General features: G+C 56.3%; 58 protein-coding genes and 3 tRNA genes (2 of these 61 running past the window's edge). 34 read left to right on the top strand and 27 right to left on the bottom strand.

Features of this window, described 5'->3' with window-relative positions; translation table 11 throughout:
- Both creB and creA read right to left on the bottom strand, forming a co-directional pair.
- Positions 1 to 366, bottom strand: partial view of a two-component system response regulator CreB gene (creB, locus tag AC2FAJ_RS11875; protein WP_049137697.1) — the 5' portion only. It extends 324 nt beyond the left edge of the window; the window shows 366 of its 690 coding nt (coding positions 1-366); it begins with the start codon at positions 364 to 366; its stop codon lies beyond the left edge, outside the window.
- A 14-nt stretch (positions 367 to 380) separates the two neighbouring features.
- Positions 381 to 851 carry a protein CreA gene (creA, locus tag AC2FAJ_RS11870; RefSeq protein WP_014882476.1) on the bottom strand — a complete coding sequence of 157 codons (471 nt, stop codon included), beginning with the start codon at positions 849 to 851 and terminating at the stop codon, positions 381 to 383.
- 211 nt (positions 852 to 1062) lie between these two features.
- On the opposite strand from creA, the gene robA reads away from it, so the two are divergent.
- Complete coding sequence (robA, locus tag AC2FAJ_RS11865) at positions 1063 to 1932, top strand: MDR efflux pump AcrAB transcriptional activator RobA (protein ID WP_028015450.1); 870 nt, start codon at positions 1063 to 1065, stop codon at positions 1930 to 1932.
- On the opposite strand, the gene gpmB is transcribed toward robA, so the two are convergent.
- Complete coding sequence (gene gpmB, locus AC2FAJ_RS11860; protein ID WP_008502057.1) at positions 1929 to 2576, bottom strand: 2,3-diphosphoglycerate-dependent phosphoglycerate mutase GpmB; 648 nt, start codon at positions 2574 to 2576, stop codon at positions 1929 to 1931. The genes robA and gpmB overlap by 4 nt on opposite strands.
- A 50-nt stretch (positions 2577 to 2626) precedes the next feature.
- On the opposite strand from gpmB, the gene yjjX reads away from it, so the two are divergent.
- The gene (gene yjjX / locus AC2FAJ_RS11855; RefSeq protein ID WP_041911281.1) at positions 2627 to 3142 is read left to right on the top strand and encodes an inosine/xanthosine triphosphatase; all 516 of its coding nucleotides are present in this window, start codon (positions 2627 to 2629) and stop codon (positions 3140 to 3142) included.
- Here the strand turns inward: yjjX and trpR are convergent.
- Both trpR and sltY read right to left on the bottom strand, forming a co-directional pair.
- Positions 3133 to 3462: a trp operon repressor gene (gene trpR / locus AC2FAJ_RS11850; RefSeq protein ID WP_024907404.1), complete on the bottom strand. Its 330-nt coding sequence runs from the start codon at positions 3460 to 3462 to the stop codon at positions 3133 to 3135. The two genes, yjjX and trpR, sit on opposite strands and share 10 nt — an antisense overlap.
- 55 nt (positions 3463 to 3517) lie before the next feature.
- Positions 3518 to 5455, bottom strand: coding sequence for a murein transglycosylase (sltY, locus tag AC2FAJ_RS11845; RefSeq protein ID WP_045631123.1), 1938 nt, complete (start codon positions 5453 to 5455; stop codon positions 3518 to 3520).
- Positions 5456 to 5682: 227 nt separating this feature from the next.
- Here sltY and ettA point away from each other — a divergent pair, with 227 nt between their 5' ends.
- Complete coding sequence (gene ettA, locus AC2FAJ_RS11840) at positions 5683 to 7350, top strand: energy-dependent translational throttle protein EttA (RefSeq protein WP_003856515.1); 1668 nt, start codon at positions 5683 to 5685, stop codon at positions 7348 to 7350.
- Between the two features lie 42 nt (positions 7351 to 7392).
- On the opposite strand, the gene AC2FAJ_RS11835 is transcribed toward ettA, so the two are convergent.
- Positions 7393 to 8292 (bottom strand): LysR family transcriptional regulator, encoded by a 900-nt coding sequence (locus tag AC2FAJ_RS11835; RefSeq protein ID WP_222567176.1) that lies wholly within the window; start codon positions 8290 to 8292, stop codon positions 7393 to 7395.
- Between the two features lie 108 nt (positions 8293 to 8400).
- Here AC2FAJ_RS11835 and AC2FAJ_RS11830 point away from each other — a divergent pair, with 108 nt between their 5' ends.
- The gene (locus tag AC2FAJ_RS11830) at positions 8401 to 9402 is read left to right on the top strand and encodes a zinc-binding alcohol dehydrogenase family protein (RefSeq protein ID WP_045631121.1); all 1002 of its coding nucleotides are present in this window, start codon (positions 8401 to 8403) and stop codon (positions 9400 to 9402) included.
- A 40-nt stretch (positions 9403 to 9442) separates the two neighbouring features.
- Here AC2FAJ_RS11830 and nadR read toward each other — a convergent pair whose 3' ends face one another.
- From nadR to serB, 3 genes are read right to left on the bottom strand one after another with little or no spacing between them, the layout of a single operon-like run.
- Positions 9443 to 10675, bottom strand: a complete 1233-nt coding sequence (gene nadR, locus AC2FAJ_RS11825) for a multifunctional transcriptional regulator/nicotinamide-nucleotide adenylyltransferase/ribosylnicotinamide kinase NadR (RefSeq protein ID WP_003856522.1) — start codon at positions 10673 to 10675, stop codon at positions 9443 to 9445.
- Between the two features lie 35 nt (positions 10676 to 10710).
- On the bottom strand, positions 10711 to 12096 hold the full coding sequence (radA, locus tag AC2FAJ_RS11820) for a DNA repair protein RadA (RefSeq protein ID WP_003856523.1): 1386 nt from the start codon (positions 12094 to 12096) through the stop codon (positions 10711 to 10713).
- Between the two features lie 11 nt (positions 12097 to 12107).
- Positions 12108 to 13076 carry a phosphoserine phosphatase gene (gene serB / locus AC2FAJ_RS11815; RefSeq protein WP_028015444.1) on the bottom strand — a complete coding sequence of 323 codons (969 nt, stop codon included), beginning with the start codon at positions 13074 to 13076 and terminating at the stop codon, positions 12108 to 12110.
- Positions 13077 to 13193: 117 nt separating this feature from the next.
- Between serB and AC2FAJ_RS11810 the strand changes: the two genes are divergently transcribed.
- Together AC2FAJ_RS11810 and lplA are read left to right on the top strand one after the other, a co-directional pair.
- Positions 13194 to 13838 (top strand): YtjB family periplasmic protein, encoded by a 645-nt coding sequence (locus AC2FAJ_RS11810; RefSeq protein ID WP_028015443.1) that lies wholly within the window; start codon positions 13194 to 13196, stop codon positions 13836 to 13838.
- A 39-nt stretch (positions 13839 to 13877) separates the two neighbouring features.
- The gene (gene lplA / locus AC2FAJ_RS11805) at positions 13878 to 14894 is read left to right on the top strand and encodes a lipoate--protein ligase (RefSeq protein WP_222567177.1); all 1017 of its coding nucleotides are present in this window, start codon (positions 13878 to 13880) and stop codon (positions 14892 to 14894) included.
- Positions 14895 to 14955: 61 nt separating this feature from the next.
- On the opposite strand, the gene deoD is transcribed toward lplA, so the two are convergent.
- From deoD to deoC, 4 genes are all read right to left on the bottom strand, one after another.
- Positions 14956 to 15675 (bottom strand): purine-nucleoside phosphorylase, encoded by a 720-nt coding sequence (gene deoD, locus AC2FAJ_RS11800; protein ID WP_003856538.1) that lies wholly within the window; start codon positions 15673 to 15675, stop codon positions 14956 to 14958.
- Between the two features lie 125 nt (positions 15676 to 15800).
- Positions 15801 to 17024: a phosphopentomutase gene (deoB, locus tag AC2FAJ_RS11795; protein WP_028015441.1), complete on the bottom strand. Its 1224-nt coding sequence runs from the start codon at positions 17022 to 17024 to the stop codon at positions 15801 to 15803.
- Positions 17025 to 17077: 53 nt separating this feature from the next.
- On the bottom strand, positions 17078 to 18400 hold the full coding sequence (deoA, locus tag AC2FAJ_RS11790) for a thymidine phosphorylase (protein WP_041911290.1): 1323 nt from the start codon (positions 18398 to 18400) through the stop codon (positions 17078 to 17080).
- Between the two features lie 103 nt (positions 18401 to 18503).
- On the bottom strand, positions 18504 to 19283 hold the full coding sequence (gene deoC / locus AC2FAJ_RS11785) for a deoxyribose-phosphate aldolase (RefSeq protein ID WP_032644972.1): 780 nt from the start codon (positions 19281 to 19283) through the stop codon (positions 18504 to 18506).
- A gap of 262 nt (positions 19284 to 19545) precedes the next feature.
- Here deoC and AC2FAJ_RS11780 point away from each other — a divergent pair, with 262 nt between their 5' ends.
- Positions 19546 to 21081, top strand: coding sequence for a YjjI family glycine radical enzyme (locus AC2FAJ_RS11780; protein ID WP_485454177.1), 1536 nt, complete (start codon positions 19546 to 19548; stop codon positions 21079 to 21081).
- Complete coding sequence (locus AC2FAJ_RS11775; protein WP_049137690.1) at positions 21056 to 21916, top strand: YjjW family glycine radical enzyme activase; 861 nt, start codon at positions 21056 to 21058, stop codon at positions 21914 to 21916. Before AC2FAJ_RS11780 ends, AC2FAJ_RS11775 begins: the two co-directional genes overlap by 26 nt.
- On the opposite strand, the gene AC2FAJ_RS11770 is transcribed toward AC2FAJ_RS11775, so the two are convergent.
- The 8 genes from AC2FAJ_RS11770 to AC2FAJ_RS11735 all read right to left on the bottom strand — a co-directional run bounded on the left by AC2FAJ_RS11770 (position 21911) and on the right by AC2FAJ_RS11735 (position 28273).
- A complete protein-coding gene (locus tag AC2FAJ_RS11770; protein WP_485454176.1) occupies positions 21911 to 22693 on the bottom strand; it encodes a TatD family hydrolase in 783 nt (260 codons plus the stop codon). The two genes, AC2FAJ_RS11775 and AC2FAJ_RS11770, sit on opposite strands and share 6 nt — an antisense overlap.
- Positions 22690 to 23742: a patatin-like phospholipase family protein gene (locus AC2FAJ_RS11765; RefSeq protein ID WP_485454175.1), complete on the bottom strand. Its 1053-nt coding sequence runs from the start codon at positions 23740 to 23742 to the stop codon at positions 22690 to 22692. Before AC2FAJ_RS11765 ends, AC2FAJ_RS11770 begins: the two co-directional genes overlap by 4 nt.
- A 120-nt stretch (positions 23743 to 23862) precedes the next feature.
- The gene (locus AC2FAJ_RS11760) at positions 23863 to 24024 is read right to left on the bottom strand and encodes a DUF1328 domain-containing protein (RefSeq protein ID WP_003856556.1); all 162 of its coding nucleotides are present in this window, start codon (positions 24022 to 24024) and stop codon (positions 23863 to 23865) included.
- A 127-nt stretch (positions 24025 to 24151) separates the two neighbouring features.
- Positions 24152 to 24769, bottom strand: a complete 618-nt coding sequence (gene osmY / locus AC2FAJ_RS11755) for a molecular chaperone OsmY (protein ID WP_028015434.1) — start codon at positions 24767 to 24769, stop codon at positions 24152 to 24154.
- Positions 24770 to 25069: 300 nt separating this feature from the next.
- The gene (prfC, locus tag AC2FAJ_RS11750) at positions 25070 to 26659 is read right to left on the bottom strand and encodes a peptide chain release factor 3 (protein WP_028015433.1); all 1590 of its coding nucleotides are present in this window, start codon (positions 26657 to 26659) and stop codon (positions 25070 to 25072) included.
- 91 nt (positions 26660 to 26750) lie between these two features.
- Entirely contained in the window at positions 26751 to 27428 is a 678-nt protein-coding gene (gene yjjG, locus AC2FAJ_RS11745; RefSeq protein ID WP_041911295.1) for a pyrimidine 5'-nucleotidase, read from the bottom strand.
- A gap of 19 nt (positions 27429 to 27447) precedes the next feature.
- The gene (gene rimI, locus AC2FAJ_RS11740) at positions 27448 to 27891 is read right to left on the bottom strand and encodes a ribosomal protein S18-alanine N-acetyltransferase (protein WP_028015431.1); all 444 of its coding nucleotides are present in this window, start codon (positions 27889 to 27891) and stop codon (positions 27448 to 27450) included.
- Positions 27860 to 28273, bottom strand: coding sequence for a DNA polymerase III subunit psi (locus AC2FAJ_RS11735; protein ID WP_041911296.1), 414 nt, complete (start codon positions 28271 to 28273; stop codon positions 27860 to 27862). Before AC2FAJ_RS11735 ends, rimI begins: the two co-directional genes overlap by 32 nt.
- A 102-nt stretch (positions 28274 to 28375) precedes the next feature.
- Here AC2FAJ_RS11735 and rsmC point away from each other — a divergent pair, with 102 nt between their 5' ends.
- From rsmC to AC2FAJ_RS11715, 4 genes are all read left to right on the top strand, one after another.
- Entirely contained in the window at positions 28376 to 29404 is a 1029-nt protein-coding gene (gene rsmC / locus AC2FAJ_RS11730) for a 16S rRNA (guanine(1207)-N(2))-methyltransferase RsmC (protein ID WP_045631113.1), read from the top strand.
- A gap of 174 nt (positions 29405 to 29578) precedes the next feature.
- A tRNA-Leu gene (locus AC2FAJ_RS11725) sits at positions 29579 to 29665 on the top strand.
- A 28-nt stretch (positions 29666 to 29693) separates the two neighbouring features.
- A tRNA-Leu gene (locus AC2FAJ_RS11720) sits at positions 29694 to 29780 on the top strand.
- Between the two features lie 33 nt (positions 29781 to 29813).
- Positions 29814 to 29900 (top strand) — tRNA-Leu (locus AC2FAJ_RS11715).
- 41 nt (positions 29901 to 29941) lie between these two features.
- Here the strand turns inward: AC2FAJ_RS11715 and AC2FAJ_RS11710 are convergent.
- On the bottom strand, positions 29942 to 30211 hold the full coding sequence (locus AC2FAJ_RS11710; RefSeq protein ID WP_032644970.1) for a DUF1435 domain-containing protein: 270 nt from the start codon (positions 30209 to 30211) through the stop codon (positions 29942 to 29944).
- Positions 30212 to 30427: 216 nt separating this feature from the next.
- Here AC2FAJ_RS11710 and AC2FAJ_RS11705 point away from each other — a divergent pair, with 216 nt between their 5' ends.
- Together AC2FAJ_RS11705 and fhuF are read left to right on the top strand one after the other, a co-directional pair.
- A complete protein-coding gene (locus tag AC2FAJ_RS11705; protein WP_041911298.1) occupies positions 30428 to 31492 on the top strand; it encodes a GGDEF domain-containing protein in 1065 nt (354 codons plus the stop codon).
- Between the two features lie 94 nt (positions 31493 to 31586).
- Positions 31587 to 32375 carry a siderophore-iron reductase FhuF gene (gene fhuF, locus AC2FAJ_RS11700; RefSeq protein ID WP_028015426.1) on the top strand — a complete coding sequence of 263 codons (789 nt, stop codon included), beginning with the start codon at positions 31587 to 31589 and terminating at the stop codon, positions 32373 to 32375.
- Between the two features lie 96 nt (positions 32376 to 32471).
- On the opposite strand, the gene AC2FAJ_RS11695 is transcribed toward fhuF, so the two are convergent.
- Positions 32472 to 33818, bottom strand: coding sequence for a PTS sugar transporter subunit IIC (locus AC2FAJ_RS11695; protein WP_447087839.1), 1347 nt, complete (start codon positions 33816 to 33818; stop codon positions 32472 to 32474).
- A gap of 328 nt (positions 33819 to 34146) precedes the next feature.
- Between AC2FAJ_RS11695 and AC2FAJ_RS11690 the strand changes: the two genes are divergently transcribed.
- Positions 34147 to 34605: a YbaK/EbsC family protein gene (locus AC2FAJ_RS11690; RefSeq protein ID WP_023331967.1), complete on the top strand. Its 459-nt coding sequence runs from the start codon at positions 34147 to 34149 to the stop codon at positions 34603 to 34605.
- A gap of 40 nt (positions 34606 to 34645) precedes the next feature.
- Here the strand turns inward: AC2FAJ_RS11690 and bglJ are convergent, their stop codons facing one another.
- On the bottom strand, positions 34646 to 35281 hold the full coding sequence (bglJ, locus tag AC2FAJ_RS11685) for a DNA-binding transcriptional activator BglJ (RefSeq protein WP_041911299.1): 636 nt from the start codon (positions 35279 to 35281) through the stop codon (positions 34646 to 34648).
- Positions 35278 to 36015, bottom strand: a complete 738-nt coding sequence (locus AC2FAJ_RS11680; RefSeq protein ID WP_045259518.1) for a helix-turn-helix transcriptional regulator — start codon at positions 36013 to 36015, stop codon at positions 35278 to 35280. The genes bglJ and AC2FAJ_RS11680 overlap by 4 nt, the downstream gene beginning before the upstream one ends.
- Before the next feature lie 411 nt (positions 36016 to 36426).
- Between AC2FAJ_RS11680 and AC2FAJ_RS11675 the strand changes: the two genes are divergently transcribed.
- From AC2FAJ_RS11675 to AC2FAJ_RS11595, 17 genes are all read left to right on the top strand, one after another.
- Positions 36427 to 37203 carry a threonine/serine exporter family protein gene (locus AC2FAJ_RS11675; protein ID WP_028015422.1) on the top strand — a complete coding sequence of 259 codons (777 nt, stop codon included), beginning with the start codon at positions 36427 to 36429 and terminating at the stop codon, positions 37201 to 37203.
- Positions 37194 to 37667 (top strand): threonine/serine exporter, encoded by a 474-nt coding sequence (locus AC2FAJ_RS11670; RefSeq protein WP_060573279.1) that lies wholly within the window; start codon positions 37194 to 37196, stop codon positions 37665 to 37667. The genes AC2FAJ_RS11675 and AC2FAJ_RS11670 overlap by 10 nt, the downstream gene beginning before the upstream one ends.
- A 67-nt stretch (positions 37668 to 37734) precedes the next feature.
- Positions 37735 to 38376 (top strand): TetR/AcrR family transcriptional regulator, encoded by a 642-nt coding sequence (locus AC2FAJ_RS11665; RefSeq protein WP_028015420.1) that lies wholly within the window; start codon positions 37735 to 37737, stop codon positions 38374 to 38376.
- 41 nt (positions 38377 to 38417) lie between these two features.
- Positions 38418 to 38870, top strand: coding sequence for a MarR family winged helix-turn-helix transcriptional regulator (locus AC2FAJ_RS11660; protein ID WP_028015419.1), 453 nt, complete (start codon positions 38418 to 38420; stop codon positions 38868 to 38870).
- Between the two features lie 84 nt (positions 38871 to 38954).
- Entirely contained in the window at positions 38955 to 39383 is a 429-nt protein-coding gene (locus AC2FAJ_RS11655; RefSeq protein WP_013095463.1) for an organic hydroperoxide resistance protein, read from the top strand.
- 147 nt (positions 39384 to 39530) lie between these two features.
- The gene (gene dnaT, locus AC2FAJ_RS11650) at positions 39531 to 40076 is read left to right on the top strand and encodes a primosomal protein DnaT (protein WP_028015418.1); all 546 of its coding nucleotides are present in this window, start codon (positions 39531 to 39533) and stop codon (positions 40074 to 40076) included.
- The gene (gene dnaC / locus AC2FAJ_RS11645) at positions 40073 to 40810 is read left to right on the top strand and encodes a replicative helicase loader DnaC (RefSeq protein ID WP_028015417.1); all 738 of its coding nucleotides are present in this window, start codon (positions 40073 to 40075) and stop codon (positions 40808 to 40810) included. Before dnaT ends, dnaC begins: the two co-directional genes overlap by 4 nt.
- A gap of 84 nt (positions 40811 to 40894) precedes the next feature.
- Positions 40895 to 41377: a YjjA family protein gene (locus AC2FAJ_RS11640; RefSeq protein WP_045631108.1), complete on the top strand. Its 483-nt coding sequence runs from the start codon at positions 40895 to 40897 to the stop codon at positions 41375 to 41377.
- Positions 41378 to 41645: 268 nt separating this feature from the next.
- Positions 41646 to 43937 (top strand): phosphatidylglycerol--membrane-oligosaccharide glycerophosphotransferase, encoded by a 2292-nt coding sequence (gene opgB / locus AC2FAJ_RS11635; protein WP_411763696.1) that lies wholly within the window; start codon positions 41646 to 41648, stop codon positions 43935 to 43937.
- Between the two features lie 180 nt (positions 43938 to 44117).
- Positions 44118 to 44756 (top strand): EAL domain-containing protein, encoded by a 639-nt coding sequence (locus AC2FAJ_RS11630; protein ID WP_041911303.1) that lies wholly within the window; start codon positions 44118 to 44120, stop codon positions 44754 to 44756.
- Positions 44757 to 44934: 178 nt separating this feature from the next.
- The gene (locus tag AC2FAJ_RS11625) at positions 44935 to 45429 is read left to right on the top strand and encodes a Csu type fimbrial protein (protein ID WP_028015413.1); all 495 of its coding nucleotides are present in this window, start codon (positions 44935 to 44937) and stop codon (positions 45427 to 45429) included.
- Positions 45430 to 45431: 2 nt separating this feature from the next.
- Positions 45432 to 46208: a fimbrial biogenesis chaperone gene (locus tag AC2FAJ_RS11620; protein ID WP_041911304.1), complete on the top strand. Its 777-nt coding sequence runs from the start codon at positions 45432 to 45434 to the stop codon at positions 46206 to 46208.
- On the top strand, positions 46129 to 48417 hold the full coding sequence (locus tag AC2FAJ_RS11615) for a fimbria/pilus outer membrane usher protein (protein ID WP_485454174.1): 2289 nt from the start codon (positions 46129 to 46131) through the stop codon (positions 48415 to 48417). The genes AC2FAJ_RS11620 and AC2FAJ_RS11615 overlap by 80 nt, the downstream gene beginning before the upstream one ends.
- Complete coding sequence (locus tag AC2FAJ_RS11610; protein ID WP_041911306.1) at positions 48408 to 49364, top strand: Csu type fimbrial protein; 957 nt, start codon at positions 48408 to 48410, stop codon at positions 49362 to 49364. The genes AC2FAJ_RS11615 and AC2FAJ_RS11610 overlap by 10 nt, the downstream gene beginning before the upstream one ends.
- A 123-nt stretch (positions 49365 to 49487) precedes the next feature.
- Positions 49488 to 50228, top strand: coding sequence for a winged helix-turn-helix domain-containing protein (locus tag AC2FAJ_RS11605; protein ID WP_163332682.1), 741 nt, complete (start codon positions 49488 to 49490; stop codon positions 50226 to 50228).
- Between the two features lies 1 nt (position 50229).
- Positions 50230 to 50703, top strand: coding sequence for a hypothetical protein (locus AC2FAJ_RS11600; protein WP_041911308.1), 474 nt, complete (start codon positions 50230 to 50232; stop codon positions 50701 to 50703).
- 29 nt (positions 50704 to 50732) lie between these two features.
- Entirely contained in the window at positions 50733 to 51239 is a 507-nt protein-coding gene (locus AC2FAJ_RS11595) for a GNAT family N-acetyltransferase (RefSeq protein ID WP_447087837.1), read from the top strand.
- A 92-nt stretch (positions 51240 to 51331) separates the two neighbouring features.
- Here AC2FAJ_RS11595 and tsr read toward each other — a convergent pair whose 3' ends face one another.
- Together tsr and hpaR are read right to left on the bottom strand one after the other, a co-directional pair.
- Entirely contained in the window at positions 51332 to 52996 is a 1665-nt protein-coding gene (tsr, locus tag AC2FAJ_RS11590; protein WP_041912068.1) for a methyl-accepting chemotaxis protein, read from the bottom strand.
- 83 nt (positions 52997 to 53079) lie between these two features.
- Positions 53080 to 53520, bottom strand: a complete 441-nt coding sequence (gene hpaR / locus AC2FAJ_RS11585) for a homoprotocatechuate degradation operon regulator HpaR (protein ID WP_023334396.1) — start codon at positions 53518 to 53520, stop codon at positions 53080 to 53082.
- A gap of 271 nt (positions 53521 to 53791) precedes the next feature.
- Here hpaR and hpaG point away from each other — a divergent pair, with 271 nt between their 5' ends.
- Complete coding sequence (gene hpaG / locus AC2FAJ_RS11580) at positions 53792 to 55069, top strand: 4-hydroxyphenylacetate degradation bifunctional isomerase/decarboxylase (RefSeq protein WP_280028616.1); 1278 nt, start codon at positions 53792 to 53794, stop codon at positions 55067 to 55069.
- Positions 55066 to 55932 carry the 5' portion of a 5-carboxymethyl-2-hydroxymuconate semialdehyde dehydrogenase gene (gene hpaE / locus AC2FAJ_RS11575; protein ID WP_045631049.1) on the top strand. It continues 600 nt past the right edge of the window, so the window shows 867 of its 1467 coding nt (coding positions 1-867); it begins with the start codon at positions 55066 to 55068; the stop codon falls past the right edge of the window. Before hpaG ends, hpaE begins: the two co-directional genes overlap by 4 nt.

Genomic DNA, 55932 nt, shown 5'->3' with positions numbered 1-55932 from the left:
CATCCGCCGTAAAATGGTCCTTACCCGGGCGCACACCTCACGCGGGGAGAAAGGCTTGGCGACGTAGTCGTCTGCGCCCATTTCCAGGCCGAGGAGTTTATCCACTTCGTCACTGCGTGCCGTCAGAAACAGCACGGGCAGTGACGGATGCTGCGCCAGAAGCTGGCGGCAGAGCTCAAAGCCGCTGATGTCCGGCAGCCCGACGTCAAGAATGGCGAGCGCCGGAGCCTGCTGGCGCGCCGCCTCCAGCACCGGTAAACCGCGCTCAAACGCTTTTACTGCAAATCCTTCCTGCTGAAGCATGTAGATAAGCGTATCGGCGATACTGGTTTCGTCTTCAACCAGCCAGACTACAGGTTGTTGCATGATTCATCCCTGAACTAATGCCACGGCATAATCGGCACCGCACTAATGGCGTTTTTCGGTGACCCTTCCACCACTTTATCGGAATACGCCAGGTAGGCCAGGGTGTTGCGTTTTGCATCATAGAAACGCACCACCTGCAGCTTTTTAAACACCAGTGAGGTCCGTTTCTGGAACACCACATCGCCCTGCGCTTTGCCGTTTTTGATTTTATCGCTCAGCTCAACCGGTCCCACCTGCTGACAGGAGATTGCCGCATCGGAAGTGTCTTCCGCCAGCCCCAGGCCGCCTTTAATACCGCCCGTCTTCGCGCGGCTGACGTAGCAGGTGACGTTTTTCACGTCCGGATCGTCAAACGCCTCCACCACAATTTTGTGGTCCGGACCGAACATTTTGAACACGGTATCGACAGAACCAATCTGTTCCGCCTGCGCCGCACGGCCCGCTACCAGCAACAGGGCAGTAAGAAGCAAAGTCTTGTATTTCATATTGTTACCATTCTTTAAAATTGCATTGAGCGATTATTCAACACGTTAGTCAAAAATGTAGCAAGATCACAGGATTAGAATATATTCACCCAAAATGAGAGAGAAAAGGCATTAAAGCGCAAAAAAAACACTGAATGCTAAAACATCAAAAAATGCTATTATCCGCTAACCTGTTATCAGGCACCTGCTGTTTTAAGGATGAGGATAGTATATGGATCAGGCTGGAATTATTCGCGACCTGCTCACCTGGCTGGAAGGTCATCTCGACCAGCCTTTGTCACTGGATAATGTGGCGGCTAAAGCGGGCTATTCCAAGTGGCATCTGCAAAGGATGTTCAAGGATGTCACCGGTCATGCTATCGGTGCCTATATTCGCGCACGTCGTTTATCGAAATCTGCGGTGGCTTTGCGCCTGACCGCGCGGCCAATTCTGGATATTGCCCTGCAGTACCGTTTTGATTCGCAGCAGACCTTCACCCGCGCCTTTAAAAAACAGTTCTCGTTGACGCCAGCGCTCTATCGCCGCTCGCCTGACTGGAGCTCGTTTGGTATGCGTCCGCCATTGCGTCTGGGCGAGTTCGCGATGCCGAAATACGAAATGGTCACTCTGCCGGAAACCCATCTGATCGGTACAACCCAGAGCTACTCGTGCTCTCTGGAGCAGATTTCTGAGTTCCGCCATCAGATGCGCGTCCAGTTCTGGCGCGATTTCCTGAGCCATGCGCCGGCCATTCCGCCGATCCTGTATGGCCTCAACGAAACGCACCCAAGCCAGGAAAAAGACGACGAGCAGGAGGTGTTTTACACCACCGCGCTGACGCCGGAGCTGGCGAATGGCTACATTCAGGGTTCGAAGCCGGTCGTGCTGGAAGGCGGCGAGTACGTGATGTTCTCGTATGAAGGGCTGGGTACGGGCGTCCAGGAGTTTATCCTGACCGTTTACGGGACCTGCATGCCAATGCTGAATCTGAATCGCCGTAAAGGTCAGGATATCGAGCGCTACTACCCGGCGCAGGATGCCAAACCGGAAGAAGGCCCAATCAATCTGCGTATGGAATTCTTGATTCCTGTCCGTCGTTAACGCTGCAGTTCATCAAGCGCAGGGGCATCGAGATGCGAAATGTCCCCTGCCATCTCCACGACCCAGCCCGACGCCAGCCACGCGCTTTCCTGATAATCAATCCGGGAAATGGAGCAGTTACGCAGGCGTAACCGACGCTCGGCGTAAGCCGGTAACCCCAAAATGGTGCTCACCAGGCAGCCGAGCGCGATACCGTGACTCACCAGCAGTGGACGGCTGCCTGCCGGAAGCTTGAGGCATTCCGCCAGCGCGGCATGCATACGCACGCTCAGCTCCTGCATGGATTCCCCTTCAGGAATACGACCATCTTCGGTACCGTTCACCAGCGTGCGGCGCCAGCCCTCTTCCGTTTCCGTCAGCGTATCAATATGGCGCTTTTCCAGCACGCCCATATCCAGCTCGCGCAGGCGCGGCTCAAGCATCACATCGCAGCCGCAGGCGTCGGCAATGATGCGCGCCGTCTGCTGTGTGCGACCTAAATCGCTGGTAATAACGTGGGTAATGCCCAGCGTTCTGGCGCGTTCCGCCACCTGCCACGCTTGCTGCACACCCTTCTCGGTGAGCGGACTGTCTGACTGGCCTTGAATACGTCGCTCGGCGTTCCACTGCGTTTCACCGTGGCGAACAAGGTATACCTGTAACATGCTTTTTTTCCGTTATACTGCGATGAGTTTTTTTTGAATCGAGCTTAATTATGCACCATGTTGTCTCTGCTACCACCAATCCTGCCAAAATTCAGGCAATTCTAAAGGCTTTTGAAGAGATTTTCGGCGAAGGATCCTGCCATATTGAGGCCATCGGCGTCGAGAGTGGCGTACCTGAACAGCCGTTTGGCAGCGAGGAAACGCGCGCTGGCGCACGAAATCGCGTGGCAAATGCAAAAGCCGCGGCCCCGAAGGCTGACTTCTGGGTCGCCATTGAAGCAGGCATCGACGAAGGCGCAACCTTTAGCTGGGTGGTGATTGAAAGCCGTGAGCAGCGCGGCGAAGCGCGCTCAGCCACCCTGCCGCTGCCGGAGATCATTCTGGAAAAAGTGCGTGCAGGTGAAGCGCTCGGGCCGGTGATGTCACAGTACACCGGCATTGATGAGATTGGGCGTAAAGAAGGGGCGATTGGCGTCTTTACGGCGGGTAAGCTCACGCGTTCAGGGGTTTACCATCAGGCGGTGATCCTGGCGCTGAGCCCGTTTCATAACGCCATTTATCGCTGATCGCTCAATAAGACTGACTCGAGCCACTGGCGCAGCTCAACCGGCGCAGACTTCAGGCTGTTCGATCCACGGGTGATCGTCGCGATGCCCGCGCCCAGCTCGTTTTTCAGCTCGCGCTGGCTCATCTCACCGCGCAATAGCTCTTCAATAATCCGCACGCGCGTGCCCAGCGCCTCACGCTCGTCCGGCGTAAGCATCAGCTGCATGAGGGGTAGGTGCAAATCCTGCTCGTAAGACTGGCGAAGCAGCTCCACAAAACGAAGCCACTCCTGGTGACGCTGTTCGGCCATTGCCGAGGAATACGGGGAATGCTGGGTCATGTTATGCTGCCTCTTGTACTCTTTAGCGAGTACAGCATAACACAACCCATGCCGATCAGTAACGTCTCTGCCACTCGGCATCGCTCATCAGGGTATCTTTCTGCCCCATGAAGTAGCGATAGTAGGCGTCATAGGCCAGCACGTTCTTCACGTAGCCGCGCGTTTCCGAGAACGGAATGCTCTCCACGAACGCCACTGCGTCAATGCGTCCTGCACTGTTGCCAAGCCAGGTGCGCACGCGGCCCGGACCGGCGTTATACGCCGCCGACGCGAAGATGCGGTTATTGCCAAACTGCTGATAGACATACTGCAAATAGCTGGTGCCGATGTTGATGTTGGTATCCGGATCGAGAAGCTGTGACGGGCTGCTGTAACCTGGAATGTTGAACATCTTCACCGTATGCGTCGCCGTCCCCGGCATAATTTGCATCAGCCCGCTGGCACCCACCGGTGAACGAACTTTCGGGTTCCATGCGCTCTCCTGACGGGCAATCGCCATGGCGTAGCTTTGCGGGATATCTTTGCCGCTGGTGTAGCGGTCAAACAGATCTTTATACGCCAGCGGGAAACGCTCTTCGAGATGGTCCCACAGCTTGCCTGAAATCGTCGCCTGCACGCTCAGATCCCACCAGCGATTATCAAACGCATAGCGGGCAAGCTGCGCTTTTTCATCCGTGGTGCGGCTGGTCACCAGGTTGGCCCACTCGCTGCGCGCGGTGTTATCCATGTTCCAGTACATCAGCTCGCGCACGCGTGCCATCTCTGGCCCCTGCGTCAGAGCGGGGTTCGCGTTAGCGGGCGCTTTGTCTATCCTGAGCGTGTACTCCTCGCCCAGCCGTTGCGCCGCCGCCATCGGGTAGAACCCGCGCTGCTGCATCAGCGAGTGAAGAATCTCTTTGGCTTCGTCTTCACGACCGCGCTCCATCAGCAGATCCGCCTGCCAGTAGCGCCATTCGTCCTTCTCTTTGGCTTCCATTGGCAAACGCGCGAGCCAGGTGTTGAGGCCACGGCGGTCGCCGGTGCCCAGCGCCATGCGCACGCGGCGCTCGACAAGCGAGGTCGAGTTTGAGCGCATGATCGCATCGTCACGCCAGCGCGCCTGTTCGTCGGTCACGTCCGTGCCCATCAGTCGCCAGGCCACGATGTCGCGCAGCTCCTGGGTTTGATCTTCATTCAGCTGCTGCGCCTGCACCAGCTGCGGGATCATCAGCCGCGCGTTTTCGACATCGTCACGCGCCACGCTGGCAAAAGCTACCGCCGCCATCTGGCGGGTAAAATCGGTCGAGCCCGTGCTGCGGGCAAAGGTCAGGACGCTGTTCGGATCGTTTGCCAGCGCGATAACCGCCGAGGAGATCGTCTGGTAATCGGACGGCATCTGCCCTGCCAGCGCGGTTACCAGACGCGTGTTGCCGGCTTTCATCGCCAGGCGGATGCGCTCAAGGTAGGCCAGCGGATCCTGCTTGCCGGAAGCGCGCCATGCGCCGAACAGGGAATCACAGGCGTTCGGCTGGCTTTTGCCGGTCAGCCACAGATCTTTCGCCCCGGCCCAGGCCTCTTCCTGCTGCCCGGTCGCCCATTTTGCATAGTAGTAATTACACTGCGCTTCGGTGGTATTCGGCTTGTCAGGGCTAAACGCCAGCAGGCCGCGCCAGTCTTCACGCCGCGCCAGCTCATTCACAAAACGAGACTGGAGATTTCGGGCAGGCGGCAGGGTCGGGTTCGCCTGAATGAAATTATTCACGGTGACGGTCGGCTGGTTCATCAGATCGTCGGTAATCTGGCGATACTCCAGATACGGATACAGCGGATAATCCTTGAGCGTCGGCATCAGCGCCTGCACGGTATCCATCTGCTTGTTGTCCCACGCCTGTTTAATCTGGGCGTAGCGGTTACGTTGTTCATCCAGTGAATCGGCATGCACCGCCTGGCTTACCGCCATTACGCATACGCTGGCAGCCAGCAGACGCCAGACCACCCGTTTGGCTTTTTCCACAAGCTCTTCCTCATTGTTTTTTCGTCAATTGCAGCGTCTTGCCACGTCAAAGTCACAACAACTTATGCTAACCAGGCATCCAGCAACGCGCCACGTCATGGACACTTTTTTACCTTTCTTGCGCGTTTTAACACTCCCGACGTTCCTGGCTGGGATTAGGGCGTGAAAAAGGCTACACTTCGAGGCTGAAATTCCTTCTCATTTACGATAAAAGAGGCGAAGTCCACGTGGCTCAATTCGTTTATACCATGCATCGTGTCGGCAAAGTTGTACCGCCGAAACGTCATATTCTTAAAAATATCTCGCTGAGCTTCTTCCCGGGCGCAAAAATTGGTGTGCTGGGTCTCAACGGTGCCGGTAAGTCCACCCTGCTGCGCATCATGGCCGGCATCGATACAGACATCGAAGGTGAAGCCCGTCCGCAGCCAGGCATCAAGATCGGCTACCTGCCGCAGGAACCTCAACTGAACCCGGAACACACCGTACGTGAATCCGTTGAAGAAGCGGTATCCGAAGTGGTTAACGCGCTGAAAGGTCTGGATGAAGTGTATGCCAAATACGCCGAGCCGGATGCGGACTTCGACAAACTGGCCGCTCAGCAGGGCAAATATGAAGAGATCATCCAGGCGCACGACGGTCACAACCTGAACGTGCAACTGGAGCGCGCGGCGGATGCCCTGCGTCTGCCGGACTGGGATGCGAAAATCGCGAATCTCTCCGGTGGTGAACGCCGCCGCGTGGCGCTGTGCCGCCTGCTGCTGGAAAAACCAGACATGCTGCTGCTCGACGAACCGACCAACCACCTGGATGCGGAATCCGTGGCGTGGCTGGAGCGCTTCCTGCACGACTTCGAAGGCACCGTTGTAGCAATTACCCACGACCGTTACTTCCTCGACAACGTCGCCGGCTGGATCCTGGAGCTGGACCGCGGTGAAGGTATTCCGTGGGAAGGCAACTACTCTTCCTGGCTGGAGCAGAAAGATCAGCGTCTGGCGCAGGAAGCGTCTCAGGAAGCGGCCCGTCGCAAGTCTATCGAGAAAGAGCTGGAGTGGGTTCGTCAGGGCGCGAAAGGCCGTCAGTCTAAGGGCAAAGCCCGTCTGGCACGCTTTGAAGAGCTGAACAACACCGAATACCAGAAACGTAACGAAACCAACGAACTGTTTATTCCGCCTGGAGCACGTCTGGGGGATAAAGTGGTTGAAGTGACCAACCTGCGTAAGTCCTACGGTGACCGCGTGCTGATCGACGATCTGACCTTTTCCGTACCGAAAGGCGCTATCGTCGGCATCATCGGTCCGAACGGCGCGGGTAAATCGACCCTGTTCCGTATGATGTCCGGTCAGGAACAGCCAGACAGCGGCTCAATCACCCTGGGTGAAACCGTGAAGCTGGCCTCCGTAGACCAGTTCCGTGACGCGATGGATAACAGCAAAACCGTGTGGGAAGAAGTCTCCGGCGGTCTGGATATCATGCGTATCGGCAACACCGAGATGCCAAGCCGCGCCTACGTTGGCCGCTTTAACTTTAAGGGCACCGACCAGGGCAAACGCGTGGGCGAGCTGTCCGGCGGCGAGCGTGGTCGTCTGCACCTGGCGAAGCTGCTGCAGGTGGGCGGTAACGTTCTGTTGCTCGATGAACCGACCAACGACCTGGATATCGAAACCCTGCGTGCACTGGAAAACGCCCTACTGGAGTTCCCGGGCTGCGCCATGGTTATCTCGCACGACCGCTGGTTCCTGGACCGTATCGCGACCCACATCCTGGACTACCAGGACGAAGGTAAAGTGGAGTTCTTCGAAGGAAACTTCACCGAATACGAAGAGTACAAAAAACGCACGCTGGGCGCAGACGCGCTGGAGCCGAAGCGTATTAAGTACAAGCGTATTGCGAAATAAGTGCCCGACTGCCGGGTGGCGGCTTCGCCTTACCCGGCTTTTTTATTTATCCACGTAATACCGCTTCACCTCGTCAAACTGCATCGCAAAGTCGATATAGCTCATCAGCGCAGGCGAATTGAGCTTCCGGCTCGGATAGGCCAGCCAGAGATCGTTACCTTCAACGCGCCATTCCGGCAGCACCTGAACCAACACCCCCTTTTCGATCTTATCTTCCAGCAGAAATGCGGGTAACAGCGTGATCCCCGCCCCGGCAATCGCGCATTCGCGGGCGTACACCAGATTATCGGTCATGTGGCCGTTGTCCGGCAGGTAGCGGTAATCCTCACCCTCGCTTCGCAGCAGCCACTCCGACCACGCCCGGTGCGTAATACAGCGGTGCTCCACCAGCTGTCGGGGATGGATTAACGGCTCGCGGCGTGCCAGGTAGTCCGGCGAGGCCAGCATGTAGCGCGGGCAGTGCCCGATCATTCTGCCTATCAGAGAGGAGTCCTGCGGCTTGCCGGTGCGCAGCGCCACGTCAAAACCGGACTCGACCAGGTCCACCACGTCGTCAGAGATCGATACATCGAGCGACACGTCAGGATAGCGAAGCTGAAACTCGGCATTCATATGCGCCAGCAGGGTCGCGCCGATCCCCGCCGGGCAGGTAATACGCAGACGGCCGCTGGGGTTTTCACGCAGGCGCTGAATGGCGTACTCCGCCCGCTCGCTGGCCGCCAGCATCTCGCGACAGTGCACCAGATAGTGCTCGCCAGCGAACGTCAGGCTGATCCTGCGCGTGGTGCGGTTAAGCAGACGGATCCCCACCTGCTGCTCCAGCTGGCTGATTCGCTGGCTGACGCTGGATTTCGGCAGCTCAGCTTTCTGCGCCGCCGCGGTAAAACTGCCCATCTCCGCCACCAGCGCAAACAGCGCCATATCCTGAAGCTGTTTAAACATGATTGTTCACCCTGTACGAACGCTGAGTTCATGATTGTCCATCTTATCATGCGGCTGGCCACTTAATAGACTAGCCTCAACAAAACGCATTCCATTGAGGAGCACACCATGTCAGTGAAAGCCATTGCCGTTAACCCAGAAAATCCGTCCACCTTCATTGAAATCACACCGCCAATGCCGACGCCTGGCGAACACGATCTGCTGGTAGAGGTGAAAGCCGTATCGATTAACCCGGTTGATACCAAAGTGCACGCAGGCATCGCCAAAAATGGGCTGAACGAGCCGCGAATTCTGGGGTGGGATGCCAGCGGGGTCGTCAAAGCCGCAGGAGCTGGCGTCACCGGCTTCAAACCAGGTGATGAGGTGTGGTACGCGGGCGACATCACCCGCCCGGGCAGCAATACCACTCATCAGCTGATAGATGCGCGCATTGTCGGCCACAAGCCTGCCAGCCTCGGCTGGGCGGCAGCCGCTGCGCTACCCTTAACTGCGCTCACCGCGTGGGAAGGTCTGTTTGAACGGCTGCATATTCAGGACGCCGAAGCGGACAAAACCCTGCTGATCATCGGCGGCGCAGGCGGCGTGGGATCGCTGGCGATCCCGTTTGCGAAGCACAACAGCAAGGTGAAGATTATCGCAACCGCTTCACGAGAAGATTCCGCCCAATGGTGCCGCGATCGCGGTGCTGACGTAGTGGTCAACTACCGCGATCTAAAAGGCGAGCTGGCGAAGCAGGGGCTTACCTTCGTGGATTATATTTTCATCCTCAACGACACCGACGGGCATTGGGATGCGGTCAGCGAACTGATTGCGCCGCAGGGGCATATTTGTTCCATCGTGGAGAATGAGCATCCGCTGAACCAGGACAAGCTGAAGTCCAAATCCGCCGCCCTGCACTGGGAGTTTATGTACACCCGCAGCATGTACAAGACGGCTGATATGGCGCGTCAGGGTGAGATCTTAAATGAGGTGGCGAAGCTGGTGGATAACGGCGTGGTGGAAAGCTCGCTCAGCGAAACCCTGCACGGGCTGAGCGTGGAAAGCATTACCGAAGCGCACCGTAAGGTGCTGGCGGGGCATATGCGCGGGAAGGTAGTGGTTGAGTTCTGAGGTATTCCCCCCTCACCCCAAAAGGGCGAGGGGGAAGTTATTACCCCTGCTCCCCCATCATCTCCTTCACCAGCTCGACGCAGCGCAGGAAGCGGGTGTCATAATCCGACTCTTCCACATGCACAAACTCAACGTTGTTCTCGTTGAGCATCTCCACCAGCATGGTCTGGAACTCGCGCCTGTCCACCGAGCTGCCCAGGCTGCGCATGCCGTCGGCCACCCACGGGGTGTTGTTTTCCAGCAGGATCACCAGGTCAAAGCGGTATTCGTCAATCAGCGCCTGCACGAACGGGTGCTCGCGCCCCTCGTACTTTTTACAGAACGCCTGGGTGGTGACGAAATCGGTATCGATAAACGCCACCTTGTTGGCGTATTTCACCGCGAAATCAATGTACTGGGCGTGCCCGAGCGCGATTTTATCGTAGTCGGAATACTGCAGTGCCATCTCGTCGCCGCCGAGGTGAGAGAAGACGTAATCGCGTCCATACTCCCACGCGCTGGTGGTGTTGAAGATGTTCGCCAGCTTGTTGACCAGCGTTGATTTACCGCTCGACTCGCCGCCCAGAATAGCCACCGTACGCACGAAGAACGGCTTCACTTCGGTCGGAATATAATCCCAGTAGCGGAACGGGTTCTCGCGGATCTGCGCCCCGCTGATGTTCATAAAGGTGCGTTTCGGGTCGATCAGCACCGTCTCGATGCCCAGATGCTCGCGGAACTGCGGCGCGTCGGACTCTTCAGAGGTGTAGATCCAGTTAGGTGCAATGCCCTTCTCTTCCATAAACGCTTTGATGCCGTTGCTCCACACGTCCCAGCCGTGCGGATACGGCTCCATGCCCTCTTCATTAAAGGCATGAATGCGAATGTTTTTCTGGTACTTAAAGGTCTGAAGCAGCCAGCGCAGGCGGTCCGGTACGGTGGGCTGCTGCGACATGGCGCTGTCTTCAAAGAGCTGGCGATCGCGCGTTTCGTCGTAGCCCATGATGATGTGCAGCTCGTCAACCTGGCTACAGGCGCGCTGGATCAGATAGATATGCCCGGTATGCAGCGGATAAAACTTGCCGAACACCACGCCGATGTTCTTTTGCATTCGCGGGAACTCCAGCCCCAGAAAGCGGTGCAGCGCTTCAAGCTTCTGCGCGCTGGGGCTTTTGATTTTGGCGTTCAGCAACTGGCTCAGGTAGCCTTTGGTCATGCCGCTGGCGTCCGCCACCTGCTGCAGCGTGCAGCCCTTCTGGCGGATCGCGGTCTTGATGTAGTCAAATGATGACATAAATTACGGTGCCTCCTGCAAAATCGAATACGTAATTATAAGTCGTCAAAGACATTTAACGCATCTGCGAGTTTCTTAACGCCAAAGACCTGCATCCCTTCCGGGATTTTTTTCGGCACGTTGGCGGCCGGAACAATCGCGCGGCGGAAGCCGTGCTTTGCCGCCTCGGAGATACGCTCCTGGCCGCTGGGCACCGGACGGATTTCCCCGGCCAGACCCACTTCACCGAAGACGACCAGATCCTGCGGCAGCGGTCTGTCGCGCAGGCTGGAGACCATCGCCAGCAGCAACGCCAGGTCTGCGCTGGTCTCAGTGACTTTCACCCCGCCAACCACATTGACGAACACATCCTGATCCGCCATCTGCAGTCCGCCGTGACGGTGCAGCACCGCCAGCAGGATCGCCAGGCGGTTCTGCTCCAGACCGACCGCCACGCGCCGCGGGTTACCCATCATCGAGTGATCCACCAGCGCCTGAATTTCAACCAACAGCGGGCGCGTCCCTTCCCACAGCACCATTACCGAACTGCCGGAGGTGATCTCATCGCCGCGGCTCAGGAAGATGGCCGACGGGTTGCTGACCTCGCGCAGCCCCTGCTCGGTCATAGCAAACACACCCAGCTCATTCACCGCGCCGAAGCGGTTCTTGTGGCTGCGCAGGGTGCGGAAGCGGGAATCCGCGTCGCCGTCGAGCATCACCGAGCAGTCGATACAGTGTTCGAGCACCTTCGGACCCGCCAGAGAGCCATCTTTGGTCACATGGCCGACCATCACAATCGCCACGCCGCGCGTTTTGGCAAAGCGCGTCAGGTAAGCGGCGGTCTCACGCACCTGCGCCACGCTGCCCGGCGAGGACTGAATGTCCGCCATGTGCATCACCTGAATGGAGTCGATCACCATCAGCTTCGGCTGCTCTTCTTCGGCGATCATGCAGATCTGCTCGATGCTGGTTTCCGACAGCATGTTCAGATTGCCGGTCGGCAGGCCCAGGCGGTGCGCGCGCATCGCCACCTGCTGGAGGGATTCTTCACCCGTCACGTACAGGGTTTTCATCTGTTCGGCGAGCTTGCAGAGCGTTTGCAGCAGCAGGGTCGATTTCCCCGCCCCCGGGTTACCGCCGATCAGAATCGCGCTGCCCGGCACCACGCCGCCGCCGAGCACGCGGTCAAACTCTTTGAAGCCGGTGGAAAAGCGCGGCAGCGCTTCCAGGCTGATATCAGAAAGCTTTTGCACCTTCGACACGCCTGCATTGCCCGCATAGCCGCTCAGGCGCTCATTGCGGGCCACGCTCGGCGAAGCCGCCACACCACGCACTTCGGTGATGGTGTTCCAGGCATGACAGGCGCTGCATTGCCCCTGCCAGCGCGGATAATCCGCACCACATTCATTACAGACAAATGCGCGTTTTGGAGCTTTCGCCACGGTTTACCTCATTATTTCTGATTAAGGCTGCCGGAGAGAATGCAGAACACCCCCATCAGGTCAGCGTGACGGATAGTGACTTCCGTCTTTTCATTCACTTTTGGTTTGGCATGGTAGGCAATGCCAAGGCCAGCCACTTTGATCATTGGCAGATCGTTCGCGCCGTCGCCAATGCCGACGGTCTGCTCGACCGGAATCTCATACTTTTCCGCCAGGCGCGTCAGGGTATTGGCTTTGTACTGGGCATCCACGATATCGCCGATCACCTGGCCGGTCAGCTTGCCGTCCATGATTTCCAGCTCGTTAGCGACCACCGTGGTCAGATGCAGTTTCTCGCGTAGATAATCCGCAAAGAAGGTAAAGCCACCGGAGGCGATCGCCACTTTCCAGCCGAGGGACTGGAGCTTCAGCACCAGCTGCGTCAGCCCCGGCATCAGCGGCAGCACGTCGCGCACCTGGCGCAGGATGTTAGCATCGGCCCCTTTCAGGGTCGCCACGCGCTGGCGCAGGCTGGCGGTGAAGTCCAGCTCGCCGCGCATCGCACGCTCGGTGACTTCCGCCACCAGCTCGCCGCTGCCTGCCAGTTTAGCAATCTCGTCAATACATTCGATCTGAATAGCGGTGGAGTCCATGTCCATCACCAGCAGACCCGGCGTTTTCAGGTGCGGAATTTTGCCGAGAGGCGCTACGTCCAGCCCGGCGTCATGCGCCAGACGCGTGGCGCGCTGCGTCAGGGAACCCGCGAGGCGAATGACCTGGTAATCTTCCACGCACCAGGCGGCAACAATGACCATCGCCGCGCCCAGTTTGGTTTGATACTGGGTCAGGCGTTGCTTATCCAGACCGCGTCCATAGAGGAGCCAGCCGCTACGGCCAGCGTGGTAATCCAGAGGCATCACCTCATCGCCACTTAACGAGAGCGGCAATCCTGGCCATAAAGAGACATCCGTTGGCAGGTCACACCAGGTAATGTTCGGCATTAAAGCTCCTGTAATTTTGTTCGCGCCGGAAGGTTCCAGAGGGAAAATAACGCATGAGGCTACCCTGTAACCAACACTTCTGGCAACATTAAGCCCTAAATTTTCAGCAGGTGGAATATGGCTCGCGCAAAACTGAAATTCCGGCTTCATCGCGCCGTGATTGTCCTGATCTGTCTCGCACTGTTAGTCGCATTGATGCAAGGGGCATCGTGGTTTAGCCAGAATCATCAGCGGCAGCGCAACCCGCAGTTTGAAGAGCTGGCCCGTACCCTGGCGCGTCAGGTGACGCTCAACGTTGCGCCCCTGATGCGCAATGAAACGCCGGACGATAAGCGGATAGGCCAGGTCTTGCGTCAGCTCACGGAAAACAGCCGCATTCTGGATGCGGGCGTGTACGATGAAAAAGGCGACCTGATTGCCCGCGCCGGTGAGCACGTCGACGTGCGCGACAGGCTGGCGCTGGACGGCAAAAAAGCCGGAGGCTATTTCAACCAGCAGATTGTCGAACCCGTTCAGGGTAAAAATGGCCCGCTGGGGTATCTGCGCCTGACGCTGGATACCCATACCCTGCCAACAGAAGCTAAGCAGGTGGATAACACCACCAATATTCTGCGCCTGATGCTGTTACTCTCGCTGGCGATTGGCGTCGTGCTGGCGCGCACGTTGCTTCAGGGCAAGCGTACCCGCTGGCAGCAGTCGCCGTTCCTGCTGACCGCCAGCAGGTCGGTTCCCGAAGACGAAGAGAGCGAGAAGAAGGAATAGTGATAAAGTAGGCGAAAGATATGGAAAAGGAACTCTGCCATGACGACGTTACGCCTGCTTATCTCTGACTCTCACGATCCCTGGTTTAATCTCGCGGTTGAAGAGTGCATCTTCCGCCAGATGCCCGCCACCCAGCGCGTCCTGTTTCTCTGGCGTAACGCCGATACGGTGGTCATCGGCCGCGCGCAAAACCCGTGGAAAGAGTGCAATACCCGGCGTATGGAAGAGGACAACGTCCGTCTCGCACGCAGGAGCAGCGGCGGCGGCGCGGTGTTTCACGATCTGGGCAATACCTGCTTTACCTTTATGGCGGGAAAACCGGAATACGACAAAACTATCTCTACGTCTATTGTGCTCAACGCGCTCAATGCGCTAGGCGTGACGGCTGAAGCCTCGGGGCGGAACGATCTCGTGGTCAAAACGCCCGAGGGCGACCGCAAGATCTCCGGCTCCGCCTACCGCGAAACGATGGATCGCGGGTTCCACCACGGCACCCTGCTGCTGAACGCCGACCTGAGCCGTCTGGCGAACTACCTAAATCCTGATAAGAAAAAGCTCCAGGCTAAGGGCATTACCTCCGTGCGCGGACGCGTGGCGAATCTGGTGGAGCTGCTGCCGGGGATTACGCACGAGCAGATTTGCGACGCGATCCGTGAAGCGTTCTTTGAACATTACGGCGAGCGCGTGGATGCGGAAGTGATTTCGCCGGATAAGACCCCGGATCTGCCCAACTTCGCCGAAACCTTTGCACGCCAGAGCAGCTGGGAATGGAACTTCGGTCAGGCGCCTGCGTTTTCCCATCTGCTGGATGAGCGTTTTACCTGGGGCGGCGTGGAGCTGCACTTTGACGTGGAGAAAGGCCACATTACCCGTACGCAGGTGTTTACCGATAGCCTGAACCCGGCACCGTTAGAGGCGCTGGCGGCTCGTTTGCAGGGCTGTTTGTATCGGGCGGATATGCTGCAGCAGGAGTGCGACGCGCTGACAGGGGATTTTCCGGAGCAGGAAAAAGAGCTGCGGGAGCTGTCGGCGTGGATTGCACAGGCCGTGCGCTAAGTGCGGTTTGGTGCCCTCACCCCGGCCCTCTCCCACAGGGAGAGGGAGGGAAGAGACAGAATTACTCTTTATCGCCCAGCAGAACGGATTCCAGCGCGATTTTGATCATGTCGTTGAAGGTGGTCTGACGCTCGGCAGCGGTGGTCTGCTCGTGGGTACGGATGTGGTCAGACACGGTGCAGATGGTCAGCGCTTTCGCACCAAACTCAGCCGCCACGCCGTAGATACCGGCCGCTTCCATTTCCACGCCCAGGATGCCGTATTTTTCCATCACGTCGAACATGTCGCCTTCTGGCGAGTAGAACAGATCGGCAGAGAACAGGTTGCCCACGCGCGCGTCAACGCCCAGCGCTTTTGCCGCGTCAACCGCGTTACGCACCATGTCAAAGTCAGCGATTGCCGCAAAGTCATGATCCTTAAAGCGGATGCGGTTAACTTTAGAGTCGGTACATGCGCCCATGCCGATCACCACGTCACGCAGCTTAACGTCCATACGCACCGCACCGCAGGAGCCTACGCGGATGATTTTCTTCACGCCGAAATCGGTGATCAGCTCTTTGGTGTAGATGGAGCAGGACGGGATACCCATGCCGTGGCCCATAACGGAGATTTTGCGGCCTTTATAGGTACCGGTGAAGCCCAGCATGCCGCGAACGTTGTTCACTTCACGCACGTCTTCGAGGAAGGTTTCTGCAATGTGCTTCGCGCGCAGCGGGTCGCCCGGCATCAATACGACGTCAGCGAAATCACCCATTTCTGCATTAATGTGAGGAGTTGCCATCTTCAGTTCCTTTTACATTGTTGTTTTTGCCGGGTGGCGGCTACGCCTTACCCGGCCTACATTCTGTTCTCCCTCTCCCTGTGGGAGAGGGCCGGGGTGAGGGCATCAGGCCGCACCCAATCCGTTTAGAACATGGCCTTGCCATATTCCATGTCAGACGTACCAAAGTATTTCGCAATGGTCTGGCCGATGTCCGCGAAGGTTTCACGGTGACCGAGCGAGCCCGGCTTCACTTTCGGGCCGTACACCAGTACCGGAATATGCTCACGGGTGTGGTCGGTACCGGTCCAGGTTGGGTCACAGCCGTGGTCTGCGGTCAGGATCAGAATGTCATCTTCCCCCACCAGCTCCATCAGCTCCGGCAGACGGCGGTCAAACAGCTCCAGGCCCGCAGCATAACCGGCTACATCGCGACGGTGGCCCCAGGAGGAGTCGAAGTCCACGAAGTTGGTGAAGACAATGGTCTTATCGCCCGCTTCTTTCATCTCTTTGATAGTGGCATCGAACAGCGCATCCAGACCGGTCGCTTTCACTTTTTTGGTGATACCGCAGTTGGCGTAGATATCCGCTATTTTGCCCACGGACACCACGTGACCGCCCTTCTCGTCAACCAGCTTCTGCAGCACGGTTGGCGCCGGTGGCTCAACGGCCAGGTCATGACGGTTACCGGTACGCTGGAAGTTACCCGCTTTGTCGCCGATAAACGGACGTGCGATAACGCGGCCAATGTTGTAGCCGCCTTCGGTCAGCTCTTCACGGGCGATTTCGCACAGTTCGTAGAGTTTATCCAGGCCAAACGTCTCTTCGTGGCAGGCAATCTGGAACACGGAGTCAGCAGAGGTGTAGAAAATCGGCTTGCCGGTTTTCATGTGCTCTTCGCCGAGCTGATCCAGAATCACGGTGCCGGAAGAGTGGCAGTTACCGAGGTAGCCCGGCAGGTTGGCACGCTTCACCAGCTTATCGAGCAGCTCCTGCGGGAAGCTGTTCTCGTGATCGGAGAAGTAGCCCCAGTCGAACAGCACCGGCACGCCGGCGATTTCCCAGTGACCGGACGGGGTATCTTTCCCGGAAGAGAGCTCGTGCGCCCAGGCGTAGGCGCCCACCACTTCCGCGTTGCCGTCCATACCGGCTGCGATTTTACCGGTAGAGCCTTCATGTGCTTTTACCAGCCCGAGGCGGGTCAGGTTAGGTAGAGTCAGAGGGCCTTTACGACCGTTGTCCGCTTCGCCTTTTGCACAGGCTTCCGCGATGTGACCCATGGTATCGGAACCCACGTCACCAAAACGTTCTGCATCTTCGGTTGCGCCGATGCCGAATGAGTCCAGCACCATAATAAATGCACGTTTCATAATTGTTCTCCGTACTTAGTGCTTCATAAAAATGCGATCAGATCAGTATACCGCTATTCAGTGATACGACGATAGACCGTCGGTGTGGTTTCCGGTGCTTTATCGTCAAGAGATATTGCCGCTTTCACCGCTTTCGCCGCGTCCTGCCAGCTGGCTTCGTCTTTCGCGTGGATCACCGCCAGCGGACGTTGGCCGTCGACGCTGTCGCCCAGACGGGCCATGTCGGTAAAGCCGACGCTGTAATCAATGGTGTCCGATGCCTGACGACGACCGCCGCCCATAGATACAACAGCCATACCAAGCGCGCGGGTGTCCATGGCGGAGACAAAACCTTCGCCATCCGCATAAACAGCTTTGCTGAGCATCGCGGTCGGCAGGTATTTCGCGTAGTTTTCGACGAAATCGGTCGGGCCTTTCTGCGCCGCCACCATGCGGCCAAAGATCTCCGCCGCTTTGCCGTTGTCCAGCACCGCCTGAAGCTTCGCGCGGGCTTCCGCGTCGTCTTTGGCCAGCTTGCCGGAGATGAGCATCTCAACGCACAGCGCCATGGTGACATCGAACAGGCGCGGGTTACGGTATTCACCTGTGAGGAACTGCACGGCTTCGCGGACTTCAACCGCGTTACCGGCGCTGGAGGCCAGCACTTGGTTCATGTCGGTCAGCAGCGCGGTGGTGCGCACGCCCGCGCCGTTGGAGACGCCAACGATCGCTTCGGCAAGCTGAGCAGAGAGTTCATAGGTCGGCATAAACGCGCCGCTGCCCACCTTCACGTCCATCACCAGCGCGTCCAGCCCTTCCGCCAGTTTTTTGGCGAGGATAGAGGCGGTGATCAGCGGGATGGAGTCTACGGTGGCGGTAATATCACGCGTCGCGTAAAAACGCTTGTCTGCCGGAGCAAGAGAGCTGGTCTGGCCGATAATCGCCACGCCAACGTCTTTAATAATATCGCGGAAGCGATTGTCATCCGGGAAGATATCGAAGCCCGGAATGGCTTCCAGTTTGTCGAGCGTACCGCCGGTGTGGCCCAGGCCGCGCCCGGAGATCATGGGAACATAACCGCCGCAGGCTGCCACCATAGGGCCGAGCATCAGCGAAGTCACATCACCCACGCCGCCGGTGGAGTGTTTGTCCACAATCGGGCCGTTGAGGTTGAGGCTTTTCCAGTCCAGAACGGTTCCTGAATCTCGCATCGCCATGGTCAGCGACACGCGCTCAGGCATCGACATATCGTGGAAGAAAATGGTCATCGCCAGAGCCGCAATCTGCCCTTCTGAGACGGTGTTGTCACGAATGCCGTTGATGAAGAAGCGAATTTCTTCGTCGCTTAAAGCAAGACCATCACGTTTTTTACGAATAATTTCTTGTGCGAGAAACACGGTAACCCCCATGCGGAATCGGGTGAATGGCGGCGGGTACGCTTACCCGCCCTGCGATCCTGTAGGCCGGATAAGCGAAGCGTCATCCGGCATTGTCTGGCAATCAGTAGCTGCTTGCGCTCTTACCGTCGCCGTGACCCAGCGCCTTCAGCAGGCTTGCCAGCAGGCTGGACGCGCCGAAGCGGTAGTGGCGGGAGTCAGCCCACTCAGCGCCAAACAGTTCGTCGGCAATCGCCAGGAACTGCTGCGCGTCTTCCGCGGTACGTACGCCGCCCGCAGGCTTGAAGCCCACGGTTTTGGACACGCCCATATCGCGGATAACTTCCATCATGATGCGCGCGCTTTCCGGCGTGGCATTGACCGGCACTTTACCGGTAGAGGTTTTGATGAAATCCGCACCGGCTTTGATGGAGATTTCTGACGCCTTACGAATCAGGGCCTCTTCTTTCAGCTCACCGGTTTCGATGATCACTTTCAGCAGCACGTTTGCCGCCGCACACGCGTCTTTACAGGCTTTCACCAGGTCAAAACCGACCTGCTCGTTGCCGGCAATCAGCGCGCGGTACGGGAACACCACGTCAACTTCGTCTGCACCGTAGGCAATTGCCGCGCGGGTTTCCGCCAGCGCAATCTCAATGTCGTCATTGCCGTGCGGGAAGTTAGTCACGGTTGCAATGCGCACGTCCGGCGTGCCCTGCTCTTTCAGCGTTTTGCGGGCAATCGGGATAAAGCGCGGGTAGATACAGACGGCGGCGGTGTTACCCACTGGCGTTTTTGCCTGATGGCACAGGGCGATGACTTTTTCATTGGTGTCGTCATCGTTCAGGGTGGTCAGGTCCATCAGCTTCAACGCGCGCAGGCTGCTTGCAGTTAAATCGGTCATAACATTCTCCAACGGCAGTGCCGTATAAATTTTACCTTGCGGGTCTGTGAGTATTCTAACATTCACCCGCATCCACACTTCGACATTCATCACAGTTAATGAAAACTGCGTACAAATTTGCATTACTGTAATGAGATCTTCTTCAAACTTTAGCGTGCAAATTGCTGACTAAAGCAGCGATACCCCTTGTTGGATCAAAAGCGCCGGCAGGCTGGCTTCCTACAATCCGTTCATCATCCGCAGAACATTCAAGGAAGTGAACATGCCCGACGCCCTGCAACAACGTTGCCAGCACATTGTGACAAGCCCGCTGTTAACCCCGGAGCAAAAACGTCATTTTCTGGCGCTGGAAGCGGAAAATTACCTGCCCTACCCGACGCTATCTCCGGCCGCCCGCGCCGCGCTGGACGAGGGGTTTATCTGCGACATGTACGAAGGTCATGCCCCCTACAAACCGCGTTACGTGCTGCCGGATTATGAAAAATTCCTGGCTAACGGTTCGGAATGGCTGGAGCTGGAAGGCGCGAAAGATCTTGATGACGCCCTCTCTCTGTTAACTATTCTCTATCACCATGTTCCTTCAGTGACATCAATGCCGGTCTATCTGGGGCAGCTTGATGCGCTACTGAACCCGTATGTTAGAATTCTAACACAAGAAGAAATCGATAGCCGAATAAAACGTTTCTGGCGCTATCTCGACAGAACGCTGCCCGATGCGTTTATGCATGCCAACATCGGGCCCGCCGACGGCCCTGTCACCCGTGCCATTCTGCGTGCAGATGCTGAACTGAAGCAGGTTGCGCCCAATCTGACCTTTATCTACGATCCTGAGATCACCCCAGACGATTTACTGCTTGAGGTGGCAAAAAACATTTGTGAATGCAGCAAACCGCATATTTCAAACGGTCCGGTGAATGATAAAATTTTCACAAAAGGGCGTTTTGGCGTGGTGAGCTGTTACAACTCTCTGCCGCTGGCGGGCGGTGGCAGCACCCTGGTGCGCCTTAACCTCAAGGCAATCGCCGAACACAGCACATCCATTGACGACTTCTTCACCCACACGCTACCGCACTACTGCCAGCAGCAAATCGCCATCATCGATGCGCGCTGCGATTTTCTGTACGGGCAATCCGGCTTCTTTCAGAATAGCTTCCTGGTAAAAGAGGGGCTGATTGATGCCGATCGGTTTGTGCCGATGTTTGGCATGTACGGTCTTGCCGAAGCGGTGAACGTACTGTGTAAGAAAGCAGGCATGGCGGGGCGTTACGGGAAAGACGAGCAGGCCAACGCGCTGGGTTATCGCATCAGCGAACAGCTTGCGGCGTTTGTTGAAAATACGTCGGTGAGGCACGGCTGGAAGCATCGCGCGATGCTGCACGCCCAGTCAGGCATCAGCTCCGATTCGGGCACCACGCCGGGGGCGCGTCTGCCGTACGGTGACGAGCCGGATCCTGTCAGTCATCTGCTGGCCGTAGCGCCACACCATAAACACTATCATTCCGGGATCAGCGATATTTTAACGCTGGATGAGACGGTAAAACGCAATCCGCAGGCGGTGGTTCAGCTTTGCCTGGGGGCGTTCAGGGCCGGTATGCGTGAGTTCACCGCGAATGTGGCCGGTAACGATCTGGTACGCGTGACCGGCTATATGGTTCGCTTGTCGGATCTGGAGAAATACCGGGAAGCGGGTTCAAGAACGAACACCACGTGGCTGGGGGAAGAGGCCGCACGCAATACCCGTATTCTGGAACGTCAGCCGCGCGTGATAAGCCATGAACAGCAGATGCGCTTTAGTTAGTCAGGTCATCCCCTTCTCCTGCGTGGACGGGCCGGGCAGCCGCCTGGCGCTGTTCCTGCAGGGCTGCAACCTGCGCTGCAAAACCTGCCACAACCCGTGGACCATCGGGCGCTGCAACGATTGCGGGGACTGCGTGCCCCACTGCCCGCACGACGCGCTGACCATTCAGGCCGGACGCGTCTGGTGGCAGGAGAGTCACTGCCAGCAGTGCGACACCTGCCTGCGCCTGTGCCAGCAGCAGGCCACGCCCATGGCGCACCGCCTGAGCGTCGACGAGATCCTCGTTCAGGTCCGTAAATCCGCGCCCTTTATCGAAGGGATCACCGTGAGCGGCGGCGAAGCCACAACCCAACTGCCGTTTTTGATCGCCCTGTTTACCGCGATCAAAACCGATCCTGAGCTACATCATTTAACCTGCCTGGTAGACAGCAACGGTCTGCTAAGCGAAACCGGCTGGCAAAAACTGCTGCCGGTGCTGGATGGCGCAATGCTGGATCTCAAAGCGTGGGGGAATGAACATCACCGCTTCCTGACCGGACGCGAAAACCCGCAGATTAAGGAGAGCATTCGCTGGCTGGCAGACCGTCACCGTTTGACGGAGCTCCGCTTGCTGGTCATCCCGGAACAGTGTGATTATCTGGAACATATCAAACCGTTGATCGCGTTCATCCTCGAGCTGGGGAATGTTCCGGTGCGTATTAACGCGTTTCATGCACACGGGGTCTACGGCGAGGCGGCGTCATGGCGCAGCGCCACGCAGGAGGATATTGAACCGCTGGCGCGGGCGCTGGAAAAACAGAAGATAACGGTGATTCGTCCGGCGCTATATCTATAGCGTGATACCAAAAACCGAACGGGTATTTTCGAGCAGCGCGCTGGCAATGACCTCTTCAGGTTCCTGACGCAGTTCGCACAGCACGTCAAATACCCGCGCCGCCTGTTCCGGGCGATTCGGCTGCCCCTGAAAACCATTCAGCGGCATATCGGGGGCATCCGTTTCCAGTAACAGCGCAGAGAGAGGCAGCTGCGCCATTACGTCACGGGTTTTACTGGCGCGCGGATAGGAGATGGTGCCACCGACGCCAATTTTATAGCCCAGTTCAATAAAACGCTGCGCCTGCTGCAGGCTGCCGGAAAAACCATGCACTACGCCTCTTCGCGGCAGGTCGATGCGCTTCAGGTGCATCGCCAGTTTGTCATGAGTGCGTCGGGAGTGGAGGATCACCGGCAGATCGTGACGCTTTGCCAGCCGAAGCTGCGCGTCCAGGATCGTCTGCTGGCGTTCAAACTGCGGATCTTCGCGATAGAGATCGAGGCCGATCTCGCCAATAGCGACAAGTTTCTCTCCTGCACGTTGCAGCACCCGATCCAGCTCTTCAAGATGCTCATCACGATGGCGCTCAATCACAATCGGATGCAGGCCGAGCGCGGCATAAAGCGCGGAGTATCGCGCGGAAAGATCCAGCACGCGGGTAAAATAGGCCGCTTCAACCGACGGCACAATGATGGCCTGCACGCCGGCTTCGGCAGCTTTCGCAATGCTTTGCGCTTCATTCCCCGTAAACGGCGGAAAATCAAAATGGCAGTGGGTATCAACAAAGCGGTGCGTCACGCCAGATCCTCATTATCCAGTAAAGCGTCATTCGCCTGCGGAATGTCCACCAGCGGCATGGTCAGGGCGTCATTGGCGACAATTGCAGGTGGCGTAATAATGCGTTTATGCCGATGCAGAGGCGGTTGCTCGGCCAGCATTTTCCCGACGGTCGCCAGGAAGTAACGCCCGCACAGCCGCCCCGTTTTGTAATCCATACGCAACGCAGGCAACCGGCTGCCCAACGCCATGCTCAGCAGCGGCTTAGGCGGATAAATTTCAAAGATGCGCAGCTTGCCCGGGGGTTTTTCAATAAAGCGCTGCATCGCGCCGTAGGTGATTTCATGCTGCTTCGCGATGTTCACCAGCGGCTGCAGGCTGCTGTCGCCCAGCCAGCGCTCCATCCGCTTAAACCACTGGGGGGTGTAATACATTTGCGACGGAACGGTACGGATCACCACGATAGTTTTCGCCCCGCGTCGCGCGGCTTCCTGCACCGGCACCGCGTCGCTGATGCCGCCGTCCAGATAGCTGATGCCATCCAGCAGCGCGCCGGTACGATAAAAACCGGGAATAGCGCTGGAGGCGCGGATGATGTCGAGCCAGTTCTCCTTCTGCGGTGAGAAATAGCCCGGCGAATAGTCATCCCCCCGGCTGGCGCACATCCAGAATTCTTTGCCGCTATCAAACAGGCGGGCAGCGGTATCCATGGCCAGCGGCATCTGGCTGGAGGTCGACTCCAGCAGCCAGTCGAGATCGATCAGGTTGCCGCCGCGCACGAAGCGCACCGGGTTAAAAAATTCTTTCGCCGTGGTGAAGCGCATGATCACTTTTCGCGCGTAGCCGGGCTGGTTACAGACATAGGCAGAGAGATTCTGCGCCCCGGCGGACGTGCCGAAGTAGAGGTCAAACGGGTTGAACTGCGCGCGCATAAATTCATCCAGCACGCCGGCGGTGAAAATGCCGCGCTGTCCTCCCCCCTCGCAGACCAGTGCGAGTTGACCCGCACTAAACGGTTTTAACGTCAGCGGCGCAATATTGCCGAGCGTAACGGGAATTCGTTGCCCCACCTCTGCTTTCCTTTTTTGATTATTTTATCACTCCACAGTAACGCACCCGACCTGTAACGCAAATAAGAAAAAGCCAGTCGCAGTGACTGGCTTTATTTTGTTGAAGGAATATTGCGTTTGCTACGGACGTCTACGACCCGTAAACAGGCTGACCAGGAACAGAATAATACCGACGACGAAGACAATTTTAGCTGCCCATGCCGCTGTACCTGCCAGACCACCAAAGCCCAATGCGGCGGCAATTAACGCGATAACCAGAAATATAATGCCCCAACGAAACATAAGCTTCTCCTTTACCATAGTTAATGTCGGCCGCTAAACGTGAGCGCTCAGGTCACTCACCGGCGTTTTTCCAGAGTCGTTCTTATTTCGCCCGCAGGGTTAAACCTTACGGGCGAATGGTCCAGAATTACTTCGTTTTCAGATCGTTTTTAACGCTTTTAACACCATCAATGGCTTTCGCAATTGACTCGGCGCGTTCACTTTGCGCCTGTGAATCAACCGTACCGGAAAGCTGAACCACGCCATCGGTGGTTTCCACTTTCACCTTACGAGACGGCACGATGTCATCTGCTAACAGTTTAGCTTTGATTTCGCTGGTAGTAGCGGCATCACCGGCATAACCTTTCACCGAGGCGTTTTTACCGTCGCGAACGTGCAGTTTATCGCTCACGGATGCGACACCTTCGACACCCTTCGCCACCTTCACAGCCTGTTCGGCCTGGGCCTGGCTTTCAACAAAGCCACTCAGGGTAACGACCTTTTTGTCGGTCTTAACGGAAATATCGGTGCTCTTGATGGCTTCATCATCCACCAGTGCGGCTTTCACTTTTGCTGTGATAGAGCTGTCGTCCATGAAATTACCGACTTTATTCATAGAGCTATCGATTTTTTGCCCTGCGGTGTCGGCCGTGGACTGTGCTTTATCCATGGTGCTGCTTTCCGCCAGGGCGGAACCGCTAACCAGAACGCTACCCAGTGTTACAGCCAGCAGAGTTTTAGAAATCTTCAGTCTTGTCATATTCATCGATGTATTCCTGTGTTTTACCCGTTATTCGGGCTAAATACTTCCTTAGTAGTTTTATATATCGCGAATAAACACACGGGTGAAATGGAGAACCAATCGACATGCATTGAACAGTTAATTCATCCATGCCCGGTGCTAAACACTGAGTTAAATATAGATCACTCTCACAATGCCGCTTTCAGAATTGCGTAAAAAACGCGCGAATAGCGTGAATTTGCGGTGAATTAAGAACATTCCGCAAGGGACTAATAAGACAGGAATAAAAGAAGAGCACGGCGATTGCCGTGCTCCGGGAGGGGATTAGTGTTCGCGCGTTTTGCGGAACTGAACGTCTGGATAACGTTCCTGCGTCAGGTTCAGGTTGACCATCGTTGGCGCGATATAGGTCAGGTTGTCGCCGCCATCGAGCGCCAGCTGAATTTCGTTCTTACGCTTAAATTCTTCGAATTTCTTCACGTCAGAACACTCAACCCAGCGCGCTGTCGCCACGTTGACCGATTCGTAAATCGCTTCCACGTTGTACTCGCTCTTCAGGCGCGCAACCACCACGTCGAACTGCAGCACACCGACCGCGCCGACAATCAGATCGTTGTTGGCGATTGGACGGAACACCTGGACGGCACCCTCTTCAGAGAGCTGAACAAGGCCTTTCAGCAGCTGTTTCTGCTTCAACGGATCGCGCAGACGAATGCGACGGAACAGCTCCGGTGCGAAGTTCGGAATACCCGTGAACTTCATCATCTCGCCCTGGGTGAAGGTATCGCCGATCTGGATCGTACCGTGGTTGTGCAGACCGATGATGTCGCCCGGATATGCCTCTTCAACGTGCGAACGGTCGCCCGCCATAAAGGTCAGCGCGTCGGAAATCACGACATCTTTACCGATGCGCACCTGGCGCAGCTTCATGCCTTTCTCATACTTACCGGACACCACGCGCATGAAGGCCACGCGGTCGCGGTGTTTCGGGTCCATGTTGGCCTGAATTTTAAAGACGAAGCCGGTGAACTTCTCTTCTTTCGCTTCCACTTCGCGGGTGTCGGTTTTACGCGGCATCGGCTGAGGTGCCCACTCCACCAGACCGTCCAGCATGTGGTCAACGCCGAAGTTACCCAGCGCGGTACCGAAGAAGACCGGGGTAATTTCGCCGCTCAGGAACAGTTCTTTGTCGAACTCGTGAGACGCACCCTTCACCAGCTCCAGCTCGTCGCGCAGCTGCGCGGCCAGCTCTTCGCCAACGGCGGCATCGAGATCCGGGTTGTCCAGACCTTTCACAATGCGCACTTCCTGAATGGTGTGGCCTTTACCGGTCTGATACAGGTAAGTTTCGTCTTTATAGAGGTGATAAACCCCTTTGAACAGCTTACCGCAGCCAATTGGCCAGGTGATTGGCGCACAGGCGATCTTCAGCTCGTTTTCCACTTCATCCATCAGCTCCATCGGGTCACGGATGTCACGGTCGAGTTTGTTCATAAAGGTGAGGATCGGCGTATCGCGCAGACGGGTAACTTCCATCAGCTTGCGGGTACGATCTTCTACACCCTTCGCGGCGTCGATCACCATCAGACAGCAGTCCACCGCCGTCAGGGTACGGTAGGTATCTTCGGAGAAGTCTTCGTGCCCCGGGGTGTCCAGCAGGTTCACCAGGCAGTCGTGATACGGGAACTGCATCACGGAGGTGGTAATCGAAATACCACGCTGCTTTTCCATCTCCATCCAGTCAGATTTTGCATGCTGGCTGGAGCCACGGCCTTTAACGGTACCCGCAGTCTGGATCGCCTGTCCGAACAGCAACACCTTCTCGGTGATGGTCGTTTTACCGGCATCCGGGTGCGAGATAATGGCAAAAGTACGGCGCTTGGCCACCTCTTGCAGATAAGGAGACAACGTCATAATTAAATCTTCTTTTATAAGCGCGGCAGCACGCCACGCATCATGGAATACAAAATTGCGGCTATTTTACCCATCAACGGGGGGCAGGCAATCATTGTTTACACAGGAGTTGCTCCAGTTCGGTCAATGACGTGACGGTCCAGGTTGGCTCGATGCCTTCAGGCTTCACGCGGCCATGCGCATTCAGCCAGACGGTCGACAAACCTGACTTCATACCTCCAAGAATATCAGACTCTGCGGTATCACCCACCATCAGCACGCGATCGCGGTCGGGATTACCGGCCTGCGCCAGCGCATAATCGAAAATTCGCGGATCCGGTTTCGGCACGCCGACCTCTTCCGAGATCACCAGTGCGTCAAAATGATCGCGCAGGCCGGTGCGCTCAAGGCGGATCTGCTGCAGGGCGGTAAAACCATTGGTGATGATCCCCAGTTTCACCTTGCCTTTCAACGCATTCAGCAGGGAAACCGCGCCCGGCAGGGGCGCACAGATATCGGCCATGGCGTTAAGGAAAGCCTCGTTCAGCGTGCCCGGACTAACCTTTAAGCGCTCCGCCCAGACGTCAAATCGCTGGTGCTGAAGTTGTAACGCAGTGATGGCACCGTTCTGGTAATCCACCCACAGCGGCTTGTTCACCGCCTGATAGTCCTGAAAATCTTCGGCGGTGAAGGTCACGCTATAGTCGAGAAACATCCGCTGTAGGCCGCCGAACGAGTCAAACGTAAACAGCGTTTCGTCGGCATCAAAGAAAATCCAGTCCCATTTCATCGTTACAACCTTATATTCGTTATCCAATTGGCAGAGCCATGATAATGGCGTCTTCACGTCCCTCTGCGGTGGGGTAGTAGTTACGTCGGACTGTCGCCTCGTTAAAGCCTAAGCTTTCATAGAGCGCGATGGCGGCGACATTCGACGCGCGCACCTCCAGCCACAGGGTGAAAACGTCGCGGGTTTCGAGCTCACGAATGAGATGCTCAAGCAGTTCTCTGCCCAGCCCACGGCGCTGAAATGCCGGGTCGACGGCGATGTTAAACAGCGTCGCCTCGTCAAGAACCACCTGCGTGATGGCAAACGCGGCCAGGGTGCCGTCAACGTCCAGACGGTAGTTCAGATAGCGCTCGCCCTGATTGCTGGCAAACGTTTTTTCGCTCCACGGAAAGGCGTGGGCGCGTGTTTCAATCGCGAACGCTGCGGTCAGGTCAGGCGTCGTGAGGGAAGAAATCGTGTTCATATTCGCAGATTTGTTGCCATAGCGCGCTGCGCGCCTTTGGATTGGCTTTCAGCTCGTCCAGCGCTGGTGAGCTGATTTGGCTCCCCTGAAGAGAGATGTCGTTTGTCTCTCCGATGCGCCAGCTGTTACAGCGGCTATCAGGAGGAAGCATGGCAACCCGTTCCGGCGTCAGCTGTAAGACCTGGTCGGGCGTCAGCTTCAGGCTGCGAAGGACATCACCGATCAGGGGCTCATTCAGGGCAGGCAGTTCTTCCGCCACCATCACCAGCCGAACGTGCGCGGGGATGGAGATGGCGATTTCGCCCTGCAACGCCGTCGGGCGACGCAAAGCCCACTGGGTGATGCCCAGCTGCTGCAACTGCCAGTCTCGTCGGGATGTCATAGGGATAACTCCTGTCTCTCAGGCGCGCAAATATAGCAAATGTGTCGAAAGTGCGCCATCTACCTACTATAATCCCCGCCTGAGTTTATTGAGGAACAATTCATGTCTGCATTTACCCCGGCAAGTGAAGTCTTGCTGCGTCACAGTGATGATTTCGAAGAAAGCCGTATTCTGTTTGCCGGAGATATGCAGGATGACCTGCCCGCGCGTTTCGACTGTGCTGAAAGCCGTGCCCACACCCAATACTACCACCACTGGCAGGTGCTGAGCCGCCAGATGGGCGAGCGCGCACGCTTCAGCCTGGTGGCGGAGCAGAGCGATATTGCCGACTGCGATACGCTGATCTACTACTGGCCGAAGAACAAGCCAGAAGCCCAGTTCCAGCTGATGAACCTGCTCTCCCTGCTGCCGGTTGGCTGCGATATTTTCGTGGTCGGTGAAAACCGCAGCGGTGTCCGTAGCGCCGAGCAGATGCTGGAAGCCTACGCGCCGCTAACCAAAGTCGACAGCGCGCGCCGCTGCGGTCTGTATCATGGCCGTCTGGAAAAACAGACAACGTTTGATGCCAATACCTTCTGGGATGAGTATCAGCTTGAAGGCCTGACCATCAAAACCCTGCCGGGTGTCTTCAGCCGTGACGCGCTGGATACGGGCAGCAAGCTGCTGCTCTCCACCCTGACGCCGCACACCAAAGGCAAAGTGCTGGACGTGGGCTGCGGCGCGGGCGTGCTTTCAACGGTGCTTGCCAGCCATTCACCAAAAGTGCGCTTAACCCTGTGTGACGTGAGCGCCCCTGCGGTTGAAGCAAGCCGCGCAACGCTTGCGGCCAACGGCATTGAAGGCGACGTGATTGCCAGCAACGTCTTCTCTGACGTCACCGGCCGCTTTGACATGATCATCTCTAACCCGCCGTTCCACGACGGGATGGAAACCAGCCTCGAAGCTGCGCAAACCCTGATCCGTGGCGCGACTCGTCACCTCAACAGCGGCGGCGAGCTGCGCATCGTGGCGAACGCCTTCCTGGCGTACCCGAAAGTGCTGGACGAAACCTTCGGCTTCCACGAAGTGATCGCCCAGACGGGCCGCTTTAAGGTCTACCGCACCGTGATGACGCGTCAGGCAAAGAAATAATTCGCCATACAATGGAGGCCGGATAAGCGCCAGCGCCATCCGGCAAGCAGGCGTCGCAATTCCGTCCATTTTTGCAGCAATCAATAAAAGGTGCGCACTTTTCTGTTGACGTAAAGCTGAAAACATCTAGAATGCGCCTCCGTGGTTACGATACTTTTACAGTATCGATGGTATGCGAAGGTGGCGGAATTGGTAGACGCGCTAGCTTCAGGTGTTAGTGTCCTTACGGATGTGGGGGTTCGAGTCCCCCCCCTCGCACCATAAATCACGTTGATATTGCTCGCACTGGGCGAAGGTGGCGGAATTGGTAGACGCGCTAGCTTCAGGTGTTAGTGTCCTTACGGATGTGGGGGTTCGAGTCCCCCCCCTCGCACCAACGAGGCGATATCAAAAATAGTAAGATGACTGTGCGAAGGTGGCGGAATTGGTAGACGCGCTAGCTTCAGGTGTTAGTGTCCTTACGGATGTGGGGGTTCGAGTCCCCCCCCTCGCACCAATTATCTTATCTCCCTTCTGTAATACCTCTTATTTTCCCTGTTATTTCAAACTCATCATTATCACCAGAATTGCGCTGACTAATGCGACGCATGATGGCAGTAACACATAATGGCGTAGGTGCTTATGCCAGATCATGCCTGACGTCATCAGCAGCCCTGACACAATGATGGCCTTCCAGCTTTCGATGGAGAGATCGGCAAACATCAAACCGCCAAGGATTACGCCCGGCAGCAATACTCCCCATGCACTTCCCAGCGCCCTGTTCAACATACATCGCCCTTTCATAACGATAATGATAAACAATATCATATGATAAAAATTATCATTTGTCAGTGCAGTGAAGCAAAAAAAATCGCCCTTTCCCCTTATGTAGAATGACAGAGATTTCCTAAGGTGATAAATTGCTCACCTGTTAACTACACATAAAGTTTTTCTTATAATTACGCTTTGAGTTTTTTGCATAATTAAGTGCGAAACCACACCTATTCATCTGTTTTAATTAAGTTTTAATAAAAACGCACGACTATGACATCACAATCCTGGCGGTCTTTGGTTCAAAAAAAATATCAATTATCGTTACGTTTATTTTTATTTCTGAACGCAACGTCAGCCGTGTTCTCGGTAACAAACCCGCTCTATTCTGTACGCGTGTTTTCTGCCCCTCTGATTGCTATTTTCGCGATCAGTACTGGCCTGTTCGTCTGGCACTGGAAAAAGCGCGCGCGGAAGATAAATATTCCTGCCGTTTCAGCAATCTTTGGTATTTTGTGGGCCTGGCAAATAGATTCGAAATTTTCGCTAATTACCCATGACCAGGCGATGTATTTGATAATAGCTTTACTCACGGTGCTTTTTATCGGAACGCTGGCCTTCGCCAGTAATATCAAAGCATTTACGCTGCACTCGCTCCCCGCCTTTATTGTCTGCCTGTGGTTAAGTGACCAGGATATATGGCTAAGAATGTCCTATTCTTTCGCACTTCCTGTGGTGGCTATTGCTATTCATAACATTTTGCAACGGCGCAACGATCGCTTCGCCCAGGAGCTGCTCTCTCGCCTGCTGGAAGAACGGGAAACTCTGACCGATCTCAGTATGATGGACCCGCTAACCGGGCTCTATAATCGTCGCGGCCTGCAGAGCCGTCTGGAGAACCTGCCGGCGGTAGAAAACGGCGAACATTTTGTTCTTTTGATGGATATCGACCACTTCAAAGCCTATAACGACCATTATGGCCATATGATGGGTGACCAGGCGCTGAAGCGCGTCTCTGCGGCAATTCGTGATGCCGTCCGTTCGCGCGATATTGTGGCGCGTTTCGGTGGGGAAGAGTTCATGGTGCTGCTGACGAATATTTCACTTGAACACGCCCGCCATACGGCAGAACGGATCCGTCAGAAAGTCTATGATTTGAAAATCCCCCATCTGTTCAACGAAAGCGTCGCCACCAATGTCACCATCAGCATCGGTATTGCCATTTTCGAAAACGAGGACGTGGAAAGCGCTCTGGAGAGAGCGGACAGAGCCCTCTATGAAGCAAAGCATTTAGGTCGCAATAACATTCTGCTGAGTGAAGAGCTACAAACCGCTTAAGCGCGTCTTCGGTTAATCAGGACAAAAGTCTTGCCATTGATATGAGCAATAGTTAGGATTGGCAATCATTATCATTTAGATTTCTATCTCAACTATGGCTACGCATACCGCACACATCGTTGAACCACTCCTCTGGCGAGCGCCCCTCACCAGCGGGAATGCGTCGCTTGCGGATGCCATACGGGACAAGATTGCTAAGACGCGCGCCCACCTGCTGGACTTTATCAGGCTTGATGAAGCGCCCCCGCACCACGCCATGACGCTCGCTGAGTGGCAGCAGCCCTCTACGCTGCAGTCGCTGCTTGCAACCTATTCCGACCATATCTATCGCAATCAGCCGACCCTAACGCGGGAAAATAAACCTCTGCTTTCCCTGTGGGCACAGTGGTATATCGGGCTGATGGTTCCCCCACTCATGCTGGCAGTATTAACCCAAAAGAGCATGCTGGCGCTCTCCCCGGATCATTTTCACGTCGAGTTCCACGAAACTGGCCGAGCAGCCTGCTTCTGGATTGATCTGCACGAAGATCGCGGCGCAGAGCAGTTCTCTGCTCAGGAACGTCTGGAACAGCTTGTCATCCAGGCCCTGATCCCAGTAGTAGAGGCACTTGAAGCAACGGGCGAGATCAACGGGAAGCTTATCTGGAGTAATACCGGGTATTTAATTCACTGGTATTTAACAGAAATGAAGCCGCTGCTTGGCGATGAGAAAGTGGAGGCCCTGCGCCAGTCCTGCTTCTTTGCCAAACAGCTTTCCGATGGTCGCGATAATCCGTTATTCCGTACCGTTGTGCTCCGTGACGGGCTTCTGGTACGCCGTACCTGCTGCCAGCGCTATCGCCTGCCGGACGTTAAGCAGTGCGGGGATTGCACGCTGAAGTAGTGCAGTGAATTGCCCGGTGACGCTTCGCTTACCGGGCCTACAAAAACCTCGACTCGTAGGCCGGGTAAGGCGCAGCCACCACCCGGCACAAGGTCTTTAAGCCACCTGCTGATTGTCCTCTTCCCCATTACGCTGTGCTTCTTCCGCTTCCTGCTCCAGCAGCTGCTTCTCGTACACTTTGAAGAACGGGTAGTAGATGATTGCCGACACGCAGGCCAGAACCACAACCAGGATAGCCGCGCGGAAATCCCAGCCCAGGGCCCATGCTGCGCCTATCGGCGCCGGTGCCGTCCAGGGAACCACTGAAATAACACGACCAATCAGATCAAACGTCATCGCCGCCCAGGCCAGCAAGGCGTTAACCATCGGGGCTAGCAGGAACGGAATAAAGAACACCGGGTTCATTACGATCGGCGTACCGAAGATAACGGGTTCGTTGATGTTGAAGAAGCTGGGCACCACGCTCAATCGGCCAATAGAGCGTAAATGCGCTGAACGGCTGCGCAGATAGCAAATCACCAGACCCATCGTCGCACCCGACCCGCCAATCACGATGAAGAACGTCCAGAAGGCTTCCATAAAAATATGTGGCAGAGGATGGCCGGCAGCCAGCGCGGTCTGGTTCGCTCCGAGGTTAGTCAGCCAGAACATCTGCAGCATCCCGGAGACAATAGCCGCTCCGTGGATCCCGGCGAACCACAGCAAATGACCAATCAACACCGCCAGCAGGATCGCGGGCAGCGAATCCGCCGCGGAAACCAGAGGCTTGAAGATGGACATAATTGCCTGCGGGATCAGCATGTCAAACTGAGACTGAATCACCAGGCTCAGCGGATAAAGCGTTAACACCACCACCAGCACCGGAATCAGCAGGTCAAAGGAGTTTTTGATCATCGGCGGCACCTGGTCCGGCAGGCGAATACCGATGTTATGCGCCTTCAGGAAACGCATCATTTCAACGCAGTAAATTGCCACCAGAATGGCGGTAAAAATACCCGTTCCACCCAGGCTGTCGACGGGAAGCGTGCCTTTGGTTTTCGGGGCGGCAACCAGCAGAAACGCCATCAGCGACAGCATGGCGCACATGAACGGATCCAGCTGGTGCGTTTTGACATAATGTTTGCCAAGGTTATAGGCGATGGCCGCGCAGATATAAATGGACATAATGCCCATCGTCATATCAAACGGCGTCAGGATCTGGCCTTCAAACTGCTTCGCCATATCCAGCCAGGCGCGTGCGAAACCCCAGGTGGTATCAGGCGAAAACGGTGGGTAAGCAAACACTAATAAAAATGAACCCACAATCATGAACGGCATCGCGGAGATGAACCCATCACGGATAGCCATGACATGACGCTGGGACGAGATCCGCCCGGCGATCGGGCTCACGTAATTTTCAACGAAACGGAATATCAGATTAAACGCAGCATGGTTGGCAGACATGGTTGATCTCCTGTCAGACGTTTATTACAGGCGCGCTCGCGCCGCACGTTGTTCCATAAATCAGCTTCACAACCTTGCTGGCTTGCGTACCAGCGGTACTGCTCAGACGAAATGGTTTCATAATTGGCTCTTATTATTGGATACAGGGGACGTTACATACTCAGTATTAATCTACGCATCACGCTCTGCAACCGGTTACTGTAACCGGTTTCTGTGATTGTGAAGAGGATCCAGAAATCAGCCATCCTGGATATTTGTTACTTAAGAGATATTTACAGAGCATAAATTCTTATGACAGATTACGCAGGATATTTGTCAGGAGGAAACAATGAGTTTGCAGTCCGTACAGCAGTTTTTTGCCGACAACGCGCCGGAAATAGAGGTAATAGAACTTAGCCAGAGTACGGCTACCGTTGCGCTGGCTGCTGCCGCCCACCGTGTAGAGCCGGGACAAATCGCCAAAACCCTATCGTTGAAGGTTAAAAATGAGGTGATTCTGGTGGTGGCGAAGGGTGATGCGCGTCTGGATAACAAAAAACTGAAAGACACGTTTGGCGCGAAAGCACGCATGCTCAGCAGTGATGAAGTGGTTACCGTGACGGGTCATCCCGTTGGTGGCGTCTGCCCGTTTGGGCTTGAAAACCCACTTGCGGTTTACTGCGATATCTCTTTAAAACAATACGCTGAAGTGCTCCCCGCCGCTGGCGCTATCCATAGTGCCGTACGTATTTCTCCGGACAGAATGGCAGAGCTGACTTCAGCAAAGTGGGTTGATGTGTGCATCTGAATGACGCGCCAGGGCATATCTGGCGCGCAAAAGGTACAGGTTACAAAAATGTCGGTTTGCTTAGCCCCACAGTTCGCGGTTCTCTAACCGGAAGATGGGTAAGAATATCCGCTGCATCAAGCAATCCTACGTCAGAATTCACCCCTAGCTTCACCATCGCATTAAACTTATGCGCGCGAATAGTCTTGATATTGCGTTCAAGCTGCGCCGCGATTTCGGGAATGGAATATCCGCATGACATATAACGTAAAATTGCTCTTTCCGTTGGGCTTAACATCCGGTTCTGACTGCAGTACCAGTGGTTAAGCATATTGTCATTAATGCGCAGCGTTTCGCTCAACAATACCACTAACTCCTTCAGCAGGTGTTCAAGGGTCACCGATTTACTGACCACACCGTGAAGACGTGAAGGCGAAAGATGGCTAATCAATCTCGCCTCCATCTCATCCGAGACCAGGATAATGCGCTGAATATGGCTATGCGTAAACGCGAGATCCCGCAGATGCGCCAGGCAGTTACGTCGTTCTTCTCGCGCATCGGAAAGCGAATAGATCAGCGAGAAAAAATTCACGTGTTGCAGTGCTTTCTTAAAGCCATCAAAATCATTAAACAGGTGCAGTTGATATTGGCTGAGTTCAGGCTGCGTAAAAAGATGCTGCAGCCCGACCGCACTCATCGAGCAATTTTCGATGATGGCGATATGTCTTGTTGAATCGGTTTTTTCCATTCCTCGAACTCTCCATAGGCTGACATTAAACTCAGCTCTCTCATTCCCTGTGTACTGTTGATCCAGGCGTACATATCGGCATTACTCCGCAATGACAGCCTTCGCATCGCACTGTTTTTCTGCGCACTGATCGTTTTATTGCTCTTTTTAAGCAACGTAGCGATTTGGTTAATCCCCCACCCTTTGCCTAACAGGCGAAGCACCTTACGTTCTGAGTGCGTGAGCGCAATAAAGTGTTCTTCGTCATCCTCACTTTCCTCAGGTTCTGGGGTTAATAACGTCTGGCTTATCCGTTCTGCGCGTTCACTCCCTGCCCGGATAGCGTTAACGACACCTTCGATAGGTTCCATATCAGAAAGCAGCGTGCTTTCCGGCCGCATAAGCAGCTCAACGGCAATAGGGTAAAACGGCCGGGAGACCAAAAAGATCCAGTGGATTTCCCGGTACTGGTTCAGTAAGCGGTAATACTCTTCGAGCGTACCCCGTGGGTTCCTGTATTCGCCTGAAACGTCGGCGATAATCACATCTGCGCGGCGCAACTGAAGCAGGGTTAACTCCTGCAGTGAGCGGCAGTAGGTCAATTCAAAATCGGGGAAATGACGTGCCATCACGTCCCCTAACCCATTCTGCATGACGGGTATCCGGCTAATGACAACGCCATGCTTACCAGGCAACGACAACATAGACCCTCCGTGTCCATTTTCCTTCGGTGCGTCATGTAAAACGCACCAGGGTATAAATATTTTCTTCCCTGAGTATAAAAAGATTAATACAAGCAGAAGATGAGATATGTTCTTAGTTTAGGAAATGCCTAAAACAGCGCTAATATCTCACAAAGCGCAAATCAATTTAATTGTGCAGACATTAAAATAACAACAAAATAAAATTAGAATTTCTAAATACAAATATTTTATTATTTCAAATTAATAATTCATCGTATTAATAAATTAATCCTGTAAGTCGTCGTGACGAGGGGGGGGGTAACTGTTTGCATAAACCTTGATCTGACCCACAGCAAGAGCCACTGCACTTTGTGCTAAAAGTAGGCATTACGGGCCAACCGGCAACTATTCACCTTATCTTCGGGATAATACATGCAGGCAGATCGGTCAACGCAGCGTGCTATCACGCGGCTCTGTATTCAGTGCGGTCTTTTTCTGCTCCAGCACGGCGCGGAAAGCGCGCTGGTCGAGGAGCTTTCAACCCGGCTGGGGCTGGCGCTGGGGATGGACAGCGTTGAGAGCGCTATCTCATCCAACGCCATTGTGCTGACCACCATTAAAGACGGGCAGTGTCTTACGTCCACCCGTAAAAATCACGACCGCGGCATTAATATGCACGTTGTAACCGAGGTCCAGCACATCGTCATCCTGGCTGAGCATAAGCTTCTCGATCTCAAGGAGATTGAAAAACGTTTTAACCAAATCAAGCCATTACGTTATCCACGCTGGCTGGTCGTGCTCATGGTGGGGCTGTCATGCGCCTGTTTTTGTAAGCTCAATAAAGGCGGCTGGGACGGCGCGATCGTCACCTTTTTCGCCAGCAGCATCGCCATGTACGTGCGCCAGCTGCTGACGCACCGGCAGTTGCACCCGCAAATTAACTTCTGCATTACCGCATTTGTTGCCACTACGGTGTCTGGCCTGCTGCTGCGCCTGCCGCAGTTTGCCGCTACCCCGACGATTGCGATGGCCGCCAGCGTGCTTCTGCTGGTGCCGGGCTTCCCGCTGATTAACGCCGTTGCCGACATGTTTAAAGGGCACATCAATACCGGGCTGGCACGCTGGGCTATCGCCAGCCTGCTGACGCTGGCGACCTGCATCGGCGTGGTGATGGCGATGACGCTGTGGGGGTTACGAGGATGGGCGTGATAGATATTCTGCTGGCGCTGGCACAGGACATGGCCCTGGCGGCCATTCCTGCCGTCGGCTTTGCGATGGTATTTAACGTTCCGCAACGCGCTCTGCCGTGGTGTGCGCTGCTGGGTGCAATTGGCCACGGCTCGCGAATGGTGATGATGACGGCGGGCTTTAACATCGAATGGTCGACGTTTATCGCCTCTATGCTGGTCGGCAGCATCGGTATTCAGTGGTCGCGCTGGTATCTGGCGCATCCGAAAGTGTTCACCGTCGCCGCCGTTATCCCGATGTTCCCCGGCATATCTGCCTATACGGCGATGATTTCCGCGGTGAAAATCAGCCATTTTGGCTACACCGAGCCGCAGATGATTCTTCTCCTTAGCAACTTTCTTAAGGCGTCCTCCATCGTCGGTGCGCTCTCTATCGGGCTGTCGATACCCGGGCTATGGCTCTACCGCAAACGCCCGCGCGTTTGATATTTGTGTTATTTCGCTGCCGTGGAGATAATCTTTCTGGTCCGTTTGGTAAAAATAAGGAAAGGATGTGGCTAACTCTGGCAGCGAACACCCCGATCACAGTGAAGAATCGAGCCTGAAAGAGAAAATTTTTCAGAGCGCTATCGCGCTGTTTGCCGAATTTGGACTGAACGGTGCCCGCATGGAGCAGATCGCGGAGAAAGCAGGTACCACCAAACGCATGGTCGTTTATCATTTTAAAAACAAAGAAAATCTCTACCTGCTCGTCCTGGAGTACGTTTACACCCAAATTCGCGCCAGTGAAAAGGCGCTTAGCCTGGCGGATATGCCTCCCGTCGAAGCGCTGGTCCATCTGGTTGAAGCCACCTTTGACTATCATGCCGACCACCCGGATTACATCCGTATTATCTGCATGGAAAACATGCAGCGCGGCCGTTTTATGCAGCAGTCAAACTATCTGCGGCAGGTCAACCGCAGCGCGCTCGACCTGCTGGAAGGCATCCTGCGCCGGGGCAAAGAAAAACAGCTTTTCAGCCAGACGGTTGACGCCCGCGACCTTCATCGTCTGATCAGTAGCTTCAGCTTTCACTACGTTGCCAACAGCTACACCTTCACCCTGCTGTTTGAAGAGGGTGCAGACGAGCAGGCCCAGCGCCAGCACTACCGTAAAATGGCCGTTCAGGTGGCGCTGCGTTATACCTGCCCCTAAAATTGCTTGCAATTAAATCGCGCACAATCTATATTCATTTCATGAACGCAAAAACGAACGACACGACCGCTGCGCTCCTGCTGGATAACCAGCTCTGTTTTGCCCTCTATTCGGCAAATCTGGCGCTTAATAAGCTGTACCGGCAACTGCTGGCGCCGCTAAACCTGACTTACCCGCAATATCTGGTGATGCTGGTGCTGTGGGAGCAGGATGACGTGACGGTGTCGGACATCGGTGAACGGCTGTTCCTTGACTCCGCAACGCTGACGCCGCTTCTGAAGCGTCTGGAAAGCGCAGGGCTAATCAACCGCCACCGCTCGCGTAAAGATGAACGTCAGGTCGCCGTCACGCTGACTGAAGCCGGACGTGAACTTCAGCAGCAGGCACTGGGTATCCCACACGCGGTGGGGTGCGCCGCACAGTGTGATACCGACACCATGCTGGCGCTCAAGCAGCAGTTGGAACTTTTGCGACAACAGATTCAACGCGCGTAAGGCTATACTTTACGCGTCTTTATTTACCTACATACATCGCACGCTATTTAATAGCGCATACAAAAGTAAGATGAGGAACCTGCCATGTCTTTAGAAAAAGTTGTTTATACCGCCAAAGCAAAAGCAACCGGGGGCCGTGACGGCCGCGCGACCTCTTCCGATGGAGTTCTGGACGTTAAACTGGGCGTGCCCAAAGAGATGGGCGGTATGGGTGGAGAAGTCACGAACCCTGAGCAGCTGTTTGCTGCGGGTTACTCTGCCTGCTTCCTGGGCGCGATGAAGTTTGTGGCGGCTCGCGACAAATTTACCCTGCCAAAAGAAGCGTTTATTGAAGGCGAAGTGGGTATCGGCCCGCTGCCGACCGGTTTTGGTATCGAAGCAAAACTGAATATCCACGTTGAAGGTATGGATCCTGCGGAAGCCAAAAAGCTGGTCGATGCGGCGCATATTGTTTGCCCGTACTCTAACGCGACCCGCGGCAACATCGACGTGACCCTGAATATCATCGCGTGATAACTGCCTGATGGCGCTGCGCTTTTCAGGCCTACGACTGTAGCCCCGGTAAGCGCAGCGCCACCGGGGAAATCCCCTCCATCCCCTCCCCTCTCTGTGCTACCATAAGCCCATATCACGCCCGTAGTAATCAGTTGAGTAAGCGTTATGTCCTCCAGAATTCTGACCACCAGCATTGCTGGCATTGATGCCTTTATGCGCGACCCACGCGGTGTGTTGACCCACGCCGAAGGCGGCACGGTTGCGGTTTTTGCCGACAACGCGCCGGCGTTTTACGCAATCACGCCGGAACGTCTGGCGCAGCTTCTGGAGATCGAAGCGCAGATGTCACGTCCGGCAAGCGACGTCACGCTGGATAACCAGTTTTTTGAAGAACCGGTTAATACCCCGCTAACCGTTCCGATGGGCAAATTTGTCCTGTACGCGGGCTGGCAGCCTGACGCAGATTTTCAGCGGCAGGCAGCATTGTGGGGCATTGCGTTAACCCAGCCAGCCACCGCGGAAGAGCTCGCCGCGTTTATCGCCTGGTGGCAGGCGGAAGGCAAAGTGTTCACCCACATTCAGTGGCAGCAAAAGCTCGCGCGTCATCTTCAAATTACCCGCGCCAGTAACAATGGCCAGCCTAAGCGCGATATCAACACGTTTTCAGAACCGGATAAACAGATCCCGAGTGGATTCCGAGGTGCGAAATGAAGAACGTCGGCGACCTGATGAAACGTCTGCAAAAAATGATGCCAGCCAACGTGAAGCCCGCCTTCACCACGGGTGAAGAGCTGCTGGCGTGGCAAAAGGAGCAAGGTAAAATTCGTGCCGCCGCGCTCGCCCGCGAAAACCGGGCGATGAAAATGCAGCGCACCTTTAACCGCTCCGGTATTCGTCCCCTGCATCAGAACTGCTCGTTTGATAACTATAAAATTGAGACCAGCGGGCAGATGAACGCGCTCGCCGCCGCGCGTCAGTACGTGGATGAATTTGACGGCAATATCGCCAGCTTCATTTTTAGCGGCAAGCCGGGCACAGGTAAAAACCACCTCGCGGCCGCCATCTGCAACGAACTGCTTCTGCGCGGTAAATCGGTCCTCATCATCACCGTGGCCGATATCATGTCCGCCATGAAAGACACCTTCAGCAACCGTGAAACCAGCGAAGAGCAGCTTCTTAACGATCTGAGCAATGTCGATCTACTGGTCATCGACGAGATTGGCGTTCAGACCGAATCCCGTTATGAAAAGGTCATTATTAACCAGATAGTCGATCGCCGCTCTTCGTCCAAACGTCCCACCGGGATGCTGACGAACCACAACATTGACGAGATGACCCGCTTACTGGGTGAACGCGTCATGGACCGCATGAAGCTGGGCAACAGTCTGTATGTCATTTTCGACTGGGACAGTTACCGCAGCCGCGTCACCGGCAAAGAGTATTAAGACAGTTCCAGGAATCGCCAGCAGGGCGCAGGTATATACTGGAACCCCTTCCGGCCCAAAACGGACCTTTTTGAGAAAGCCATTATGAAAAAACAGATTCTTATCAGCACCTTTTTAGGCGCGATGCTGATTACCGGCGCAGCACAAGCGGCTTCGTGGCAGGAGTCCCTGTCAAGCGCAGCGAATGAGCTGACCAAAGAGAGCAGCAGCGCCCAGGGCGGGCTCTCGGCCTCTTCTCTCACCAGCCTGCTGAGCAACAGTTCCCAGAGCCTGAGCGCGGGCACGATGAACAACGCGGCGGGGATTCTGGAATATTGCGCTAAGCAAAAGCTGGCCTCGGTGACCGACGCGCAAAACGTGAAAAACCAGGTGCTGGGTAAACTGGGTCTCGACACGCAGGAGCAAAAAGCGGATACCAGCTATATGGACGGCATTCAGGGCCTGCTTAACGCGCAAAACGGCCAACAGCTTAACCTGAGCACCCTCGGCAACTCCGCCCTGGCAAAACAGGTGAAAACCAAAGCCTGCGATCTGGTGCTGAAACAAGGCGTTAATTTCATCTCCTGATCCGCCCCATTTTCTGCCACAACACGCCGCGTTTAATGCGATAGGCTTGCATCGCGGCGTTAAACGAGCGTTTTTCCTACCTGCCACCGTCTCAGCGTCCGTTTGTCAGGATGCGACCATCCTCATAAAAACGATTTTATAAACCAAATCCTAACAACAGCACACTTTCGTGACACTAAAATTGCAGCTAAACGACATCGCCATTACATTGTCTTACCAAAAATAAACAGTTAGCCAGCGAAGCACCTGGCGTCATGAGGATATGCTGTTGTCAGAATTCATCTCTCTTATCCTTTTTCTGGCTTCCGTCGGCGTTTATGCCTGGAAAGCCGGCCGTAACACCTGGTGGTTTATCGCCACGCTGGTGGTGCTCGGCATTTTTATCGTTTTAAACATTACCTTATACGCCAGCGATTACTTCACCGGCGACGGCATTAACGATGCTGTGCTCTACACCCTGACGAACAGCCTGACGGGCGCGGGAGTAGGTAAATACATCCTTCCGGGGCTGGGACTGATCGTGGCGCTGGTGACGATTTTCGGCGCGCTCGCCTGGGTGCTGCGCCGCCGTCGCCATCTTCCTCACCATCATGGCTACAGCCTGCTGGCGCTTTTCCTGGCGCTGGCCTCCGTTGACGCCAGCCCCGCGTTTCATCAGATCACCGAGCTTGTAAAATCCCAGTCGCGCGACGGCGATCCGGACTTCGTGGCCTACTATAAAGAGCCGTCGAAAACGATCGCCAACCCGAAGCTCAATCTGGTCTACATCTACGGTGAAAGCCTGGAGCGCACCTACTTTGATAACGATGCGTTTCCGAACCTCACGCCGGAACTGGGCGCGCTGAAAAACGAAGGCCTCGATTTCAGCCACACCATGCAGTTACCCGGCACGGATTACACTATCGCCGGGATGGTGGCCTCCCAGTGCGGTATCCCGCTGTTCGCACCTTTTGAAGGCAACGCCTCCGCCTCGATGTCGACGTTCTTTCCGCAGAATATTTGCCTGGGCGATATCCTGAAAAACTCCGGCTATGAAAACTACTTTATGCAGGGAGCAAACCTGCGCTTTGCCGGAAAAGATGTGTTCCTGAAATCCCACGGTTTTGACCACCTGTATGGCTCAGAAGAGTTAAAAACGACGGTTGCCGATCCCACCTACCGCAACGACTGGGGCTTCTATGACGATACGGTGCTGGACGAAACCTGGAAGAAATTCGAGGAACTTTCCCGCGCCGGGAAGCGTTTTTCTCTCTTTGCGCTGACGGTAGATACGCACCATCCGGACGGGTTCGTCTCGCGCACCTGTAAGCGAAAAAGCTATGACGTGGACGGCAAAAACAACAAGTCTTTCAGCGCCGTGACCTGTAGCCAGGAGCACATCGCCGCGCTGGTCGAGAAAATCAAAGCCTCGCCCTGGTTTAAAAACACCGTCATCGTCGTATCGTCTGACCATCTGGCAATGAAAAACAGCGCGTGGGACCAGCTCAGCAAGCAGGATCGCAGCAATCTTTTCTTCGTGCTGCGCGGCGACCAGCCGCAGCAGGAGTTAATCGCCACCAAACGCAACTCCATGGATAACGGCGCAACCGTGCTGGACATTCTGGGGGGCGACAACTTTATTGGCCTCGGGCGCAGCACGCTGTCGGGGCAATCCCTGTCGGAAGTGTTCCTCAACATGAAGGAAAAGATCCTCGCCTGGAAGCCAGACATCATCCGCCTGTGGAATTTCCCGAAAGAGATGAAGGACTTCACCGTCGATCGGGATAAAAACACCATTGCCTTCTCGGGCAGCAACTTCCGCCTGCCGCTGCTGGTACGCGTGTCGGATAGTCGCGTCGAACCGCTGCCGGAAAGCGAGTATTCCGCGCCGCTGCGCTTCCAGCTGGCCGATTTCGCCCCTCGCGATAACTTCGTCTGGATTGACCGTTGTTACAAAATGGGTCAGCTCTGGTCGCAGCCGCTGGCGCTCTCTACGGACTGGTGCGTCTCTCAGGGCCAGCTTGGCGGGGAGCAAACCGTGCAGCATGTCGACAAAGCCCAGTGGAAAGGCAAAACCGCCTTTAAAGATACGGTAATTGATACGGCTCGCTATCAGCACAACATCGACATGCTGAAAATCGTCGACAACGACATCCGCTATAAAGCGGACAGCTTTATCTTTAACGTGGCCGGCGCGCCCGAAGAGGTGAAGCAGTTTAGCGGCATCTCCCGTCCGGAGTCGTGGGGACGCTGGTCAAACGCGCAGCTGGGCAACGAGGTGAAAATTGAGTACACCCATCCGCTGCCGGAGCAATTTGATCTGGTGATTACGGCCAGGGCTTATGGACCCAATGCCAACAAGCCCGTCCCCGTTCGCGTGGGAGATCGGGAGCAGACGTTAACGCTTGGAAACGACGTGAGCACGCACACGCTGCACTTTGAGAATCCTTCGCGCAGCAATACCCTGGTGATCGTACCGCCGGACCCGCAGTCCACCAATGAAGGAAATATTCTCGGCCATTCACCGCGCCAGCTCGGGATCGGCATGGTCGAAATCAAAATCGTCAGCAAAGCGGGTTAAGACGCGTCTCGCCCGGCGTTCTGCCGGGCGCTTATGAAAATAAATAATCCTATAATATCCTTATAAATTAGATTAAAACACTTTATACCAGCCATTTTTATCTATAAATATCCCGCCAAAATCAAGATCCGTAAAATTCCAAGCTCCTGAAATCACCACGGAGCGTTACGCACGTTTATCATGCTAACCGGCTATAAGTTCGAATCCATCCGGGCACTGCGCAGTGAAAATGTGATTGCCTGGGAAGTATTGTCCACGGCAAAGCCCAACGTCAATCTTGAAGATTACTTTGGCTCGATGTCGGCGACGCAGCGTAAAACGCACTTCTTTGCGCAGCTTCGTCACGCCATGTTTTGCAAGGATGGCGACAAGTATTACCTCAATGCAGCATCGGATTTACTGCTGGAAACGGACTTCCTCGACAGGCTAAAAGAAGAAACCCCGTGCCCGGAGAAACTTGCTATCGAGATCACCGATCTCCATACGATGGTCCAACTCGACGTTACGCAAAGCCAGGCGCTGAGGAAATGCATCGCGACGCTTCATCAGTGGGGGATAGAAGTGTGGGCAGACGATGTCTGCGAAGACCTACTTCCCGACCTGCTGACCAGCCAGATCCGCTTCTGCGGCATCAAAATTGACAAACATACCTTCTGGAACGGACGGACCGAGCAGGCGAAGTTTCTGCATCTCACCCGCGAGTGCAAGCGCGTCGCCAGCAAGGTGCTGATCGAAGGCATCGAAACCGCGGGTGATTTCGCGCTGGCCTGCGCGAGCGCGGCCGATTACGGCCAGGGCTATCTGTGGGGGAGAAAATGACCCCTTTCATTTTGAATGCTGGCGATCGGGTCATCGTTCTGCGCGGCAACGCCTGCTTATGGCCTTGCCCCACTTTTTGCTGCCATACCCTGGCGGAATGCCATCAAAAACGCTGCCTGCTGGACGCTCAGTCATTCGCTTTGTAATTGCACTGTTACTCACGTCAGGAAATAAGATCATGAAAATTATTCCCACCGCTGTATGTTGTTCCGCGCTCCTGCTTCCTGCTGCTGCGATCGCCGCAGACAGTACCGCAAGCGCGACGATGCATGTATCACTTGAGGTCGTAAAGTCCTGCACCCTCAAAGCCAACGACCTTAACTTCTCGCGTCACGGCTCCGATGAGTCGAGCGAAATCCTGGCCAAAACGCAGGTCGATATCGTCTGTACCAACGGCACGCCGTTCACCCTCACCGCCACCAGCCCCGACGGCGAAAGCGGCACCTTCTGGCTGAAGCCGGAAAACGGCGAAACCGGGGCGCAGAAGATTGCGTGGAAACTCTTTGCTGACGAAGGCAAACAGAAGCAAATCAACGAGACGACTGGTCTGGACGATACCGGCAACGGTGCGGAACAGGAAGAAACGCTGTATGGCGTCATTGACGCCGGGGCGCTGACAACCGCCCAGGCAGGGAACTACAGCGACGATATCACGTTAAAACTGGAGTACTGATCGTGCGTCGCTACCTTCCCTGCTTCATTCTGTGGCTCATGATGCTGGCGCTGCTGTCGCGCTACGCGCTGGCCGCCACGCTTCAGGTGGCCCCGGTAACGCTCGATCTGCAGAGCGACCAGCGGGCAGCGGCGGTCTATCTCACAAACAGTGGGAAAGCGGCCATCAATGCGCAGATTCGGGTATACGAATGGACGCAAAAAAACGGTAAAGATGTGCTGGTGTCCACCGGGGAGGTGGTCACCAGCCCGGCGATGACTTCACTGGCGCCGGGCCAGCAGCAGCTGGTGCGCATTATTGTCATGCAGCCCGGTATCCGTGCGCAGGAGCAAAGTTACCGGCTGGTTATTGACGAACTGCCGGACGCCGCGTCCCGTGCCGCCCCCCCCTCCGCGGTACACTTCCTGCTGCGCTACTCGATTCCGGTGTTTATTGCCGGGAGCCAGAGCGCGCCCGTCAGCCACGATGCCCTGAGCTGTGAGCAGGCAGACATACCGGCCACTCTCCGCTGCTTTAACGCCGGAAACCGCCACATCCGCCTGAGCCACCTTGAGGCCCTGACGGCCGATGGGAAGGTTGTCGGGTCGATTAAAGGCCTGGCGGGCTATGTGCTCCCGGGACAAACCGCCCTTTTATCGCTCAAGCAGCCCACACGTCACGCGCTCAGCTCGCTGCGCGTCTATCTTAATGATGACCATCATGCCAGCCAGATACCCCTGCGCCCGCTCGCTTCTCGCGCTCCTGTTTTGGCTACCGCTCATGCTGTCAGCCCGGACTGAGCCCGCTGACACCGTGCAATGGCTGGCCATTACCGTGAACCACGCCCCGCGAGGCGAGCTATGGGCCTGCCGGGTGGTGGATAATGCGCTATGGATAAGCCGCAGCGACATGAAAAAGCTGGGGCTTCACGCCCCGGACGATCGCGCCGAGTGGGTTGAGCTGACGTCCCTGCCGGGCCTGAACGTCAATCTCGACGTGCTGTCCCAGCAGGTGTCGATTACCGCAGAGGCAGACGCGCTCGAGGGCCAGCAGCATTTGAACATCTCAAGGCCCACGCCGATGTACCGCTATCCTGATGCGCAGCCCGTTAACGCCTATACGCTCGGATATGCGCTCTACGCCAGCGACGTGCAAGGGAAGCGCCAGCTTAACGCCCAGACCATGCTGACCGCGTCCGGTGGGCTACCCGGAACGTTCAGCAGCAGTTTTTCAAGCCATATCGGGGAGGAAAACAGCGCCGGTCGACCGACCCATACGCGTCTCGAAACCCGCTGGCAGTGGGACAACACCGACTCGCTGACCACGCTGGCGCTGGGCGACAGCGTCACCACCGGCACCGGCTGGAGCCGACAGGTGCGCTTTGGCGGGCTGCACTGGGCACGTAACTTTGAGCTCAATCCCCAGCTCAATACCGAACCGCGCAGCCGCTACAGCGACACGGCCGTGCTGCCTTCCACGGTCGATTTGTATATCGACGGCCTTAAGCAGAGCAGCCAGCGCGTCACGCCGGGAGACTTTCTGCTGGATACCCTGCCCTCCTTCACCGGAAGCGGACAGGCGGAGGTAGTCATTACCGATATCAACGGCCAGCGTCGCACCGTACAGCTCGATCTCTACGGCGCGCCGGGCATGCTGGCGGAAGGGTTCAGCAGCGGTTCGCTGGACATCGGCTGGATGCGCGAAAACTACGCCCTGCGCTCCGACGACTATGCCGCCTCGCCGCTGCTGGACGCGGGCTGGCGCTATGGGGTGAATAATAGCCTGACGCTGGCGCTGCATACGGAACAGCAGCGCAGGCTGCGCAACGTGGGTATGGGCACCGACTGGCTGGTCTCTCCCGCCTTGGGGGTGGTCAGCCAGCACGTTGCCGTGAGCGACAGCCCTTATGGGCAGGGCGTTCAGTGGGGCCTTGGCTGGCAGTGGAACGGCAGAGGAACGAGCATTTCTGCCAGCACCGTCCGTACCGAGGCGGATTTCGCCGACAACGCCCGCATGAGCGGTGCCGCGCCCGTCAGACGCAGCGACAGCGTTTGGGTAAGCCAGTCCATCCCCCACTTCGGTACCGTGGGCGCGGGCTGGGTACAGCAGAACATTCAGGGCAGCACAGAGCGTTACCTCAACGCCTCCTGGTCGGTAGCGCTGCCGGCACACATCTCCACCACGCTGAGCTACACCCGCTCGTTTACGGACGCGTCGAGCCACGTTCAGCTACTGCTTTCCGTCCCATTGGGTCGCGAGGACACGCTCTCCGCTCAGGTCAGCCGGGATACGCCGCGCATGGATTACCGCCACCAGCCGGACGATGAGGCCGGCGGCTGGTCATGGGAACTGGGCCAGGGCTTTGGCGAACGACGTGAAAGATATGCGGACGTCGGCTACCTGGGCCGAGCGGGCGAATGGCACGTTGGGCTGCAGCAAGGTGCCAGCCAGGGCAACCAGTACGCCTCCGCCGAAGGCAGCCTGACGCTGCTGGACGGCAGCCTGTACCCGCTGCGCTACATCCAGCAGGGCATGGCGCTGGTGTCCACGCACGGCATTGGGCACGTACCGGTAATGCTGGAAAACCGCCCGGCCGGTGAAACGGATGAAGACGGTTATCTCCTGCTGACCGACCTGCCGCGCTACCACAACAGCAAAGTCAGCATTAACCCGCTCGATCTGCCCGCCGATGTGATCGCCCCTGTTACCGACATGCATGCCAGACCGGGCAACAGCAGCGCGGTGAAAGTCGAGTTTAACGTCCATCACGCCGTCACGGTTCAGGCCCGGCTGGTCGACAGCCGCCGCAGGCCGCTCCCGCTGGGCAGCGTCGTGTCAACGCCGCAGGGTGCCACCATCGTAGGACGCGACGGCTTTATCTGGCTTGAAGATCCGCCCCTGCCGGGCGAACTGGTGGTGAAGACCGGTGAGGGAGAGTGCCGGGTCACGCTTCCGGCGCCCCGTACCGCGTCATCTATACAGAATATCGGAGAACAACTGTGTCATTAAGAGCGCCGTTATTATTGCTGCTCGTCCTGTCCGTGAAGGCGATGGCGGCAGCCTGCTGGATAACCTCCATGCCCGCCATTAACTTTGGCAACGTCGTGGCGGGCAATACCACCTCCGTCAACACCGAGGTCAAATTTAGCTGCCAGGCCGACAACGAGGGCAGGACGGAATATATTAACGTCTGCCTGAGCAGCGTAGACGCCCCGCCCTTTGAGATGATCTCCCAGGGAGATCAGGAGGGGAAACAGTACACCCTTCTCTTCCGCCTGCTTAACGGCGCAGCGCGCTCTCAGGAGCTGGGGCCTGTCAGCAACGGGAACCTGATTCAGCAGACCCTCGCCGCGGAAAGCAATGCCAACGTCAGCGGTACCTTTCCGCTTATCGCTACCATTCCGCCAGGGCAAAGCCAGCTTCCGGCCTATCACTATTACAACTACAACATGAATCTGCGCATCGCCTGGCACAGCGCCCTGCGCCAGGACGCGCTGCAAAACTGCTCGGACGGTTCCGCAGAGGGGGAGCAGGTGCAGGGCGGCACCAGCGCGCAGGCCGAAATCAGCCAGGGGTGCTACATCGAGCGCGTGACGCCGCTTAACTTCGGCACGCTGACCAGCACCGCTACCCTGAGCCCGACGCGATCCTCCGCCACCCTCACCACGCGCTGTCCGGCCGGAACCGCGTTCACCCTTGCCATGGGAAAAGGCAACCATGCCAGCGGTAACCAGCGGCAGCTCTGCAACAGCGAGGGTCATTGCCTGCGCTACGGTCTCTGGCAGGATGAGGCGGCCACGCAACGCTGGGGAGATCAAAGCAGCGGCGATGCGCTGCAGGTCACCAACCCTGCAGGCGGCACCCAGAACTACACCGTTTACGGCGAGGTCCCGGCACAGCCGCTAACCGGTACCGGGGAGTTTATTGATGACGTGATTATCACGCTGACTTATTAAATCACCCAAAAACCTGTCTGGATCAATGTTATCGGTAACAGTGGCGTTAAAATAGCCAGCAATGCAGCCTTGAGGGCGTAAGCCTTTTTTCATTCATTATCTCTGTTTTTATTACAACAACTTATGAAATACCTGCTTGCTGACGCCATCGTCTATAACGACGAGGACGGCTCTGTTTCTCTTATCAATGCGCCGGATGAGGATGCGCAGCTCCTCACCTGCACGGCCAATACCATCATGAGGCTGCTGGTTCAGCATCATGGGAACGTGGTCGAACGGGAAACCTTTCTCCAGGAAGTCTGGGATCGTCGAGGGCTCCAGGGGTCTAACAACTCCTTAAACCAGTACATCAGCATTCTGCGCAAGATGCTGGCGACCCTGCTTCCCGACGCGCTGTTTATCGTTACCGTACCGAAAACGGGCTTTATGCTCAGCGCAGACGTCACCGTCACTCCGCTGGAGGAGGCCCCCCCGATCGCCAAAACGGTGAAACCTGCATGGCGCGTTCGCCCGGAATGGCTGTTCTGCGGCGCGCTCACGCTGGTCGTCGTTGCGCTAAGCATCTGGATCGTGCTCATCAAGCCAGACGCCCCGCAGCGGGAGATCCATCTGCTGACGCATATCGGCACCTGTCCGGTTTACACCTTTACGCCGCTGGCGGACGTGTTTCACGGGAAGGCGATTACGCTCGCGCAAACGCTTCAAAAGGACGGTCACCTTCCGTGTCTGAAAAATTCGATTTTCTACATGCACATTCAGAGAACGCTTTTCTACGGCCACGAAGGGCGGCTGGTGCTCTCCCAATGCTCCCTCACGCGGGGTAAAGCCAGCGCCTGTCGTACGCTTTACAATTACGAGTGGTGATATGAGACAGAAAAAAGTTTGGCTAATCCTGATCCTCAACCTGCTGCTGCTGGGCACCGCGCTGGCGTGGTATTTTCACACGCCTCCGCTGTCGGTAACCTGCGACGGAAACCTGACGTTTACCGACGAGCGCGACAGCCACAATTTCACCTTTGACGGTGAGGTCATTATGCGCTTTCACCCCGACAAAACGGGGTACATCACGGTTAACGGCAACGTGGTGAATGCCCCGCGCAGCTGGGAGGTTTCTCGCCAGGAGATGTTTAAATGGCGTCACGTGGAGGACGAACTGTATGAGATCGTCATTCAAAAAGTGGAGCGCTTTAGCCATGACGCGATGCCGCCCGGGGTCTTTGAAAAATACGTTGCCGGCCTGACGCTGGGCAATAAAAGGCTTCTGACGATAGAGCGCACGCCGGAAGACGCGCTGGTGATCAGCAATTTTTATTCGCCGGTGCTGATCTGCTCGGAATAATGTCGACGGGTCAGGCTATACTTGCCGCCATGACTATTCGCATTCGCCCCACCACCCTCAGCGACGTTGCCGCCCTGTCCGCCATTGAACGCGCGGCGGCCGGGCGATTCCGCGACATCCCGGAACTCGCCTGGCTTGCCGACGGCGAGGTCATTCCCGCTGAGCAACACCTCGACTATGCCGAACGCGGGCTCAGCTGGCTGGCGCTGGCAAACGACCAGCCCGTCGGGTTTGTCCTTGCCGAAGCCCACCCGTCATCACTGTTTATTGTCGAACTCTCGGTTGATCTGGACTGGCAGGGAAAAGGGATTGGCAGACAGCTCATCGCCTGCGTGGCAGATTGCGCCCGTAAAAGGGGGCTGACCGCGCTGACGCTGACGACGTTCAGGGACGTACCGTGGAATATGCCGTTCTATGCGCGGCTGGGGTTTGAAAAAATGACGACGCTGACGCCTGAACTGCGTCGGAAAAGGGAAGAAGAGACAGCGCACGGTTTCGCGTATGAAACGCGCTGCGCCATGCGCCTGCCTCTGTAATATCGCCCGGTGGCGCTGCGCTTACCGGGCCTACAAAACCCTGAACAGTGGGCCGGGTAAGGCGTAGCCGCCACCCGGCACAACACACGGCGTTAGAAGGTTTCCCAGTTATCACCTGCATCAGCGGTAACCGTTTTACGCGCCATCGCCGGTGCTGCAACGGTTTTCGCAGAAGCGAACTCGCGCGCTTTCATCTGCTCCTGTTGAATGCGGAACACCGCCACGGCCTGCGTCAGACGGCTCGCCTGCTCTTCCAGCGCCGCCGCCGCTGCGGCTGACTCTTCTACCAGCGAGGCGTTCTGCTGGGTCACGCGGTCCATCTCTGCCACCGCCAGGCCCACCTGGTCGATACCGCGGCTCTGCTCGTCGGACGCAGAGGCAATCTCGCCCATGATATCGGTCACGCGGGTCACCGCGTTCACGATCTCACCCATGGTTTCACCGGCGCTTTCCACCAGCGTTGAACCCACTTCCACGCGTCCCACGGAGTCCTCAATCAGGCTCTTGATCTCACGTGCTGCCTGAGCGCTGCGCTGGGCCAGGTTACGCACTTCCCCTGCCACCACCGCAAATCCACGGCCCTGTTCGCCCGCACGCGCCGCTTCTACCGCCGCGTTCAGCGCCAGGATGTTGGTCTGGAAGGCAATGCCGTCGATCACGCTGATGATATCGGCAATTTTCTGCGAACTGCCCGCGATGTCGCGCATGGTTTGCACCACGTTGTCCACCACCTTGCCGCCCTTCTGCGCGGTTTCAGACGCGCTTAGCGCCAGGTGGCTCGCCTGACGGGCGTTCTCGGCGTTCTGCTTAACGGTCGCCGTCAGCTGCTCCATGCTGGCAGCGGTCTCTTCCAGTGAAGCGGCCTGCTGTTCAGTACGGGAAGAGAGGTCGTTATTGCCCATCGCGATTTCGCTCGCGCCGCTATAAATAGCGTTCGCGCCGTTACGCACGTCGCCCACGGTACGCACCAGCTCGCCCTGCATATGACGCAGCGAGTCGGCCAGTTCGCCCATCTCGTTAGAGCCTTCCACGTCGATGCGCTTCACCAGGTCGCCGCTGGCGATGTGGCGAATATTGTCAATGAGACGCGTCAGCGGAGAGATCAGCGCCTGCTTGATACCCAGCCAGACGGCCACAATCACCACCAGCACGGCAACCAGCACGCTGATCAGCACCCAGATAGCCTGAGTGTAAGAGCTGTTGCTGTCTTCAACCGCCATCTGGTACAGCTTGTCGTTCTGCTGCAGGTAGCTCACGTACTGCTTCTCGAATCCATCCTGGTAGCTCTGGGTCGGCTGGTCGAAGAAGGCGTTGATTTTGCCCGCCCCCAGCAGTTGAATCAGCTCAGCCAGCGCACCGTGGTAGATATCGTAGTTACGTTTAATTTCCAGCGCAGCGGCGTCGCTCTGACGCGGGTCGCGCGGCAGGGCTTCATAGTCAGCCCAGTTTTTTTCCGCCTGTTTCAGCGAGGCAGACGCAATCTGCATCAGATCGTTAACGGTCGCGCCGCTGCCGATATTGTTCTGATCCATCATGTAGCGGATGCCCGCGCGGTTCAGGGTATTACGGGTTTGCAGCAGCGCAACCCAGCTCCCGTTAAGGGTGGATTGTTGCTGACGAATGGTTTGCAGGACGGTGAAATTCTCTTTGTCATTCTTCAGAGCATTAAAGAAAAGACCACCGGATGTGAGTTGTAAAAGGCCAAATATCGCTAAAACCAGCATTAAGCTGGTGACAATCTTGATACGGTTTAACATGTTTTCTCTTTCCTCAGACAGATACAGAATTTTCGGCCTGGAAAGGGAAAACTTTACGAAAATCATCCTGGAATTTGTGGTTTTTACTCTTCTTCCCGCGCTGCGTTATGCCGGTTTCCGAGTTCAATAAACTCTTCCAGCAGCGCCGTCAGCTGCTTCATCTTCTCCGGCGTGTATTCCGCCTCAATCTGCTGATACGCCTCTTCCACCTGCGCCTGGGCGTGCTCGTACAGCGCATTTCCCTCTTTGGTCAGCGACACGTACAGCTTGCGCTGGTCGTTCACCGGCTTTAAGCGCAGCACCAGGCCGTCGCGCTCCATGCGCGTCAGAATGCCGGTCAGGCTCGGGCGCAAAATACAGGTGCGAAACGCCAGATCGTGAAAATCCATCGACGGATGTTCAGCCAGCACGCGCACGATGCGCCACTGCTGCTCGGTGAGGTTATGCCGCTTCACAATCGGACGGAAGTACGACATCGCCGCTTCCCGCGCCTGCAAAAGCGCGATGGTTAATGAATCATGCATAGCCTCTCCCCTTCACATCATTAACAAGTAAACGATTCATAAAAGATGTTTTTATAAACAACACGTTTCCTGCCAGAAAGTCTAACAGAAACCATTCGTTTTTATTAATCAACTGATTTACATAGGATTAAAATCCATAATGTAAATTTATTGTTATTCATATCACAAATTTTTCACTTCTGATTGCGAAATAAACAGCAAAAGCATAAAACCAGATCATTAACATATTAATGAAATCATAACCCGGACCTTCGGGGTGAGGAGTAGGTGAATGAAAGGTACCGTATTTGCCGTCGCGCTGAACCACCAGAGTCAGCAAGAAGCCTGGGCTGAGGCGTTTGAAAAAGCCCCTTACAACACGCCGCCAAAAACGCCGGTGTGGTTTATCAAACCGCACAACACGGTGATTCGCGCGGGCGAGCCCATTCCTTTCCCGCAGGGGGAAACGGTGTTAAGCGGCGCGACGGTGGCGCTGGTTGTGGGTAAAACCGCCAGCAGGGTGCGCGTAGAGGACGCCGCGGCCTACATCGCGGGATACGCGCTGGCCAACGAAGTGAGCCTGCCGGAAGAGAGCTTCTACCGTCCGGCCATTAAGGCCAAATGCCGGGACGGCTTTTGCCCGCTTGGCGAGCTGGCCGCCGTTGATAACGTCGACAACCTGACCATCATCACCGAGATCAACGGCCGCGAAGCGGACCACTGGAACACCGCCGATCTGCAGCGCAGCGCCGCCGAACTGCTGAGCGCCCTGAGCGAATTCGCCACCCTCAATCCCGGCGATGCGATCCTGCTCGGCACGCCGCAAAGCCGCGTGGAGATCCGCCCGGGCGATCGCGTGCGGATTCTGGCGGAAGGTTTCCCGCCGCTGGAAAACCCGGTGGTGAACGAGCGCGACGTTGCCCTTTCCCACCGCACGCCTGAACACGCCACGCTGTTCGCCCTCGGTCTTAACTACGCCGATCATGCCAGCGAGCTGGACTTCAAGCCGCCCACCGAGCCGCTGGTGTTTATCAAAGCGCCGAACACCTTCACTGGCGACAACCAGACCTCGGTGCGCCCGAACAATATCGAATACATGCACTACGAGGCGGAGCTGGTGGTGGTCATCGGTAAAACCGCGCGTAAGGTGAGCGAAGCCGAGGCGATGGAGTATGTCGCGGGCTACACGGTCTGCAACGACTACGCCATCCGCGACTACCTGGAAAATTACTACCGCCCGAACCTGCGGGTCAAAAGCCGCGACGGATTAACCCCCATCAGCCCGAACATCGTGCCGAAAGAAGCCATTCCTGATCCGCATAACTTAACCCTGCGCACCTTCGTCAACGGCGAACTGCGTCAGGAAGGCACCACCGCCGATCTCATTTTCAGCATTCCTTACCTGATTGCGTATCTGAGCGATTTTATGACCCTACAGCCGGGCGACATGATCGCCACCGGCACGCCGAAGGGGCTGTCCGACGTGGTGCCGGGCGATGAAGTGGTGGTGGAAGTGGAAGGCGTGGGCCGCCTGGTGAACCGGATTGTCAGCGAGGAGACTGCAAAATGAAAAAGATTAACCACTGGATCAACGGTAAAAACGTCGCCGGAAGCGAGTACTTCCATACCACTAACCCGGCCTCCGGCGAGGTATTAGCGGAAGTCGCCTCCGGCGGTGAAGCGGAAATTCATCAGGCCGTTGCCGCCGCTAAAGAGGCGTTCCCGAAATGGGCCAACCTGCCGATGAAGGAGCGCGCGCGCCTGATGCGTCGCCTGGGGGATCTGATCGACCAGAACGTGCCCGAGATCGCCGCCATGGAAACCGCCGACACCGGCCTGCCGATCCACCAGACCAAAAATGTGCTCATCCCACGCGCCTCGCACAACTTCGAGTTCTTCGCCGAGGTGTGCCAGCAGATGAACGGCAAAACCTACCCGGTCGACGACAAAATGCTCAACTACACGCTGGTGCAGCCGGTGGGCGTCTGCGCGCTGGTGTCGCCGTGGAACGTGCCGTTTATGACCGCCACCTGGAAGGTCGCGCCCTGTCTGGCACTGGGCAACACCGCGGTGCTGAAGATGTCTGAACTCTCGCCGCTGACCGCCGACCGTCTGGGCGAGCTGGCGCTGGAGGCGGGCATTCCGGCGGGCGTGCTGAACGTGGTGCAGGGCTACGGGGCGACGGCAGGCGACGCGCTGGTGCGCCACCACGACGTGCGCGCCGTCTCCTTCACCGGCGGCACCGCCACCGGGCGCAACATCATGAAAAACGCCGGGCTGAAGAAATATTCCATGGAGCTGGGCGGCAAATCCCCGGTGCTGATTTTTGAAGATGCGGACATCGAGCGCGCGCTGGACGCCGCGCTGTTCACCATCTTCTCCATCAACGGCGAGCGCTGCACAGCGGGCTCGCGCATCTTCATCCAGCAGAGC

The sequence above is a fragment of the Enterobacter cloacae complex sp. 385G4 genome, assembly GCF_057320665.1.
This window is presented reverse-complemented; position numbering and strand designations above follow the sequence as displayed.

Excerpts from the sequence above, each read along its gene's own strand:
- creA (WP_014882476.1), bottom strand. The coding sequence starts at position 851 with ATGAAATACAAGACTTTGCTTCTTACTGCCCTGTTGCTGGTAGCGGGC.
- robA (WP_028015450.1), top strand. The coding sequence starts at position 1,063 with ATGGATCAGGCTGGAATTATTCGCGACCTGCTCACCTGGCTGGAAGGT.
- gpmB (WP_008502057.1), bottom strand. The coding sequence starts at position 2,576 with ATGTTACAGGTATACCTTGTTCGCCACGGTGAAACGCAGTGGAACGCC.
- yjjX (WP_041911281.1), top strand. The coding sequence starts at position 2,627 with ATGCACCATGTTGTCTCTGCTACCACCAATCCTGCCAAAATTCAGGCA.
- trpR (WP_024907404.1), bottom strand. The coding sequence starts at position 3,462 with ATGACCCAGCATTCCCCGTATTCCTCGGCAATGGCCGAACAGCGTCAC.
- AC2FAJ_RS11835 (WP_222567176.1), bottom strand. The coding sequence starts at position 8,292 with ATGTTTAAACAGCTTCAGGATATGGCGCTGTTTGCGCTGGTGGCGGAG.
- AC2FAJ_RS11830 (WP_045631121.1), top strand. The coding sequence starts at position 8,401 with ATGTCAGTGAAAGCCATTGCCGTTAACCCAGAAAATCCGTCCACCTTC.
- nadR (WP_003856522.1), bottom strand. The coding sequence starts at position 10,675 with ATGTCATCATTTGACTACATCAAGACCGCGATCCGCCAGAAGGGCTGC.
- serB (WP_028015444.1), bottom strand. The coding sequence starts at position 13,076 with ATGCCGAACATTACCTGGTGTGACCTGCCAACGGATGTCTCTTTATGG.
- AC2FAJ_RS11810 (WP_028015443.1), top strand. The coding sequence starts at position 13,194 with ATGGCTCGCGCAAAACTGAAATTCCGGCTTCATCGCGCCGTGATTGTC.
- lplA (WP_222567177.1), top strand. The coding sequence starts at position 13,878 with ATGACGACGTTACGCCTGCTTATCTCTGACTCTCACGATCCCTGGTTT.
- deoD (WP_003856538.1), bottom strand. The coding sequence starts at position 15,675 with ATGGCAACTCCTCACATTAATGCAGAAATGGGTGATTTCGCTGACGTC.
- deoB (WP_028015441.1), bottom strand. The coding sequence starts at position 17,024 with ATGAAACGTGCATTTATTATGGTGCTGGACTCATTCGGCATCGGCGCA.
- deoC (WP_032644972.1), bottom strand. The coding sequence starts at position 19,283 with ATGACCGATTTAACTGCAAGCAGCCTGCGCGCGTTGAAGCTGATGGAC.
- AC2FAJ_RS11780 (WP_485454177.1), top strand. The coding sequence starts at position 19,546 with ATGCCCGACGCCCTGCAACAACGTTGCCAGCACATTGTGACAAGCCCG.
- AC2FAJ_RS11775 (WP_049137690.1), top strand. The coding sequence starts at position 21,056 with ATGAACAGCAGATGCGCTTTAGTTAGTCAGGTCATCCCCTTCTCCTGC.
- AC2FAJ_RS11760 (WP_003856556.1), bottom strand. The coding sequence starts at position 24,024 with ATGTTTCGTTGGGGCATTATATTTCTGGTTATCGCGTTAATTGCCGCC.
- osmY (WP_028015434.1), bottom strand. The coding sequence starts at position 24,769 with ATGAATATGACAAGACTGAAGATTTCTAAAACTCTGCTGGCTGTAACA.
- prfC (WP_028015433.1), bottom strand. The coding sequence starts at position 26,659 with ATGACGTTGTCTCCTTATCTGCAAGAGGTGGCCAAGCGCCGTACTTTT.
- yjjG (WP_041911295.1), bottom strand. The coding sequence starts at position 27,428 with ATGAAATGGGACTGGATTTTCTTTGATGCCGACGAAACGCTGTTTACG.
- rimI (WP_028015431.1), bottom strand. The coding sequence starts at position 27,891 with ATGAACACGATTTCTTCCCTCACGACGCCTGACCTGACCGCAGCGTTC.
- AC2FAJ_RS11735 (WP_041911296.1), bottom strand. The coding sequence starts at position 28,273 with ATGACATCCCGACGAGACTGGCAGTTGCAGCAGCTGGGCATCACCCAG.
- rsmC (WP_045631113.1), top strand. The coding sequence starts at position 28,376 with ATGTCTGCATTTACCCCGGCAAGTGAAGTCTTGCTGCGTCACAGTGAT.
- AC2FAJ_RS11710 (WP_032644970.1), bottom strand. The coding sequence starts at position 30,211 with ATGATATTGTTTATCATTATCGTTATGAAAGGGCGATGTATGTTGAAC.
- AC2FAJ_RS11705 (WP_041911298.1), top strand. The coding sequence starts at position 30,428 with ATGACATCACAATCCTGGCGGTCTTTGGTTCAAAAAAAATATCAATTA.
- fhuF (WP_028015426.1), top strand. The coding sequence starts at position 31,587 with ATGGCTACGCATACCGCACACATCGTTGAACCACTCCTCTGGCGAGCG.
- AC2FAJ_RS11695 (WP_447087839.1), bottom strand. The coding sequence starts at position 33,818 with ATGTCTGCCAACCATGCTGCGTTTAATCTGATATTCCGTTTCGTTGAA.
- AC2FAJ_RS11690 (WP_023331967.1), top strand. The coding sequence starts at position 34,147 with ATGAGTTTGCAGTCCGTACAGCAGTTTTTTGCCGACAACGCGCCGGAA.
- bglJ (WP_041911299.1), bottom strand. The coding sequence starts at position 35,281 with ATGAGTGCGGTCGGGCTGCAGCATCTTTTTACGCAGCCTGAACTCAGC.
- AC2FAJ_RS11680 (WP_045259518.1), bottom strand. The coding sequence starts at position 36,015 with ATGTTGTCGTTGCCTGGTAAGCATGGCGTTGTCATTAGCCGGATACCC.
- AC2FAJ_RS11675 (WP_028015422.1), top strand. The coding sequence starts at position 36,427 with ATGCAGGCAGATCGGTCAACGCAGCGTGCTATCACGCGGCTCTGTATT.
- AC2FAJ_RS11670 (WP_060573279.1), top strand. The coding sequence starts at position 37,194 with ATGGGCGTGATAGATATTCTGCTGGCGCTGGCACAGGACATGGCCCTG.
- AC2FAJ_RS11660 (WP_028015419.1), top strand. The coding sequence starts at position 38,418 with ATGAACGCAAAAACGAACGACACGACCGCTGCGCTCCTGCTGGATAAC.
- AC2FAJ_RS11655 (WP_013095463.1), top strand. The coding sequence starts at position 38,955 with ATGTCTTTAGAAAAAGTTGTTTATACCGCCAAAGCAAAAGCAACCGGG.
- dnaT (WP_028015418.1), top strand. The coding sequence starts at position 39,531 with ATGTCCTCCAGAATTCTGACCACCAGCATTGCTGGCATTGATGCCTTT.
- dnaC (WP_028015417.1), top strand. The coding sequence starts at position 40,073 with ATGAAGAACGTCGGCGACCTGATGAAACGTCTGCAAAAAATGATGCCA.
- AC2FAJ_RS11640 (WP_045631108.1), top strand. The coding sequence starts at position 40,895 with ATGAAAAAACAGATTCTTATCAGCACCTTTTTAGGCGCGATGCTGATT.
- AC2FAJ_RS11630 (WP_041911303.1), top strand. The coding sequence starts at position 44,118 with ATGCTAACCGGCTATAAGTTCGAATCCATCCGGGCACTGCGCAGTGAA.
- AC2FAJ_RS11625 (WP_028015413.1), top strand. The coding sequence starts at position 44,935 with ATGAAAATTATTCCCACCGCTGTATGTTGTTCCGCGCTCCTGCTTCCT.
- AC2FAJ_RS11615 (WP_485454174.1), top strand. The coding sequence starts at position 46,129 with ATGCCAGCCAGATACCCCTGCGCCCGCTCGCTTCTCGCGCTCCTGTTT.
- AC2FAJ_RS11605 (WP_163332682.1), top strand. The coding sequence starts at position 49,488 with ATGAAATACCTGCTTGCTGACGCCATCGTCTATAACGACGAGGACGGC.
- AC2FAJ_RS11600 (WP_041911308.1), top strand. The coding sequence starts at position 50,230 with ATGAGACAGAAAAAAGTTTGGCTAATCCTGATCCTCAACCTGCTGCTG.
- AC2FAJ_RS11595 (WP_447087837.1), top strand. The coding sequence starts at position 50,733 with ATGACTATTCGCATTCGCCCCACCACCCTCAGCGACGTTGCCGCCCTG.
- tsr (WP_041912068.1), bottom strand. The coding sequence starts at position 52,996 with ATGTTAAACCGTATCAAGATTGTCACCAGCTTAATGCTGGTTTTAGCG.
- hpaR (WP_023334396.1), bottom strand. The coding sequence starts at position 53,520 with ATGCATGATTCATTAACCATCGCGCTTTTGCAGGCGCGGGAAGCGGCG.
- hpaG (WP_280028616.1), top strand. The coding sequence starts at position 53,792 with ATGAAAGGTACCGTATTTGCCGTCGCGCTGAACCACCAGAGTCAGCAA.